This window comes from Fructilactobacillus florum 8D (genome assembly GCF_000512295.1).
Taxonomy (GTDB): domain Bacteria; phylum Bacillota; class Bacilli; order Lactobacillales; family Lactobacillaceae; genus Fructilactobacillus; species Fructilactobacillus florum.
Map to the genome: position 1 here is coordinate 1 of NZ_ALXG01000008.1, position 54,269 is coordinate 54,269.

45 protein-coding genes are annotated in these 54,269 nt (G+C 41.4%); 28 read left to right on the forward strand and 17 right to left on the reverse strand.

The annotated features are described in order from the left end of the window. Positions 1-61 precede the first annotated feature (61 nt). The 3 genes from B808_RS00250 to zwf form a co-directional block, all read right to left on the reverse strand. Entirely contained in the window at positions 62-1,615 is a 1,554-nt protein-coding gene (locus B808_RS00250; RefSeq protein WP_009166955.1) for a multicopper oxidase family protein, read from the reverse strand. Positions 1,616-1,831: 216 nt separating this feature from the next. Continuing rightward, a complete protein-coding gene (gndA, locus tag B808_RS00255; RefSeq protein WP_009166956.1) occupies positions 1,832-3,262 on the reverse strand; it encodes an NADP-dependent phosphogluconate dehydrogenase in 1,431 nt (476 codons plus the stop codon). 102 nt (positions 3,263-3,364) lie between these two features. Then, a complete protein-coding gene (gene zwf, locus B808_RS00260) occupies positions 3,365-4,843 on the reverse strand; it encodes a glucose-6-phosphate dehydrogenase (protein ID WP_009166957.1) in 1,479 nt (492 codons plus the stop codon). A gap of 229 nt (positions 4,844-5,072) precedes the next feature. Here zwf and B808_RS00265 point away from each other — a divergent pair, with 229 nt between their 5' ends. Beyond that, positions 5,073-6,779 (forward strand): alpha-glucosidase, encoded by a 1,707-nt coding sequence (locus B808_RS00265; RefSeq protein WP_051393770.1) that lies wholly within the window; start codon positions 5,073-5,075, stop codon positions 6,777-6,779. 197 nt (positions 6,780-6,976) lie between these two features. Continuing rightward, positions 6,977-7,588 (forward strand): aggregation-promoting factor, encoded by a 612-nt coding sequence (gene apf / locus B808_RS00270; RefSeq protein WP_009166959.1) that lies wholly within the window; start codon positions 6,977-6,979, stop codon positions 7,586-7,588. A gap of 97 nt (positions 7,589-7,685) precedes the next feature. On the opposite strand, the gene B808_RS00275 is transcribed toward apf, so the two are convergent. Further along, complete coding sequence (locus B808_RS00275) at positions 7,686-8,525, reverse strand: DegV family protein (protein ID WP_009166960.1); 840 nt, start codon at positions 8,523-8,525, stop codon at positions 7,686-7,688. Between the two features lie 159 nt (positions 8,526-8,684). Here B808_RS00275 and B808_RS00280 point away from each other — a divergent pair, with 159 nt between their 5' ends. After that, positions 8,685-9,866: an MDR family MFS transporter gene (locus B808_RS00280; RefSeq protein ID WP_035421212.1), complete on the forward strand. Its 1,182-nt coding sequence runs from the start codon at positions 8,685-8,687 to the stop codon at positions 9,864-9,866. Between the two features lie 73 nt (positions 9,867-9,939). Here the strand turns inward: B808_RS00280 and B808_RS00285 are convergent, their stop codons facing one another. The 8 genes from B808_RS00285 to guaB form a co-directional block, all read right to left on the reverse strand. Then, positions 9,940-12,588: a lectin-like domain-containing protein gene (locus B808_RS00285; protein ID WP_035421214.1), complete on the reverse strand. Its 2,649-nt coding sequence runs from the start codon at positions 12,586-12,588 to the stop codon at positions 9,940-9,942. Positions 12,589-12,649: 61 nt separating this feature from the next. Next, on the reverse strand, positions 12,650-13,480 hold the full coding sequence (locus B808_RS00290) for a WxL protein peptidoglycan domain-containing protein (RefSeq protein ID WP_035421216.1): 831 nt from the start codon (positions 13,478-13,480) through the stop codon (positions 12,650-12,652). Beyond that, on the reverse strand, positions 13,461-13,841 hold the full coding sequence (locus tag B808_RS00295) for a hypothetical protein (RefSeq protein WP_009166964.1): 381 nt from the start codon (positions 13,839-13,841) through the stop codon (positions 13,461-13,463). The genes B808_RS00290 and B808_RS00295 overlap by 20 nt, the downstream gene beginning before the upstream one ends. A gap of 18 nt (positions 13,842-13,859) precedes the next feature. Continuing rightward, positions 13,860-14,891: a DUF916 and DUF3324 domain-containing protein gene (locus B808_RS00300; RefSeq protein WP_009166965.1), complete on the reverse strand. Its 1,032-nt coding sequence runs from the start codon at positions 14,889-14,891 to the stop codon at positions 13,860-13,862. Positions 14,892-14,980: 89 nt separating this feature from the next. Next, positions 14,981-15,676 carry a WxL domain-containing protein gene (locus tag B808_RS00305; protein ID WP_035421219.1) on the reverse strand — a complete coding sequence of 232 codons (696 nt, stop codon included), beginning with the start codon at positions 15,674-15,676 and terminating at the stop codon, positions 14,981-14,983. 255 nt (positions 15,677-15,931) lie between these two features. Continuing rightward, positions 15,932-18,061: a cation:proton antiporter gene (locus tag B808_RS00310; protein ID WP_035421221.1), complete on the reverse strand. Its 2,130-nt coding sequence runs from the start codon at positions 18,059-18,061 to the stop codon at positions 15,932-15,934. A gap of 157 nt (positions 18,062-18,218) precedes the next feature. Next, entirely contained in the window at positions 18,219-19,772 is a 1,554-nt protein-coding gene (gene guaA, locus B808_RS00315; RefSeq protein ID WP_035421223.1) for a glutamine-hydrolyzing GMP synthase, read from the reverse strand. A 14-nt stretch (positions 19,773-19,786) separates the two neighbouring features. Then, complete coding sequence (guaB, locus tag B808_RS00320; protein WP_009166969.1) at positions 19,787-20,923, reverse strand: IMP dehydrogenase; 1,137 nt, start codon at positions 20,921-20,923, stop codon at positions 19,787-19,789. A 215-nt stretch (positions 20,924-21,138) separates the two neighbouring features. On the opposite strand from guaB, the gene hisS reads away from it, so the two are divergent. Next, complete coding sequence (gene hisS, locus B808_RS00325) at positions 21,139-22,341, forward strand: histidine--tRNA ligase (protein WP_035421267.1); 1,203 nt, start codon at positions 21,139-21,141, stop codon at positions 22,339-22,341. Between the two features lie 77 nt (positions 22,342-22,418). On the opposite strand, the gene B808_RS00330 is transcribed toward hisS, so the two are convergent. Next, entirely contained in the window at positions 22,419-23,954 is a 1,536-nt protein-coding gene (locus B808_RS00330) for a ClC family H(+)/Cl(-) exchange transporter (protein ID WP_035421225.1), read from the reverse strand. Positions 23,955-24,049: 95 nt separating this feature from the next. On the opposite strand from B808_RS00330, the gene B808_RS00335 reads away from it, so the two are divergent. The 3 genes from B808_RS00335 (at position 24,050) to B808_RS00345 (ending at position 27,053) form a co-directional block, all read left to right on the forward strand. After that, positions 24,050-24,496: a hypothetical protein gene (locus B808_RS00335; RefSeq protein WP_035421226.1), complete on the forward strand. Its 447-nt coding sequence runs from the start codon at positions 24,050-24,052 to the stop codon at positions 24,494-24,496. A gap of 102 nt (positions 24,497-24,598) precedes the next feature. Beyond that, positions 24,599-25,528 (forward strand): alpha/beta hydrolase, encoded by a 930-nt coding sequence (locus B808_RS00340; protein WP_035421229.1) that lies wholly within the window; start codon positions 24,599-24,601, stop codon positions 25,526-25,528. Between the two features lie 22 nt (positions 25,529-25,550). Then, the gene (locus B808_RS00345; RefSeq protein ID WP_035421231.1) at positions 25,551-27,053 is read left to right on the forward strand and encodes a glycosyltransferase family protein; all 1,503 of its coding nucleotides are present in this window, start codon (positions 25,551-25,553) and stop codon (positions 27,051-27,053) included. 55 nt (positions 27,054-27,108) lie between these two features. On the opposite strand, the gene B808_RS00350 is transcribed toward B808_RS00345, so the two are convergent. Then, positions 27,109-27,894 (reverse strand): glucose 1-dehydrogenase, encoded by a 786-nt coding sequence (locus B808_RS00350; protein ID WP_035421269.1) that lies wholly within the window; start codon positions 27,892-27,894, stop codon positions 27,109-27,111. A 175-nt stretch (positions 27,895-28,069) separates the two neighbouring features. Between B808_RS00350 and B808_RS00355 the strand changes: the two genes are divergently transcribed. Continuing rightward, positions 28,070-28,417: an iron-sulfur cluster biosynthesis family protein gene (locus tag B808_RS00355; RefSeq protein WP_009166976.1), complete on the forward strand. Its 348-nt coding sequence runs from the start codon at positions 28,070-28,072 to the stop codon at positions 28,415-28,417. A 51-nt stretch (positions 28,418-28,468) separates the two neighbouring features. On the opposite strand, the gene B808_RS00360 is transcribed toward B808_RS00355, so the two are convergent. Together B808_RS00360 and B808_RS00365 are read right to left on the reverse strand one after the other, a co-directional pair. Beyond that, positions 28,469-29,155, reverse strand: a complete 687-nt coding sequence (locus B808_RS00360) for a VTT domain-containing protein (RefSeq protein ID WP_009166977.1) — start codon at positions 29,153-29,155, stop codon at positions 28,469-28,471. Between the two features lie 123 nt (positions 29,156-29,278). Further along, on the reverse strand, positions 29,279-31,408 hold the full coding sequence (locus tag B808_RS00365) for an AAA family ATPase (RefSeq protein WP_035421233.1): 2,130 nt from the start codon (positions 31,406-31,408) through the stop codon (positions 29,279-29,281). Positions 31,409-31,728: 320 nt separating this feature from the next. Between B808_RS00365 and B808_RS00370 the strand changes: the two genes are divergently transcribed. From B808_RS00370 to B808_RS00415, 10 genes are all read left to right on the forward strand, one after another. Further along, the gene (locus B808_RS00370; RefSeq protein ID WP_035421234.1) at positions 31,729-32,721 is read left to right on the forward strand and encodes an LCP family glycopolymer transferase; all 993 of its coding nucleotides are present in this window, start codon (positions 31,729-31,731) and stop codon (positions 32,719-32,721) included. Positions 32,722-32,738: 17 nt separating this feature from the next. After that, positions 32,739-33,473 carry a cytochrome c oxidase subunit II gene (locus tag B808_RS00375; protein ID WP_035421236.1) on the forward strand — a complete coding sequence of 245 codons (735 nt, stop codon included), beginning with the start codon at positions 32,739-32,741 and terminating at the stop codon, positions 33,471-33,473. Between the two features lie 92 nt (positions 33,474-33,565). Beyond that, on the forward strand, positions 33,566-34,753 hold the full coding sequence (locus B808_RS00380; RefSeq protein WP_155830441.1) for a hypothetical protein: 1,188 nt from the start codon (positions 33,566-33,568) through the stop codon (positions 34,751-34,753). After that, positions 34,746-35,528, forward strand: coding sequence for a DUF4422 domain-containing protein (locus B808_RS00385; protein WP_035421240.1), 783 nt, complete (start codon positions 34,746-34,748; stop codon positions 35,526-35,528). The genes B808_RS00380 and B808_RS00385 overlap by 8 nt, the downstream gene beginning before the upstream one ends. 53 nt (positions 35,529-35,581) lie before the next feature. Then, positions 35,582-36,700 (forward strand): UDP-galactopyranose mutase, encoded by a 1,119-nt coding sequence (gene glf, locus B808_RS00390; protein ID WP_035421242.1) that lies wholly within the window; start codon positions 35,582-35,584, stop codon positions 36,698-36,700. 5 nt (positions 36,701-36,705) lie between these two features. After that, a complete protein-coding gene (locus tag B808_RS00395; RefSeq protein WP_035421244.1) occupies positions 36,706-38,130 on the forward strand; it encodes an oligosaccharide flippase family protein in 1,425 nt (474 codons plus the stop codon). 80 nt (positions 38,131-38,210) lie between these two features. Next, positions 38,211-39,176: a glycosyltransferase family 2 protein gene (locus tag B808_RS00400; protein WP_035421246.1), complete on the forward strand. Its 966-nt coding sequence runs from the start codon at positions 38,211-38,213 to the stop codon at positions 39,174-39,176. 34 nt (positions 39,177-39,210) lie between these two features. After that, positions 39,211-40,275 carry a glycosyltransferase gene (locus tag B808_RS00405; protein ID WP_051393768.1) on the forward strand — a complete coding sequence of 355 codons (1,065 nt, stop codon included), beginning with the start codon at positions 39,211-39,213 and terminating at the stop codon, positions 40,273-40,275. Positions 40,276-40,291: 16 nt separating this feature from the next. Next, positions 40,292-41,278: a glycosyltransferase family A protein gene (locus tag B808_RS00410; protein WP_035421247.1), complete on the forward strand. Its 987-nt coding sequence runs from the start codon at positions 40,292-40,294 to the stop codon at positions 41,276-41,278. A 17-nt stretch (positions 41,279-41,295) separates the two neighbouring features. Next, a complete protein-coding gene (locus B808_RS00415; RefSeq protein WP_051393769.1) occupies positions 41,296-42,321 on the forward strand; it encodes a hypothetical protein in 1,026 nt (341 codons plus the stop codon). A 65-nt stretch (positions 42,322-42,386) separates the two neighbouring features. Here B808_RS00415 and B808_RS00420 read toward each other — a convergent pair whose 3' ends face one another. Then, positions 42,387-43,583 carry an ArgE/DapE family deacylase gene (locus B808_RS00420; RefSeq protein WP_035421250.1) on the reverse strand — a complete coding sequence of 399 codons (1,197 nt, stop codon included), beginning with the start codon at positions 43,581-43,583 and terminating at the stop codon, positions 42,387-42,389. A 189-nt stretch (positions 43,584-43,772) separates the two neighbouring features. Here B808_RS00420 and B808_RS00425 point away from each other — a divergent pair, with 189 nt between their 5' ends. The 10 genes from B808_RS00425 to yjeM all read left to right on the forward strand — a co-directional run bounded on the left by B808_RS00425 (position 43,773) and on the right by yjeM (position 54,243). Continuing rightward, the gene (locus B808_RS00425) at positions 43,773-45,065 is read left to right on the forward strand and encodes an ABC transporter permease (protein WP_035421251.1); all 1,293 of its coding nucleotides are present in this window, start codon (positions 43,773-43,775) and stop codon (positions 45,063-45,065) included. A 173-nt stretch (positions 45,066-45,238) separates the two neighbouring features. Further along, entirely contained in the window at positions 45,239-45,916 is a 678-nt protein-coding gene (locus B808_RS00430; protein WP_035421272.1) for a sugar transferase, read from the forward strand. 22 nt (positions 45,917-45,938) lie between these two features. Beyond that, positions 45,939-46,994, forward strand: coding sequence for an acyltransferase (locus B808_RS00435; RefSeq protein WP_035421253.1), 1,056 nt, complete (start codon positions 45,939-45,941; stop codon positions 46,992-46,994). Between the two features lie 329 nt (positions 46,995-47,323). After that, positions 47,324-48,331: an NAD(P)-dependent oxidoreductase gene (locus B808_RS00440; protein WP_035421255.1), complete on the forward strand. Its 1,008-nt coding sequence runs from the start codon at positions 47,324-47,326 to the stop codon at positions 48,329-48,331. Between the two features lie 2 nt (positions 48,332-48,333). Next, positions 48,334-49,326, forward strand: coding sequence for an NAD(P)-dependent oxidoreductase (locus tag B808_RS00445; protein WP_035421257.1), 993 nt, complete (start codon positions 48,334-48,336; stop codon positions 49,324-49,326). 11 nt (positions 49,327-49,337) lie between these two features. Beyond that, positions 49,338-49,943, forward strand: coding sequence for a nitroreductase family protein (locus B808_RS00450; protein ID WP_009166988.1), 606 nt, complete (start codon positions 49,338-49,340; stop codon positions 49,941-49,943). Between the two features lie 17 nt (positions 49,944-49,960). Next, on the forward strand, positions 49,961-50,188 hold the full coding sequence (locus tag B808_RS00455) for a hypothetical protein (protein ID WP_009166989.1): 228 nt from the start codon (positions 49,961-49,963) through the stop codon (positions 50,186-50,188). Between the two features lie 116 nt (positions 50,189-50,304). Continuing rightward, a complete protein-coding gene (locus B808_RS00460) occupies positions 50,305-52,101 on the forward strand; it encodes a glycosyltransferase family protein (protein WP_035421260.1) in 1,797 nt (598 codons plus the stop codon). 69 nt (positions 52,102-52,170) lie between these two features. Next, complete coding sequence (locus tag B808_RS00465) at positions 52,171-52,689, forward strand: MGMT family protein (protein ID WP_009166991.1); 519 nt, start codon at positions 52,171-52,173, stop codon at positions 52,687-52,689. Between the two features lie 60 nt (positions 52,690-52,749). Continuing rightward, positions 52,750-54,243 carry a glutamate/gamma-aminobutyrate family transporter YjeM gene (yjeM, locus tag B808_RS00470; RefSeq protein WP_035421262.1) on the forward strand — a complete coding sequence of 498 codons (1,494 nt, stop codon included), beginning with the start codon at positions 52,750-52,752 and terminating at the stop codon, positions 54,241-54,243. Positions 54,244-54,269: the final 26 nt, after the last annotated feature.

Genomic DNA, 54,269 nt, shown 5'->3' on the forward strand with positions numbered 1-54,269 from the left:
GACTGAATCAATTGATTCAGTCACCTTTTTAGGATTACTTGGACGGATAGTTATTGTTCCGTTAGCACATATCAATCCCATGTTCTTTGTAATATTCTAGACTACGGATAACCAATTCGTCAGGTTGACAATGTCGTTCTTTGGCAAGTTCCTGCAATAAGGTATCCATGTCCATCAACCGATACTTTTTATGGGGATGGTCTTGCGTATAGACCTGGAGTTGAGCCATCATCCCACCATCTTCGTGTTCGATAATGTGACAATGATACATAAAGACCCCAGGGTAATTAAAACGCATTTTAACTCGGACTGTTTCACCGGCATTGACACCAATGGTATCTTTGTAACCTAGTTCGTTAGGATAAGGAGCTTTTCCATTTCTTGAAACTACCTTAAAGGAACCTCCGTGGGTGTGGTAAGGATGAATCATCCCACCACAGCAATCATTGGTATTAGTGATGTCCCAATATTCAGCTTTTCCTAATTCCTGACGATCGTCAATCCGCATCATGCCAAATTTTCGTCCATTGATTTCGACTTCTTCATCAGTTCCGGACATGACAACTTGATGGATTGGAGCATTCGGATCTTCAACTTCAGGATAGTCAACATCAGCTAAGTGGTCAGGTAACGGAGTAGGATCTGCTTTAAATTCATGAATCCTAAACTTCATAATGGGCACATCATCAGAATATAAAGTAACTTCATCACCAGGATGATATTGTTCAAAGTCGAGGACAATTTCATCTCGTTCGGCACAGGTAAGCATGAGCTTGGTAAGATAGACGGGCTCTGGCAACAAACCACCATCAGAACCAATTTGTGCCATTTCTAAATCATCACTCAGATGTAAGCGCCATTCGCGTCGATTGGAGCCATCTAAGATTCTCAGGCGAAGTTTTTGGGTGGTAACATCAAAGTAGGGGTTAACTGTCCCGTTAATTAGTGCAGTTGGACCGGCAGTGCCGTCAGGATCATAATCTTTGTCATAATCCCATTGGTTGTGCTCATCGAAGCGACGGTCTTGGAGAATTAGTGGGATATCATCAACGCCATAATTTCTGGGTAGCGGTAACTGGGCTTCGTGCTCGTCTTTGACCACAACAGCGGTAGCTAGTCCATGCCAAACATCCCAACCGGTCAATGGACAGGGATGAGCATGCAACCACAACGTAGCGGCTGGTTGGTTAACTGTAAAATCGATTTTTCGGGGTTTTCCGGGATAAACGGGAGCATGACAACCACCATCAACATAAGGACCGGGAACATCCAAACCGTGCCAGTGAAAAGTAGTCAGTTCCGGCAGATCATTTTTCAAAGTAACATGATAGTTTTTGCCACTCTCAAAAACAATTGTTGGACCCAAAAGACTTTGATTATAGCCCCAGGTCTTGGTTTTTTCACCTGGTAATAACTGGGTTTCACCAGTTTGAGCACTGACAGTGTACCAAACATCCGTATCAGTCTCTTGATCGGGAGCTAAAATAGCCGGAATGTTAAGCCGGCTTGCTGGTACATCTGGTTCTTCAAGCTTAACATAGCCACCATCGTGATAATCATAAGCAGATTCATTGAAAAAGTAATGATCGTAAACTTGATGTTGTTTAGCAGTCATAGTAGATAACTTCCTTTCTTTTTTCTAATACAAGTCTACTACAATTATAATTTACAAGAAACTGCAATTAGCAAGTTTGTTAAATAAATTGGGCTTGATTAATTTCCCCGGTTGGGATGTTCTAAGAAGCAAGCTATTGCGGACAAAAAAAGCCAGTGCAATCAGCACCGACTTTTAAGTTCCCAGACTAGCAAGGCTGAGAAAGTGGAAAAGATTTTATTGTTCTGTATACCATGGGTAATGGAAACTTCCAGGGCGATCAGTTCGTTCATAAGTGTGAGCACCGAAGTAATCACGTTGTGCTTGGAGCAAGTTAGCAGGCACAACCTCTGAACGGTAAGAATCAAAGTAAGAAACTGCACCAGCTAAGGATGGAACAGGGATTCCAGCTGCAGTAGCATATGAAATCACCCGACGAGCAGCAGCTTGATACTTATTAGCGATGTCACCAAAGAATGGATCCATCAGTAAGTTGTTTAAATCAGGCTTCTTATCAAAGGCTTTTGTAATCTCATCTAAGAATTGAGCTCGGATGATACAACCTTCACGCCAGATCTGAGCTAATTCACCATACTTCAAGTCCCAGTTATAGGTAGCTGAAGCCATCCGCATTTGTTCAAATCCTTGGGCGTAACTCATGATTTTACCAAAGTAAAGGGCTTGGCGTACATCTTCGACTAAATCAGAACCTTGATAATCAGGTTTTTCAGCTGGACCATGTAAAACTTTGGCAGCAGCTAGTCGTTCGTCTTTCAACATGGAAACGTAACGAGCATAGACAGCTTCAGTAATAACTGATTGAGGAGCACCCTCATCGAGAGCATCTTCAGACGACCATTTTCCAGTTCCCTTGTTAGCTCCACGGTCTAAGATCATGTCGACAATTGGCTTACTCTTATCATCGCCAAGATCATCCTTGCGGGTTAAAATGTCGGCCGTAATCTCAATTAGGTAACTATTAAGTTCACCTTGGTTCCATTCTTTGAAAATGTTGGCGAGGTCATCAACAGAATAACCAGCAGCATTCCGCAGGATGTTGTAGCTTTCATCGATTAATTCTTCGTCACCATATTCAATTCCGTTATGCACCATCTTGACATAGTGACCGGCACCATCAGGACCAATGTAAGTAACACATGGTTTACCATCTTTAGCTTTGGCAGCAATTTTTTCTAAAATAGGAGCAACTCGGTCATAAGCTTCTTTTTGACCACCAGGCATTAATGAAGGTCCTTGTAAAGCACCAAGTTCACCACCAGAAACACCCATTCCGATGAAGTTAATGCCGGACTTTGCCAATTCTTGGTTACGAGCGATCGTATCGTGGAAGTTTGTATTTCCACCATCAATTAAAGTATCGCCCTTATCCAATAAGGGGAGAATCTCAGTAATAACGGCGTCAGTAGCTTTTCCAGCCTTTACCATCATCAAAATAGTCCGTGGTTTCTCAATGGACTCAACAAAACTTTGTAAGTCATATGAAGGAACTAGTTTTTTATCACTGTGATCCTTCATTACCGTTTCGGTTTTAGAAGCACTACGGTTATAAATTGCAACGGCATAATCGCGACTTTCGATGTTCAGGGCTAAGTTTTTACCCATCACAGCCATGCCGACAACGCCGATTTTTGCTTTTTCGTTAGCCATAATCTACCTTCCTCTTTGCGTAGTTATAAAATGATACAATTATATTTTATCATTAGAAATTAAAATTGTGAAATCGAGGATTCAAGATGTGAAACCGCTTTACTATTTGGTGCCACGGTAAAACCAAGCATTACCATCGCGGGCTAAGAGTTCGTCGGCGGCAGTTGGTCCCATGGAACCTTGTTGATAGTTAGGAAAGTCAGGTTGCTGAGTATCCCAAACTTGTTGCACGGGATCTACGAAGTGCCAAGCAGCTGCCACTTCTGGCCAACTAGCGAAGTAGGTTCCGTCTCCGTTTAGGATGTCATGGAACAACCGCTCGTAGGGAAGTGGAACTTGGGCAGCCCGGTTATCGGATTGAAGATAGTCAAGTGGAACGGTTTCAGTGTGCAACCCTTGCTTGGAATCTTTGGTATTGATGGTGAGGGATAAACCGACTCGTGGATCGATTTCTAAAGTTAAGACATTCTTTTGCAACTCACCGGGTGTACCGGTTCCCTTTGCAAAAATATCAACGAGCGGTTTTTTAAATTCGATATCAACGCGACCTTGTTTATCAGCCAATTTCTTACCAGAACGAATGTAAAAAGGTGTTTTCCCCCAACGTGGATTATTAAAAACAATCTTACCGGCAGCAAAGGTATCGTTGTTAGAATCGACGGGCACACCAGATTCATGGCGGTAGTCGGGATGGTCTTCATCACCAGCGTATTGTCCGCGGACAAAATTATCTTTAACCCCTTGATCAGTATAGATTTCCATACTTTCTAAGGCTTTGACTTTTTCAGCTCGGATGGCTGTGTCAACAAATGAATTAGGTTGATCCATTGCTAGGTAACTGACGATTTGTAGCGTATGGTTTTGGATCATGTCCCGCAAAGCACCAGCGGTGTCGTAGTAGCCAGCTCGATCCTCAACGCCCAAACTTTCTGCCAGTGTAATTTGAACGTCTTTAATGTAGTTTTGATTCCAAACGGCCTCTAACAGCGGATTACCAAACCGAAGCACAGGGATTGCTTCCACTGTCTCTTTTCCAAGGTAGTGGTCAATTCTAAAAATCTGGTTTTCTTGGAAACCACTATTCAACTGGTCATTTAGTTCTTTGGCAGACTGATAGTCGCGACCAAAGGGCTTTTCAATCACTAGCCGATTGAAGCCCCCGTTCTCTGATAGCACATGCTGACTCTGTAAATTTTGAGCAACGATGCCAAAGAAACGAGGAGCCATCGAAACATAGAACACCCGATTTCCACCGGTTTGATATTGATCATCAAGCTGATTGCCTATTTTTTTCAAGTCTTGATAGTGATCCATGTTATTAACATCATGTGATTTCCAATAAAAGTGGCTCACAAACTCAGTGGCTACTTGCTGGTCCGCAGTTTCATCAGCGATGGAGGTCATGATTTTTGCACGAAACTCTTCATCAGAGAGTTCTTTTCGAGAAAGACCTAATAATGCAAAATGTTTGCTCAGGCTTCCCTTTTTATAAAGGTTAAATAGTGCCGGATACAGTTTTCGGAGGGCCAAATCGCCGGTTCCACCGAACAACATGAATAAAGCACGTGTTCCATCTGCCATAAACTCACTCCTTTATCATAAATAGGATATACATCAAAAGTATACCATACTAATCCTAAGTTAAGCCGCTCTCAGTGATTTGGTTTTGAAGATAAATTTTTGGTAAAATATGTTAACATTATTTGTTATTTACCATTAATAGTTGCAGAATAAGTTTGTAAAATGGCTGGTTCTTGCTAAAATGACCTTTTCAATTCCAACATCAGAAAGGAGTAAGATTGTGACACAGATGATAACACCACCGCTGGCTAAGCAGCCAGCAGATTGGTGGAAAAATGAAATTATTTATGAAATTTATTGCCGGTCATTTCAGGATTCCAACGGTGATGGCATCGGTGATCTCCAAGGGATTATTTCCCGGCTGGATTATTTGCAAGAGCTTGGGGTAACGGCACTTTGGATTGCTCCAGTGTATCGGTCACCAATGGTTGATATGGGGTACGATATTGCGGCATATCAACAAATCGATCCCGTTTACGGTACGATGGCTGACATGGACGAACTACTGGAACAAGCACAAGCGCGTGGAATTAAAATCATCATGGATATGGTTTTGAATCACACTTCCGATCAGCATCCTTGGTTTCAAGCAGCACTTCAGGACCCCACTAGTAAATACCGAGATTACTATGTCTTTCAGCACCCAGCTAACGGTCAGGTACCTAACAATTGGCGAGCTACTTTTGGAGGCTCGACTTGGGAGCCGGTTCCTAATGAACCTGGTACTTACTACTTTCACACGTTTGCAACCGAGCAACCCGATTTGAACTGGGAAAATCCAGCGCTGCGGCAAGAATTGTATCGCATCATTAATTGGTGGTTAGATAAGGGAGTTGCCGGTTTTCGGCTTGATGCCATTACCCAGCTTAAAAAGGATCAAGACTGGGCAAGTTTACCCCCAGATGATGACGATGGGTTAGTAAATGTTGAACGAAAAGGGCTTAACCGTCCCGGATTGGGGCAGTTTTTAGCAGAATTAAAGGCAGCGACGTTTAGCAAATATAATGCGGTTACGATTGGTGAAGCCTACGGAGTCCCCTTGGAACAATTGGAAGAATTTGTTGGACCGGGTGGCTATTTTTCGATGATTTTTGATTTTAGTTATCTCAATATTGATGTTCAGGACGCTAATGAATGGTTCAAAAAAAATCAATGGGAAGTTTCCGATCTGGCGCAAACGATGTTTATGAGTCAGCAGGAGATTAAGAAGGCGCGGGGTTACTTTGCAAATGTAATTGAAAACCACGATCAAAATCGGGCAGTTTCTAAGTTCATTCGCACAGAAGACCACGACAATCCGGCCGCCGCAAAGGCGCTAGCAGCCTTGTATTTCTTTTTAGCTGGGATTCCGGTTATCTATCAAGGGCAGGAGTTAGGAATGACTAACTTCGAGCGCAGCGACTTGCAAGAATTTAATGATTTATCATCAATTAATAATTATCAACGTGCTTTGGCAAATGGTTACCGACCAAACGAAGCACTGAAAATCATCAACTTTCGTTCTAGAGACAATGCCCGTGTTCCGATGCCATGGGACCAAACTAAATTTGGTGGTTTTTCAACCGTAACCCCGTGGTTGGCTCCGGCCGCTAATAATGTTGTTAGAAACGTTGCTCAGCAGCGAAACGATCCGGCGTCGGTTTGGAGTTTTTATCAAAAGCTGATTCGCCTGCATCAGGATTCTCACTGGGAAGCGTTGTGGCTGGAAGGTGAAGTGGTTCCTGTAAGGACGGGCGAGGATGAAATGATTGTTTATCAGCGCCGTTTGAAGCAGCAAACGGTTCAAATTATGATCAATCTATCTGGAAAGGTACAACCACTTCGTCAGGTAGTTGTGGGGCAGTTGGAGTTAGATTCACTTGCCACAAATGGGAAACCACCGGCAGAAATTCGTGATTTACAACCGTACCAGGTTTTAATTGTTACAATCGATTAGCTAATCTAGTTGATTTTGTGCCGTTAAATTACACAATGTTTTAAATAGATTACAGCATTACACAGCGGGCTCCTTTTTTTAAAATTCCTGTAATTTTCTTGTAACATAAACTTCTTAGTATTAGTTTTGTTGATTATTTGGAATCAACATTCTAGCAGACGAAACTAGCGTCAGATATTAAGGAGAGATATTTTTTTATGAGAAACATCAGTTTTAAATCCATAGCAGCCTTTGCTGCAATTGCTACCGGAATCTTGTTTGCCGGGGCGCAAAGTGCAAATGCCGCTTCTAAAATCACAGTTCAATCTGGTGATACATTGTCTGGATTAGCAGCAACTTACAATATTTCAATTGACAGTTTGCAAAAAGCTAACAACATCAAGGACATTAACAAGATTTTTGCAGGTGAAGTCTTTGTCATTGGGGACGATGGTCAGATTAAGGCTAACCCGAATAATGCAGCGGTTAAGACAGCAACTCCAGCTGTACCGACCGAACAAGCGGGAGCTCAAACGAGCAAGCCTCAACCAGTAGCACAGCCAAAAGCACAACCAGCTCCACAAAGTAACCAGCAACCAGCTGCTGTTAACAATGATGGTTCAATGGAATCAATTGCCAAGGTTGAGTCTGGTGGCTCTTACACAGCCCGAAATGGTCAGTATATTGGTAAGTATCAGTTATCTGCTTCCTACCTAAATGGTGACTATTCTCCTGCTAATCAGGAACGAGTAGCTCGTGAGTACGCAATTAGTCGTTATGGTTCGATCCAAAATGCAGTTAACTTCCGTGCTTCTCACAATTACTGGTAAACGCTAATAAATTTTATATACAAAAGGCGCCAACTGAAGTTTAATTCAGCTGGCGCCTTTTTGTAGTTATGCTGGTTAATCCCGGTTAACTAGTTATTTATTGATAGATAATGGCAAAGCCACCAGGTCCAACGTGGGTCATAATGACGGGGCAAGTTAGGCGTACCAGTACGTCAATATCTGGGCGTTCTTGGTGGATCCGCTCTGCCACGGCATCTACGTCTGCTCTAGAATCAACGTAAGATAAACCGACGGCTGTTACTGATTTGTCAGCAATTAATTGATCGGTGATTTGATCCCGAGTCGCCTTAAATTTTTTACTGCCACGGCACTTAGCCACGAACTGCAGTTTGTTATCTTGCAGCTTCAGCACCGGTTTTAGTCGAATTAATGACGAAATAAAACCGACAACCCGATTAGCACGACCACCTTTGACGAGGTAATCAAAACTATTAACAAAGACGCTTAAATAGATTTTTTTGCTAAATTCGATGGTGGCTTGTTCAACTGCATCCGCATCTTTTCCAGTAGCCGCTAGTTTAGCTGCTTTTAAGACGACAAATCCCTGACCGCGATCGGTCAATTCGCTATTAAGAACTCGAATGTCTCCATCCACTTGTTGCGCAGCGGTCCGAGCCGTTTCCAAGGTACCACTGAGAACATCGGTTAGATGAATGGAAATGATCGTTCCACTTGGATCTGCTTCCATGATCTTTTGATAAGTATCAACGAACTGTCCGAGGGCTGGTTGACTGGTTTTGGGGAATTCGCTTTGATCGTCATCCAGCATTTTGGAAAATGCTTCTCGAGTTAGATTGACATTATCAAGGTACGTTTGACCCTCAAACGTTACTTGCAGTGGAATTACGGTGAGTTTGTTTGTTGTAATTTCATCTGGAGTAAGTTGGGCGGTCGAGTCGGTTACGATATGAATCATGATGAACTTCCTTTCGTTGAGCCTGGATAGCAGTAGCTTGTGTTTAATTATAGTTGATTTCAGCTATGAGAAATAGGGACGCATTAGAGATTACCAATCCTTTTTTCCATGGGTTAACTATGAGAAAATAGCGGTATTGTGAAAAAAGGAGATGAGCAAATGGCACGGCAACCTAAAAAAGAAATTAGTTTGCTTGCAGTCTTAGTGTATTCCTTACTCTTGAATTCAGGAGCAGCACTGATGTGGCCATTAACCACGGTCTATATGCATGGGACGCTACACGAATCTTTGACAGTAGCAGGCGCAGTTTTATTTGTCATGTCTTGTTTTATGGTTTTGGGTAATTATCTTGGTGGTCAATTGTTTGACCGGTGGTCGCCCTACCAAACGGCTTTGATTAGTATTACCGTGGCGTTGGGAGCCTTGGTAACTTTGATCTTTTATCATGGTTGGCCGATGTTTGCCATCATGTTATTTGTGTATGGATTGGGACAAGGAGCAAGCCTCACCCTTCTAAATGCTTATGCTGCCAAGGTTCGTTCTCGCAGTACTAGAAGTGTTTTTAATTCATTGTACATCGGAGTTAACCTGGGGGTAGTTGTAGGAACGGCTTCGGTGGGCTATCTTTTGAAATTTGGCATTCCAGTGGTTTTTAGTGTGGCAAGTCTATTCTATCTGATTTTATTACTGATGACATTCGTATCATTTAATGTGGACTTTAGTAGTCAACCACTCGTTGCACATCAACCACAGTTGAAGCAACATTCCGCATCGCAGCGGGGAAATCCGCGGTTAGTCTGGCTAATTTGTACAATGGTATTTTTTATTTATTTAAGTTACACACTATGGGAAAGTGTTATGCCGGTTCATATGGAGTCCCTGCACATTTCATTTGAACAGTACAGTTTGATTTGGCCCGTCAATGGGCTATTAATTGTGATTGGTCAGCCAATTATTAATCGAGTGGGGCTACATTTTAACATGATTCGGCAAATTGCAGTTGGAGTTTTGATTTTTGCGGCTTCGTTTATCATGCTGATTTGGGCCAAGAATTATTTGTGGTTCGTTATTATCATGGTGGTACTGACTTTTGGAGAAATGAATGGACTACCAGCCATCCCGGCGTGGATTGATAGTTTGGCTGATGCCAAGGCAAAGGGGCGGTATCAGGCCATGTTTAATATTTTTATGTCATTTGGTCGGGCAGTCGGTCCCTTATTTGGTGGATTAATGGTAGAGTGGTTTAACTATTCGATTTTATTTGCCACGGCAGCAGGCTTGATAATAGTTTCACTGGGCTTAGTTTTAAGCACGGCTGCCACTAACAAGGACTCACAGTAATCGTTAAAGTAAAAAGGAGCCGTACAAGTATTAAACTTGTACGGCTCCTTTTTTGGTAAGCAACGAACTGCAATTAAGGGGTTCCAGTGTTATTAACGGTCCAATTTAGAGCAGCGCCATAGGTTTTTCTTTGACCACTCGTTGGAGCAGGAACATCGTCTTTGACATACATCATTAGTCCGGTTCTATTGTTCCACTGCACCTTTTGTTCATTAGGGGTGTCCTTATTACTGGTGAAAATCGGAATATTTTGGTTTCCACCCGGTGATAAGAAATGTGGCTTATCCTGTTTGTCGTAATAGACTAACTGGAACGGTGAACCATCACTGCCGATAATGTCAGCATTTTTTAGCTGATCGTTACCCAAACCATTGTTATTATCAGCGGCTTGTGACAGCGTTAATCGATAAGGCTGTCGTTCATCAGTGCCACGCGTATCTTGAATGGTAGCTGCCGTATAATCCCTGACGCCAGGATTGATTCTTGGTGAGGTTGGGATTACTTTACCATCTTGATCAAAAGTATAGGTGTTATAAGGTGCAAACGCACTATTCTTTTTGAAGTAGGCATAGGTTCCATAATCAAAGCTGTTCGGCATGATGCTAAGGCTTCCTGGCTTGAGATTATAAGTTTCTTCATTACCAGCAAATGCTAGTGAACTATCATTGGCAGTTCCAGTCACTTTAGGAGTGCTTTTGAAGGTTTTTCCTTGATTGGCACCTAGAATGACATCTGCCTCGATGTTTTTGGTAGTTTGCTGCTGAAGGGTTCCCATGCCAGTGATGGTCACTTGTTTGGCATTCTTGGAGTCACTGTTTTGATCCTTGCTAACCGTAAAGTGAGGGCTATCCTTAGAATCATTGCTAATTTCTTGTCCATCGACTTTAATCTTAAGATTCTTTGGATCATTGTCTTTTAGACTTGGCAAATAGAAAGTATAGCTACTATTATCAAGATTAACCTGACGACTAATATTTCTAACGGGAATCCGATACTTGATTTCGTCATTATCGCGGACATCATTTAACGTCGTTGACCAATCAGAACCCTGAGTCACGTTCTGCATTTGATTATTGATATACAAGTTAGGAGTTCCGTGATTAGTTTGATCAGGAACCACGTTGGCAACCGTTGATCGCACAGAAGTATCTGCAAAGTTGGATCCCTTGGCGACCAGCGTATTGCTAATTGCGGTAGTACCGGGATCTAGTTGATTCGATACTAAAGCAGCTTTAAATCCATGTGACATAGGGGTAGGGTCATGAATTGGAGGGATTTTATCAAAGTAGAGATCGACGTCAGTACTGTCATCCAATAACCTTAACTGGTCAGGCAAATGGTCGGTAGCATGAACATTTAACCAATCATTACCGTTCAGATTACTGTCATAGTAGTTATAGATATCGGCTCGATAAAGCAGAATATCTCCAACCCGGGCGTTGTTTACCTGACTACGAAAGACTGGGTAAACTGTGCCTCCTTTACCTCCCTTCCCATCATTATAAGTCGCATCGAATGGGAAGGCATGCATTAACTCATCGGGAGAAAGGCTGGGGTCATCTGGTTTTTTCCCGTTTTCATCACCATAAACCATCGTACCACCATCTTTGTCGCTAACCCGAACGTCAGTATCTCGACTGAGTTGTGATAGGTCAGCGGCCGTCTTACTAACTCCAGGATCACCCGGAATTTGAGAAGCAGAGATGGCACTAATCATTGATTTAGCACCGGTGGAGGCAGTCATTCCCCAGTTGACCATTTTACTGCCAAATTGCTTGTTAACATCAATTTTGGGAGAAGAGAACGATTGTTGCTTAAAGCCACCAGTGTTTTTACTGCTATCGGGATAGCCAAAGGTCATAGTTGCTAGTCCGGTATTACCACCATCAGTGGTATTCCAGTGATAAACAACTGGTTCCCAACGAGCACTATTACTATTGCCCTTGCTATTAGTTCCAACTAGGTTTGGAGTAGCCCGTGCTCCGAATCCATCGTTTCGACCAGGTTCCGGATAGATCGAATTGCCATTGGGCTGGTTATTGAACCAGTCACTAGTATTCGTATAATGAGCGATCCCAGGACGAAAACTAGAGATGGTACGATTATGCATAGTCAGGTGATCTTTATCTGGTAAGACAAAGGCCATGTGAGCACCGGTAGTGTACGGACCATTAGTTGGTAAGACATCGGCATCACTATAGTCACCATTAAAGTACGGATCAAATTCCAATGAAAGAGCATTGTTGATACCGCCACGATAAGAATTTTTGAAATAATCAAGCACCGGCTGCTTATCGCTGGAAGATCCATACTTATCCATTCGAAGATTTCCATAAGAACCAAGCGATTCCCCGCTGACTCCTAGAGCTTTGTTGCCCTTATCATCATTTTGGAGGGTGAAAGTAATTCCATCGGCCGCTTCATCAGGATTATCTGAGGCCATGTAAACGTAGAATCTAAAGGTAAACGAATTTGATAAGTTAACCTTATTTTTCCACCACAACGAAGTAGCTTGGGAAGTGTCCTTGGTTACAACTTGGACGTTGGGGTAAGGGGTAGTAACCGGTGGATTGGTGGTATTTGAATTGTATGAAAAATTATTCATACTTGGACCTGACTCAGGTGGTGCTGGAATATTGAGCTCATTATTAGATTCGGCAGCTTGAACTGCCGGAACAATCTGAGTGATCCCAACCCCAACAACGAGCAAGGTTAAAAGCATGATTGCAAAAAGACCCTTGAAGTGTTTGATAATAAAACCTCCCTTCTGCTGGTCATTAATGCTAGCTTGAAACGGCTCTCTTAAGTGAAACTTGTTGACGATGAGCTTTGAAACTCACAACTGTTTTGGTTCCCTTCGCACGTTTGGGAGCGGGGGTAACTAAATTAGTAGTTGTTTTCGGAGCAAGACTAACATTGGTTAACTTGGTTGTGCGTAATAATTTTTTCCCACGATAAACCTTCACAGTGGCTGTACCGTGTTGGATGAGTTGGGCAGCTGGATTTTGTAAGCGACTCTGCAGAACCTCATGATTTGCTTGAGATTTTAGTTGAACGCTCGATAACCGCAACTGCTTGAGTCGCACGCGATTGGCATTACTGTTTAGAGATACCCCGACGACGTACTCCAACTTATTCTCTATTTTACCATTAGATAGTAACGGAGCGCTTACATTAACCCCGCCAAGTACAATCCCAGGTTCCTGCTTTTTAGTGGCCAGCTGATAGGTTACTACCTTAGATTCATCAGGTGCTAGAGTGGTGACCTGTTGCTGGGGACCGACGAGCTTGTTAGTTAGTCGGTGGGGATTATTCCGTTGCCAACTTGGTTGGTTGTAAGCAATGACCCCATTGTCAGCGGTATAGGCGTTATTGAGCGAGGTTGTAATGGTAAGGGACTGGTTACTGTTGTTTTTTAGCAGTAATGGTAATTGATACGTGTGGTTATCTTTACTATTTAAAGCAAAGTAAGCCTTTTTGGACTGAATTGGAAGTTTTGTTAAGAGGGGATTAACAGAATAGGGTGCTGCCGCCCGTACGGTTGATTGCCAACCAAGACATAGCAACAAACACCCTATAATTGTTAACCACCAGCTATTTTGTTTGAAGTTCATGGTGGTCTTCTTTAGCTAACTTGCGATTAAAACGATCCATGGAAATAATGGTAAAGACTAAAAATAAGGTTATGATTCCAACTGCAGTGACACCCCAGTGCAAGGTTTGCCCGGTTTGTGGAAGGGTAGCCTTTGGAGGCTGTTTAACGCTCGACATGGAATTTGTCTGGTTTTCACTTGGCTGAGGCTTAGGGGTTGGTTTCGGTTTATTTTTATCATTTTTAACTTCCACTTGGGTGTTGGAATTATGCGTATTACCTTGTTGGTTGTCCGCATAAATGCTGGAAACACCAAACACAATTGTCACAATCGCCAGTCCTAAAACAAATATTAAGAAGACATTTCTTTGTTTTAATTTCATGGAAGTACACCTTTTTTCTTAGCTTTGATTGTTGGAAAGGGTTTGTTTTTGTTTCTTATGCTGTCGGTAAATCATGTAAATCAGGATTAGAATTAGCAATAATAAGATTGCCAAGAGGATGATCCACCACCAGTTTTGTTTCGTGTTGTACTGAATGGCATCGCCGACGCTCACGTTAAAATCTTTTTCGATTTTCCAGTGATTACCATTGTTGTCACTAGCACGGGCACTTAAATGGTAGGTTCCCGGAAGGAGAGTGTTTTTACCGAAGTCATTTTGGAATGGGAAGTTGGAATTAGGAGCCATGCTTAAGTTACTACGGCTGGCTTTGCTCAAGATTTTTTTGGGATTACTCTTGCGATAAATCTTGTTTTTCAGCTTCATTTGTTGGATGGTAGTTGGTTTTTCGTTGGCATACTTCGTCTTGATGACGGTTTGTGTCCCTTGCTGTCCTGGCTTGATGCTAGGAACTGTTAGTTTGGGCTTAACGCCAACGTCTTGGGAACGGAGTAACACTGGCATTACGAGCGCAATCTTGTTGTTAATGTTAACCCCGTTGTTATTTTCTGCCTGGGCAATGTTACCAGTCTTGACGTAGAGACTTCCCATGATAATTCCCTTGTACTGTTTTTCAGGGGCGGTAACGGTAAAGTTCACGCTTTGGCTCTGCTTGGGAGCAAGGGAAACGTTCTTTTTTTGTTCCTTAACCAGGTCATTAAACTTGTACTTTAAGGTTTTATCAGTAGGGACCTTTCCCGGCTGATATGTAATGGCTCCATCCTTAGAAGTATAAGCAACCGTCGGGGAGACTGTTAATTTTTGTGTTTGATTAGTTAGATTAACTAATTGAATACTAATTTGTTGCGATTCGCCCGGTTTAGTTCGAACAAAGATTGAACCAGTTTGTTCAATCTGTGTGTTAGAATAGTTCGGTTTGACGGCAATCCCGGGACCTGGGGTAGCTTTAGCTGCTGGAAGACTCAGAAAAATCAACATCGAGAAAAACAGTGCCCCAATTGCAATCTTTAATTTACTATACTTTAAATCCATCAGTTACTCCTGTGTTGATAGTATAAGTAAAACGGGAAACACCCCCAAAAAGTGCTTCCCGTTTTTTAACAATTAAATACAAATTAAGCTTAACCTTTAGGCGTTGGGTCTTGGGGTGCACCAGCAGTTAGAGTCCAAGTAATTGGAGCGTTGTATGAACCAACGGCAGTGTTACCAGGAACTTCCAAGCTAGCAGATTTTACACCAACAGGAGAAGTTGATGGATTGTAATCAACTGTTGTGCTACCAGCACCTTGACCATTAGCAGCGTAAAGAACGTTTGCGCCTGAAGTATTACCGGATGTGATAGTTGCCCGGTTAGCCATTACTGCTGAATTCTGTGAGTTAACAACGTGATCGTTATTTAGACCCATAGTCCAACCTGCAGGAGCAACGTTACCAGTGGTAGCATCCTTAAAGTTTCCGAGGCTGGCATCCAAAGTCCAACCGTTTAAAGCCGTAGTTGCACGACTGTCGGTAACTTTAATATGGTTTTGGTTGTTACCAGTATTGTTATTTAACAAGTTTTGAGTCTGGTTGGTAGCTGACTGGGCACTAGCACCAAAGTTCAAGTCAGGAACGCTTTCCAGAGTCAAGTAACCAGTCATAACGTCAACGTGGGCGTTTGAGTCTGCAGAAACACTACCCTTAGTGTCGTCTTTCTGTGTACTAGTGTTCTGTGGAAGCGTTGCGTTGGTAGCAGCGTTAACACTTGGAACAGTAGCAGTTAAACCTAAAACGACAGCTAGGGAAGCAGCTCCGCCTACAAATAAATTCTTCTTCATCAAGATGAAGACCTCCTTAAAAAATATAAAATAAAAATCAACTGGAAAAAAGGCACCCGCGAAGAGCTGACCACTTTTTTCCATGAAACTTTGTTACAAGCATATTGTAACCTACTAACTTTTTGGTTGTAAAGCGTTTTCTTTTTGTAAATAATAATTTTAAGTTAATATTTGGTTAACAATTCCTTATTTATCAAGTGTTTAGGGAATAATTAAAAAATAAATAAATTTTACTGTTTGCAACTAATAACAGGATCATTCATTTTCTTTTTTATAATCATTTAGTAAAATCATTTCTTCATAATTAACGTTTTGCCGAAGTCGTAGTCCCATACTTTGGGGAATATGATGATTCTCAATCAACGTCTCAATTGCCCGGCGTTCCGCTTCAAGAGCTTGATTCTTAAGGGCGAGGACTTGTAACTCATACTGCTTTGTTTCTAAATCGGAATCACCAAATGATTTGGCCTCTTGAATTTGATTCTGATAGTAAACCATTAAGAAATGAACCGTCTGCGCAGAAAAATCTTTTCTACTAATATCATCACGATCTAAAAATTTTTGCAGTGCCGTCATAGCGCCTTGCGCCCCTACTTTTTGAATGAGACGTAAGTCAGACTTGGTTTTTTGACTTTCACTCTCATTCCACTGCCAGATTTTGATTGAACGAAAAATTCTTTGGGCAAACCCGACAGCCGGTTTTTGGCGAATGGTAGGTTTGTCACCGCTGAATTGTAATAGGCGAGCTTCTTCGCGATTAAGTCGGCGACTGGCAATCCAATAGGCATCTGGACCAATTAGTTTGGACCGGTAGAGGTCATTGATAGCCTCGCGACTACCATTCAAGCCAACTCGGCGGAGCGAAACTACTTCGTTCATTTGTTTAGTGGAGTCGGCACGATTATGCTCACGACGCTGAATTTTACGGATGGAAACTTGGTAATCCATAATAATATCCCAAACAGCACGTTGGTTGCGCTCCGATCGATTTGATTCTAGATAAGCAATCGCAGAGTTTAATAAGTAGAGTTGGGCAACCGGATAACTAACGTATTCTGGCTGATTAAGCTCGGGTTGGTTATCGTCATCACCAATCGGATTACCTTCATTTAAGAGCGAGGCTCGGGTAGCAATGGTCCCAGTTCCGGGTGAAATCAGTGGCAAAGTGATGGAAGCAGCAATCAGGCTTATGATGATAACACACGCTGCAATAAAAAGCATTAAAGAACGATCAGGAAAAGTTGCACCACTGGCTATAACGCTTGGAACGGAGAGGACTCCAGCCATTGTGATGGCACCACGAACCCCCGACAAACCAGCCAGGAGAGCTACTGAAAATCGAGGCTTTTTGTTTTCCTTTTTACTAACGTAATAAGAAAATGATTGGTAGCCGATAATCCAGCAAACTCGGATGGCTAGGATTACTAGCCAAATAACAAAGGCATAACTTACTGATTGCAAAGTGCCGTACTTATCGCTCTGGATAACCGCTGTCATAGCAACCGGCAACTCAATACCAAGGATTAAGAAAACAACCCCATTCAAGCAGTAAACGATCACATCCCAAGTACGATCAGTTAAGAGGCTAATTTCTGGGGTTTGACCAGCAACTCGGGAAGTCTGGGTATGATCCAGAATTCCAGCAGTCACAACGGCAATCACTCCGGAGGCGTGCAGATAATCTTCAGCGATAATGTATACAACAAATGGGCAAAGCAATTGGAGCACGACACTAAAAATGGCATCGTGAAATTGAATGTTGTAAAGGTGATTTCTTAGCCATACTAACAGCATCATAATCGTAAAGCCAACTAAAAAGCCCACAATCGACATATAAATAAAATCACCAGCGGCTCTGGTAAGGGAAAAATAGCCGGTAACTACGGAAGCAATGGCATACTTAAAGGCAATTAGTCCGCTAGCATCGTTAATAAGACTTTCGCCACTGACCAAATGGAGGATGCTTTTGGGTAAGTGAACCCGTTTTGAAATCGACTGCACGGCTACGGGGTCGGTCGGTGAAAGGATCGCAATCAGCGCAAAACTAACCCCTAGTGGCATGGTTGGAACTAGCCAGTTTACAAAATAGCCACCTAGAATGGTCGTGACAAAGACTAACCAAATCGCATTCTCAAAAATTGGTCCCCGAAGCTCCCAGAGTTCTTTTTTGGGAAATTCTCGTCCATCGTTGAAGAGCAGGGGTGCAATGAATAGCAGGAGAAACCACGTAGTGTCTAATTGAATCTTAAAATTAAATCCGAGCGCAATTGCAAGACCCAGTAAAACTTGAATTAAACTGACCGGGATACTGGTGATGTAATGGCTGATAATATTTGAAATTAGGACTAACCCTAATAGTACCAAAACTGATTCTAAAATTGCCAAACGACGTCCCTCCTTTTTACAGCATGGTTTAATTATAGCGAATAAACTACTTTTATAGAAATGAAGAGCTAGACCACGGCAGAGACTCTTTTTGAATCATGGCAATGATAAATTAAAAAACAAGCTGACTTCATTGGTCATCAGCTTGTTTTTTAATTTATTCATATTCAATCGTAGCAGGAGGCTTACCGGTAATATCGTAGAGTACGCGGTTAATGCCACTGACTTCGTCAACGATTCGTTTGGAAACCTTACCAAGCACTTCCCAAGGAAGTTCTGCATATTCTGCGGTCATTCCATCGATAGAAGTGACGGCACGAATCGTAACGGCTTCATCATAAGTGCGTTCATCACCCATGACACCGACACTGTGAATTCCAGGTAGCGCAGTGAAATACTGCCAAACGGTTCGATCCAGCCCAGCCTTGGCGAATTCTTCGCGTAAGATGGCATCGGAGTCACGCACCAGTTGGAGTCGTTGCTCGGTCACGGCTCCAATAATACGAATCGATAGTCCAGGACCGGGGAAGGGTTGACGCCACACCAATTCATGGGGCATTCCTAATTTTTCACCAAGCTCGCGTACCTCATCTTTAAAGAGTTTGTTGAGAGGTTCAATTAGTTTGAACTGAAGATCTTTCGGCAAGCCACCGACATTGTGGTGTGATTTAATCGTTTGGGCGGTGTCGGTTCCCGATTCGATGACGTCCGTATAGAGGGTTCCTTGTGCCAAAAAAGCCACGTCGTTATATTTTCGTGCCTCCGCAGCAAAGGTGTCAATAAATTCCTTGCCAACGATTTTTCGTTTTTGTTCGGGGTTGGTAACACCAGCTAGCTTACTGAGAAATAGTTGGCTCGCATCAACGAAGTCGATTTGTAGACCAAATTCATCCCCCAGAGCATGCAATACTTGCTGAGCTTCATTTTTTCTGAGCAGACCGTGATCAACGAAGACGGGAATCAACTGGTTGCCAATGGCTCGATGTAAAAGCACGGCAACAACCGAGGAGTCAACTCCCCCGGATAGTCCTAAAATGACCCGTTGATCACCTACCGTGGTGCGAATATCAGCAATCGCGTCCGCAATGAAGTCATCCATCGACCAATTGGCAGTGGCCTTGGCAATGTCAAAAACAAAGTGGCGTAGCATTTCACGACCTTCGGCAGTTAGGTTGACTTCTGGATGAAATTGCACGGCATAAAAGCCTCGACTGGGGTCAGCCATGGCCGAAATAGGGCAGGAGTCACTGGTTGCCGTGACTTTAAAACCATTTGGAACCTGAGTGACAAAGTCTCCGTGGCTCATTAAAACCGTTTGTTTGTCTTCCATATTTTGGAAAAAGCGGGAGTTTTGATCGGTGACCTCAATTTGTGCCTGACCGTATTCGCTGCTGTCGGCAGTTTCGGTGGCACCGCCCGGCAGGTCATGAGCCATAAGCTGCATCCCATAGCAGATTCCTAGAATGGGAATTCCTAGTTCGAAAATCTGTGGATCAACACCAAGAGCATTTTCACCAGTAACACTATTTGGTCCGCCGGAAAAAATAATGGCGCGCGGTTTAAGTTTCTTAATGGAGGTGGCCGAGATGGTATGTGGTTTTAGTTCGGAGTAAACCCCCATTTCGCGAATCCTTCTAGTAATAAGTTGATTGTACTGGCTACCGAAATCAAGGACAAGAACGGTGTCGTACGTATGTTGATTGCTTGCCATATTATGGTACTCTCCTATTTTTGATAGTTAGGGGCGGCTTTGGTAATGACCACATCATGGGGATGTGATTCTCTGAGCCCGGCGCTAGAAATCCGAACGAAGCGGGCTTGCTTTAGGTCTTTAACTTGAGCGGCACCAGTGTAGCCCATGCCAGCTCTGAGCCCGCCCATCATCTGGTAAAGAATGTCTTGGACATCGCCCTTGTATTCAGTTTTTCCTTCAATTCCTTCGGGAACTAATTTCTTTTCGCTCTTTACTTTTCCTTGAAAGTAGCGATCAGAAGAACCATTTTCCATTGCGGGAATTGATCCCATGCCGCGGTAAAGTTTGAACTGTTGCCCATCGGCACTCTCAATTATTTTTCCAGGAGCTTCAGTGGTACCAGCCAACATACTACCGAGCATGACAGCATCACCACCAGCCGCTAGTGCTTTCACGAGATCGCCAGAGAACTGCATTCCTCCGTCAACAATAATCTGTTTGTGGTACTTGGCAGCGACGGCCGCACACTCAAAGGTGGCACTAATTTGGGGCACCCCCACACCGGCGACGACCCGAGTGGTACAGATTGATCCTGGGCCAATCCCCACTTTAACAACATCGGCACCCGCATTGAATAAAGCTTCAGCTGCTTGTTTAGTGGCAATGTTACCAGCAATTAAGGTTTGTTCAGGAAATTGTTGGCGAATGGCAGTTACTTTTTCAAGCACTCCTTGGGAGTGACCGTGAGCTGAATCGAGAACAATTGCATCAACACCGGCATCTACTAGAGCTTGGGCTCGTTCAGTTGTTTCAGCGTTAATCCCGACAGCTGCTGCCACTAGGTAGCGCCCTTGTTCGTCAACAGCAGCGAGGTCGCCGCTGACCGGGGCAGCTTTTACGGTGGTAATTTCTTGAGCCTGGTCAGCAGGCGTCATATTTTTGTGAATTACACCGAGACCACCTTGTTGAGCCATTTTAATGGCCATCGCACTTTCTGTGACAGTATCCATGGCAGCGCTTAGTACCGGAATGTTTAAGAGAAGATTTTTGCCTAATTTTGTTTTTAAGCTTACTTGGTTGGGGAGCACGCTGCTAGCTGCCGGAACCAATAGCACATCATCATAGGTTAATCCTTGATGAGTGCCAAACTTGTTTTCCCAATTATCCATGTAATCCTCCATCTAAAATTGTTGGTTATTAATAACATAGAATAGCAGAGCCAAGCGGGAAAAGCAATGTAAATCACGAACACTTAATTGTTTAATGTAAGAGAATGTACGTAACCGAATTATCTCGTGTAAAACTAGATTAATTGTCGGAAATTGACGAAAAAAATGATAAAATCAACCATAATGATAAAATCAATGGAAAGCTGGTTGAGACTATGAATGGAAATTTTAAACGTGTTCGGGGAATGGATGATTTGTTGCCTGATGAGACCCCCCTATGGCAAAAAATTGAGAAAGTTGCCCGCCAGACCTTTCAACGCTATCACTACGCCGAAATTCGTACACCAATGGTAGAAAAGACGGATGTTTTTAGTCGGACTTCTGGTGATTCCTCGGATATTGTAACCAAGCAAATGTATACCTTTACGGATAAAGGAGATCGAAGTATTACACTGCGACCGGAAGGGACAGCCGGCATTGTTCGGGCGTTTGTTGAGCATAAATTGTTTGGGCCAGAACATCCCAAACCGGTTCAAGTTTATTATATGGGACCCATGTTTCGTTACGAACGCCCGGGAGCAACGCATAACCGAGAATTTCATCAAATTGGGTGTGAGGCGATTGGGGCAGTTAGTCCCCAGATTGATGCTGAGGTAATTAATCTAGCACTCGATGTTTTTCGTGGGGTTGGAATTGCTAATCTGCGGGTTGAATTAAATACGTTGGGCGATGATGATAGTCGTAAGCGGTATCGAGATACCCTGGTCGAATATTTTTCACAGGTTCAAGATCAGCTAAGTCCAGACTCACAACGACGGTTGGCTCAAAATCCGCTCCGAATTTTAGATAGTAAAGACCAAAATGATCAAAAATTAGTTGCGCAAGCCCCCCGATTAGAAGACAGCCTAAATGAACGTTCTCGCAGTTATTTTTCTTCTTTGTGTCATGCTTTGGATTTGTTGGGAATTGAGTATGTGGTTGATGATCGATTAGTTCGAGGATTGGATTATTACACTGATACCGTTTTTGAGATTCAAGCCAAAGCAGCGGCTTTTGGTGATGAGTACACAACTATTTGTGCCGGCGGTCGATACAATAACATGGTGCAGGAGTTTGGCGGTCCCGACATGGGTGGCGTTGGGTTTGCCTTTGGAGAAGAACGGCTGGTGACGGCACTAGCTACCGACCAGCTCGCACCAACGCTAGACTATTTTATTTGTACCGATCTAAAGGATCAGACTGAACAAGTCCAGCAACAAATTTTGGATCAGGCCTTGACTAGCGCCGCAAGTTTGCGAAATGACGGCAATTCGGTAATGGTCAATTATCAAATTCGTAGCTTAAAAAGTCAGAAAAAAGCAGCGCAGAAATTAAATAGTCAGCAAGTGATGGTGATTGATGCAGCATCATTAACCTAAAGAAAAAAGATCTAACCATGAGAGCACTAGCTTAGCCCTCAGATTGATTAGGTCTTTTTTATTGGCTTGCGATAAGATTAGTTGGCAATTAACCGATTGATTTGGTTAGTGAGTAGTTGATTTTGTTCATGGTGGACTAAAAAGATGAGTGTATCGCCAGCGGCAAGTTTCGTATCTGCTTGCGGTATAATTTTTTGCTGGTGGCGTTCGATGGTAATTAATCGGGCCGTTAGTGGCCAAGCAATGGTCTCAACAAATTCGTTGACGAGCGGGCTTGTTTGGGTAATGGTAAAACAAAGCTGATCAAGTTGGTCGAGTGAGTTGAGATAACGCTGTCCCTTAGTTAGCTGCGCTGCAAGTACGTGATAAATCGGTTGGGCACCTAAAAAGTCGCTCGTTAGATAGGCGACTAGTACGACCGTTGCAAGCGCCATAAAATTATGAGTATTACCGACCAATTCGGTGATGAGTAAGATAGCAGTAAAGGGTGCTTTACAGACAGCTGTTAGATAACCGGCCATTCCAAACACGAGCAGATTAGTAACAAATTCGGGCGGTAAGTCTACCAGTTGTACGAGTAACATCCCGTATGCCACGCCAACGAGGGCGCCCATCGTCAGTAACGGCAAGAAAAAGCCACCAGGGACACCGCTCCCATAGGATAACAGTCCAAAGGTAAATCGGAGGACAATAAAAAATAAAATTAGTGATAAAGAGAGTTTATGCGTTGCAGTTAGTAGAATTAACCGCGCTCCGCCACCAATTGTAGCGGGAAAGAAAACACCAATGGGGATCACTAGCAGAAAAGCGATTCCAGGATAAAAGTACCAGGGGATAAATTTTATTTTCTGAAACCATTTAGGAACGGTGAGAAGTCCACGATTATAAATGAAGCCTAAGCCCCCGACTAAAACCCCAAGCGGCAGTAACTGCCAGTAATTATTTGGTGAATAGATTTGCGAGTAAAAAATAGGAAGAACTGGATTTAGACCAAAAACGCGCTCAGAAATAAAATTTGAGCACAGGGCACTGGTCAGGGCTGACAGACAAATCGTGGGATCAAAACGTCGATACATTCCTTCAATGACAAAAAAAGTTCCAGCAAGGGGAGCGCTGAACGTTGCTGACAAGCCAGCTGCGGCTCCAGTCGCAATTGATAGTCGTCTAGTAGCTCCAGTTTGCTTAAGTGCAGCAGCTAGACCCTGCCCGACTGCCGCCCCCAGTTGAATGGAAGGACCTTCACGACCAACAAAGAGTCCCGTTGAGTTGGTAAGCACGCCGGCTGTGAATTTTTTCCAGAGGACCGAAAACCAGTTCAGCTCAAAAACGCCGTCCACCTGAGCCTCCACTTGCGGAATTCCAGATCCGCGAATGTTTGGTTCCGAACGGAGAAGCAGCCCGACCGCGACGGTAATCATGAGGAGCACTAAGATAACTATCAGGATCATTTCTGGCTGGTGCTTGATACTAGCATAACCGACCATGCTCAGTTTTAAGCCAGCTTCAATTAGAAGTCTGAAAGCAGAAATCACTCCTCCAGTGATGACTCCAATCACGACACTGATGGTAATGAAATTTAGTTTTAGTATTGATAAAAAGTGGTTGGTGGTCACAGTATCCATCTCCAAAAAGGCATTAATCTAATTGTAGCATTTTCATGAAAGAAGTGCGGGGGTATGCTATAATGACGAAAATGGAGGTTTACGAAATGAATGAAAAAGTTAAGAAAAGTATGTTAGTACTCTACTATCTGTCTTTGATTACTGCAGCAATTGAATCGGTACTAGCGTTCCCCTTTTTCGGTGGAATTATCGTGTTGGTGATGTTGTACTTACCACTGATGGTTTTATTAGGTTTCTACATTGCTAGCTTGGTATTTTCAATCCAAACTCGGAATGAAATCCATAACCAGGAGATTCGGGAGATTTTAGAAAAAGCAAAACGGAATTATATTATCGGAATTGTGCTAACAGCGCTGGCTTGGATTCCTTTTTTCGGTTGGATTTCGCACATCTTAATGACTTTTCTGATGTGGCAACTTTATTTTAAATATAATGAAATTCAAGATCAGATTTTACAAGGGAAAGTTGACTTAGTCGACGATATTCCCGCTGCGGATGTTAAGTCAGATTCAGATAATAAGAGCGATGATTAATCTAAGTGGTACGGAAGATGGACGGAAGATCGTTCGATAGAAGTTCAGATTAGAAATGCCCATGGAAATGGGCATTTTTATTTTAGAAAGAAGGTTTGCGAATTGAGACAGAGCAAGGGAACCAAGCGCAAACGAGTTTGGCCGCGAGTCCTAATTAGCCTGGTGGTTATCATCATAGTTGCAAGTTTAATCGCACTGTACTATCTATTTAACTTTGCTTTTTCAAGAGATGGGTTTAGCACGCAGCTAGGTCAGGGGGTCAATACGGAGTGGTATGATACCAACCCCTCGCAAACTTGGACGCAAAAAACGAAGTCAGGTTTAACGCTTAAAGCACACTATTTTGCAGCGGCACAACCTACCAATAAAACTATTCTAGTGGTTCATGGATATGGGGGATCAGCACGTAGGATGAGTACCTATTTGCGGATGTTTCATAACGAGGGGTACAATGTTTTGGCTCCAGACAATCAGGCCTTTGGCGAGAGCCAGGGACGTTATGTTGGTTATGGTTGGCAGGATCGCACGGCGTTGGCTGGCTGGATGAATCAAATTAATCAATATAATCCCCACGGGGAAATTGGAATGTATGGGATTAGTATGGGAGCTTCGGCAGTTTTATTTACCTTGCCAAAAGCACCAGCAAATGTAAAATTTGCGATTGCAGATTGTGGTTATGCTAGCATTCAAGGAGAACTTGAATATGAATTGCAGCATTTGTTTCATTTGCCTACATTCCCAATTATTCCGATGGAGCGAATATACTCACGGATTTTAGCGGGGTATGACTTTGCAGATGCAAATACCAGCCAGACGCTGAAACATAATCAAATCCCGCTGTTTATTATTCACGGTGATCAGGATCACTTGGTTCCCACCAGGTTTGCGTATGAAAATTACCGAAATAACGGCGGGAAGCAAAAGCAGTTATGGATTGTAAAGGGAGCAGGACATGCGCAATCAAAGCAGGTTGATCCCGAATTATATCAGGAAAAAACGGCTGAATTTGCGAAACGCTGGTTTGACCAATGATTTTGAAAGAAGCTGATGGGCGATGAAACTGAGTGCTTGCTTAAAAAGGCGACTGGCATGGTCGCAAATCATCACGTGGGGTTTTGTAATATGGACCGGGCTAATTTTTTTAGGAGCACTCAATGATACAAATTTTAATCCAGTTGGACTAACGTCGCTGATTTTAACCAGCTTGGGGACGGGGTTCATTTTTGGCTTTGTGATTTGGCGGTTCCAATTAGGTGCTCTAATTAAACGGTATCGCTGGTTCCTGACAGTTGTTGCAGTAGGTATTGCTTTGATTTGGCAGCTACTAGTTGTGACGCAGGTTAGTGCTCCAATAGGTTTTAGTGCGGGAGAATTGCAACGGTCCTTACTCAACCCAGCAGTGGGACAGCACCTACTAGCTAGAAATCCTAGCAACTTTTTTCCGACTTATTTACAGCATTGGTTGTTGGTTCAATTCCACTTAGCACCCAGCTGGGTCAATCTCAATTTAATAAACTTGAGTTTCTTTGATTTTTCGCTATTACTAAATCTCATCAACGTCTTCTTGCTCAACCGCTCCGCCCTAATGCCGTTAATTTGGGTTCAAAGTGGTTTAATGGTCACGATGATTCAAGTCATCGTTCCGGGAGCTGACATTATGGTGCTACCGTTTGTTTCTCTGTTAATGTTGGGTTTTGTTATCAATCGAACGCTCGGAAGGGATGGGCGGCTCAATGGTTGGCAACTGTTAGGCACCCTCGGGTTTAGTTTGGGCGCATTGGGAACGTGGTTGTTAAAACCGTCGGCGCTGGTTTTGCTGGTGGCCATCGCTGGTTGGAGTCTGATGAAATTTTGGACAAGTTCTAAAAAGTGGTCAGTAATTAAAACGGGGCTTTTTAAAGGACTAGTTTTTTTGCTGATTGTGACTTCAGGTGGAGTGGTTGCAAACCAGGTGAAGCAGCATAATGATTTTATTCAAATTACTGATCAACAGGAGCTCCCTCTCAGCCATTCATTGGCATTGGGATTGACAGCACCGGGCGGTTCAAATGTAAACCAAACTAAAAAAATGCGCCAGTTGGCAACAAAATCGGAACGAAATAAATATGCAGAAAAAATTATTTTCCATCAGTTACGAAATTATGGGATGGTGGGTTTAGGTCAATATTTTGTTACCAAAAATTATCATAATACCTCAGATGGAACTTTTGGTTGGTATCGTGGTGATCATCCCTATATTTCAAAACGACCTCAGCATAAATTACAACAACTCTACTATCGAACGGGAACCCATTTTCATGATTACCAGTTTTTAGCCCAATTATTTTGGGTTGCTTGTTTGGGTTTATTAATCTTAGGTTTTCGAGTTACCGGTTCGACCGTCCAGGTGCTACGCTTGGCTTGGATGCTAGGTTTGACCGTCCTCCTTTTGTTTGAAGGTGGTCGTAGTCGGCTGTTAATTCAATTTTTACCTGAATTGTTACTCTTGCTAGGACTAACTTATCAAGCAGCCTGGCAAAAGTTAATGCGGTTGGCACATGTTTTTGTAACTAAATAGGCTTGACTACTGCTGTAGTCAAGCCTATTTAGTTAGTTACAATGGTTGGGGTTGTCTAACCTTGTCCGTCCTTAAACGCAGGGTACAAGGTCATTCCACCATCGATGTAAAGTGAGATCCCAGTTACGTAGCTGGATTCTTGAGAAGCCAGCCAAGCTGCTCCGGCAGCGACTTCTTCGGGGGTTCCCACTCGGTTCATTGGAACCATGCTGACGGTTTGTTGGTAAGTTTTAGCATCGCTAAATTTTTTCTCATTAATCGGGGTGTTGATAGCACCAGGACAAATTTGATTAATCCGAATATTCCTTTCGGCGTATTCCATGGCCGTAGTTTCTGTGAACAATTTTACTCCACCTTTACTAGCAGCATAGCTCGCAAAGGTGGGCCAAGGAATTTGTTGGTGCACCGAGGAGGTGTTAATGATATTACCCTGTTTCCCAGTTTTTAGCCAGTAATCAAGCGCAGCTTTGGTACCTAGAAAGGTACCGGTTAAGTTAACTGAGATCACATTTTCCCAGTCCTGCAGTTCAACCTGGTCAGTCGGAAGTTTCTTCTCCATCCCGGCATTATTACAAAACACATCTAACCCACCAAACGTCTGCACAGCTTTTTGCACAAGGGCATCTGCGGCAGCCTCATCACTAATATCTTGGGCAATGGTCACAGCTTGACCGCCGTTTTTAGTAACGATGGCAGCAGTTTCATCTGCAGCCTGTTGGTTTTTGTGAAAATTAATAACAACGTTCATTTTTTCTTTTCCGAAGCGAGCAGCAATTGCTGCTCCAATTCCAGAATCTCCACCGGTAATTACCGCTGTTTTTCCCGTTAAATCTTGATACATCACCATGTGCTCAACTCCTTGTTAGCTTTATTGCGCTAAGTCTATCATAATTGATGGGTTAAACAAAGGGGCACTCGCAAAAATCGATTGTGAGCAAGATATTTGCACTTCGGAGCACACATGTTACTATATAAAAGTAAGTTATTCGAATTTATCAATCTAAGGAGGAATTATCATGAATTTACAAATTACTGATGAAGCGCTGAAATACATTAAGGAGCGTTTGCCCCAAGCCACTGCGTTCCTATTAACGGCAGACGATGGTTCTAATCAATATTCGGCTGGAAAGGGTAGTGCTTGTAACGTTGGCGATTCCTTTCAAGTAGTTGGGGTTAATCAGGTCGATGACCCCTACACTATCAAGTTTGATTGCGATCAGGAAGCTCGCTTCTATACGAGTCCGAACGACCAAACTTTCTTTGGGAAGGGGCTTAAGGTTGATATGAAAAATAACTGGCTCGAATTGAAAGATAATAGCGGTATTTTAGATGGACAACTAACGACTAATAACGCAGTTAAATAGTAATAGTTTAAAAAGAGCCCCTGTGCTGAGACGTAGGGGCTCTTTTATTTGCTAAAATTGATCATTAACAAGGTTGGTCAGCAACCAATTAGCTGTTAACAGAAAGATTGCTAACAGTAAGACTAAGAGGACTAGTTGAAGTGGATTCCATTTTAATAAAGCGTTGCCACCTAACGCATAGATTAGAGAAACTGGAAAAGTTCCGAGCATCGCCGTTAGTGTAACAAGTGGTCGACCAAAGCGTTGTTGCACATTAGCAGCTTGAATACTTACAAGTGACGAGGGAATGATGGGAATCGAATAACCAATTACTAATCCCATCAACGGATTCTTGATTTTGCGAAGGTGGGTTGCAAAATGATTATTGCGATAGCGAGTTTCAATGTCAGTTTTTAAAAAACTGATTAGTTGAATGGTCACGATGTTTCCCATTCCAATTGCTGTCATGTTAACAATGCTGCCGCCCAAAATACCAAAGCACAGACCGGAGAGAATCCCAAGTAACATTACTGGAACGCCAGGAATGGCGGTTCCAAAAAAGATTAGCAACCAAACAAGGATTAAATCGGACCAGCCGTGTTGGCGGATGGCAGCAACGGCTTGCTGATGCCGATTGGGATTTAGAAATAGTTTAATTTCTGGTTTGTAGCTCTCATAAATTAAAATTAGTAATCCAAGCACGATGATTAGGGCTAGGAGTTTAATCAAGATTAAACGATGCTGGTGAAGTAGCTTCATGAGATCCTTTCTGCAGAAGTCTTGAGGTAGTATGGTTATCATATACCGAGCTGCCTATTTTTGGCAATTAAGAAAAAACAACCCCTTCAGCATGAAGAGGTTGTTTTTTGGAGCTAAATTTAATTATTCTTCAGTTCTAGCCTGAATCTCAATCCCTGTTTTGTCATCGTTTAAGACAGCGGTTAGTTTTTTAACATCTTGGTGGTCGAGATAGAACATCGCAATTTTATCACGTAACTGCTGTTCGATGACTCGTCTGAGCGGACGAGCACCCATGGCCTCGTCGTAACCCTGCTCCATGAGCCACTCTTTAACAGCGGTTGAGACAGTAATTGACATATCTTTTTGCGCTAAAGTTTGATTAAGATCGGTAATCATCAAATCAACAATCTTGCTCAGATCATCTTTAGAAAGATGACTAAACTCAACGATTGCATTGAAACGGTTCAAGAACTCTGGACGGAAGTAAGGCTGGAGCCGATCCATTAATTTCTGGTTCTGATCGTCTGCTTTTGAGAGGGCTTCGTTACCAAACCCAGCATTTGAAGTGGCAATAACAACGGTGTTTTTGAAGTTAACAACATTACCTTGACCGTCGGTTAAGCGCCCATCGTCCATTACCTGTAATAATAGGGTAGTAACCTGCGGATTGGCCTTTTCGATTTCGTCTAGTAAGACAATCGAATAAGGATTTCTTCTTACTCGTTCAGTTAGAGTGTTGCCGTTGTCATTGTAGCCAACGTAACCGGCAGAGGCTCCGATTAATTTTGAAACCGCAGTTTCGTCTTGGTATTCCGACATATCTAGCCGAATGATGGAATCCTGGTTGTTAAACATGTCTTTGGCTAGCTGTTTAACCAATTCCGTTTTTCCTACTCCAGTTGGTCCGACAAAAAGAAATGATCCAATGGGGCGATTACCTTCGTCAAACCCAGCTCGGTTTCTGCGAATAGCGTTAACGACGGCGGTAACAGCCTCGTCTTGACCAATGATATGAGCTTTTAGCCGAGCATCCATTCCCTTGAGCCGTTCCATGTCATTAGCACTCATTTGTGAAACGGGAATGCCAGTCAAACGTTCTACGGATTCAGCAATGTCAGCAGGCTGAGCAATGGGAGTCTCTGACTGATCCGATTCACTGCTTAGTTGTGCCTCTAGCTTGGAAATCCGTTCTTTATCTTTGGCAGCGGCCTCATAGTTTTCGGCCTTAGCATCTTTTTCTTTTTGCTGTTTAGCTGCTGCTAACTCTTTTTCTAAGCTAACTTTATCAGTGACTGGATGTTTAGCAGCCAAGTGGGCAGCCGTCATATCAATCAAATCAATGGCTTTATCGGGGAGCGATCGCTGTGGAATGTATTGTTCAGAGTAGTCAATTGCCGCTTTTAAGACGTTATCTGGCAATTTGACTTGGTGGTGATCCTCGTATGATTTGCGAATTCCCTGCAAAATGGCGAAAGTAGTTTCTTTGCTAGGGGCATTAACAGTTACGTCATTAAAACGACGAGCTAACGCAGCGTCCTTCATGATGGTGTTGCGGTATTCATCTTGGGTAGTAGCACCAATGATAGATACTTCTCCGCGAGAAAGGGCTGGTTTTAGCATGTCAGAAAGTCCTTTGCCACCGTTTTCATCGCCAGTTGATCCAGCACCAACAATCTGATGAATTTCATCAAAGAAGAGAATGACATTTTTACGTTCCTGCACTTCTTTAATGAGGTTTTGGACGTTCTTTTCATAAGAGCCTCGGTACTGAGTACCCGATTCTAGTGCCGAAAGATCGATGGAAATGATATCCTTGTCCTTAATGGCAGCAGGAACATCGCCACCAACGATTTTTTGCGCCAACCCTTCGACAATTGCAGTTTTACCAACACCAGCATCACCTACTAAGATGGGGTTATTTTTAATTCGTCTACTCAAAATCTCAGCAGTTTCTTGAATTTCCTGATCTCGACCAATCACTGGATCGAGTAAGTCTGCTTTGGCTTCTGTGGTTAGATTACGACCAATTTGATCTAAATAGCTTTTATTTTGTGGTTTATTTTCCAAGGGCTGATTCTGATTGTGGCGTCCGGCTTGTCCAGGAATTCGACCGGTACGGCGCATCTCAGCAACCTGTTCAGGAGTTAGCTCATGTCCATTAACTGTGTAACGGGTATTAGCATCATTCCCAACGTTTCCAAAAAAGCTGTTGAAAATATCATCCATACCATTGCCACCAAAGGGGTCGTTACCAAAATTATTGTTTGCCATAAGTAATCCTTCTTTCTCAATTTAATTTCAAAGTGATTGTAATGTTTCACAACCATTCCTTGATTTCAAGATTAATTATAACCCCTCAAAGTGAATAATGAAAGTGTTTTACCTCATAAAGTCAAAAAAGGTCAAATTTTGTGAAACATTAAAATGTAAAAACCCTGCTGGATAACAGGTATTAGAGGACGGGCAGCTTTTACGATCGTGAATCACTGGGATGTTCAAATATCAATAAAGTTGGTCGCATTTTGTAAAATTGAGTTAGTTTTGGTAGACTTTAATTATTGTGAATATGATCTTTATGAAAAGAGGAAACCATGGCAGATAGTCGAATCCAACGTGACCAAGAACGACACCAACGGTCACACAAGCTCAGGAACACGATTCTCATCATTATTGCAGTTATCTTGATTGGTGGCGGTTCCTTTGCAGCTTATAAGTATATGATGCTGAAAAATGCAGCTGATAAATCTTACAAGAGTGCTGGAATCGAGAAGGAACGAAATACGGATGCCTTACTTCGCCAGAAAAAACCGATTTCAATCCTATTAATGGGGACTGATACGGGAGAACTTCATCGTAGTTATAAGGGACGGACTGATACGATGATGGTGGTCACGATTAATCCGAAGACGGAAAAAACTTTAATTACTAGTATTCCTCGGGATACAGCGGTTAACATCCCGGGTTATCCGGCCCAATCACCAGCCAAAATTAACGCTGCCTATGCTTATGGTAGTGCTAAAACTTCGATCGAGACGGTGCAAAAAATGCTTAACATCCCGATTGATTATTATGCTCTGATTAATATGCGGGGCTTGGTCCAAATTGTTGACCAAGTTGGCGGGGTAACGATTAGTCCTCTTCTAACCTTTGACTACGAGGGCTATCATTTCGAACACAATCAGCCAACTAAAATGGATGGTAAAAAGGCCCTCGCCTATTCGCGGATGCGATATAGTGATCCCTTGGGAGACTTTGGTCGAGAACAACGCCAGCGTCAACTTTTACAGACGATTGTTAACAAAAACGGAGCAGTTTCTTCAATCATGAATCAGGGCTTCATCAATTCGCTTTCAAAAACCACGCAAACGGATCTAACTTTTGGTGATTTGACTAAGATTGTTGCCAAGTATCATGATGCTCGTAGTGAGATTCAGGAGACGTATCTAAAGAATCAAACTGGACGGGAAATTAACTATCAAGAAATGGAAGTGACCCCACGGTCTGAACTACAAGCAGCTACCAACAAGATTCGTGAAAGTTTAGATCTTCCTTACAAAGAAACTGGAAGCATTGCCATACATTAGATTAGGGTGGGATTAAAGTGGAATATTCAAAAGTAGATTATTTAATGTTTAAACTAAGTCACCTGTTCGATGGGAAAATCTTTATTTTATTGGTTGCTTTGATTATTATTGCTGGAGTGATTGTGTTTTTCACTTATGATTACCGCAATAATGGACCATTTTTAGCTGAGGAAGCGGATCGAAAAAAACAGAAGGGTCATTCTAAAAAGATCAAACGGACGGAGTTACTTTTGGCAATTATTCCAATTGCAATGGTTTTGGTCTTATTTGGTTGTCGAAAAGCTTTCTCACAAGCAGCAGCGCCTGACCAGTTAGTGGCTGGTGAAAAAGTTAAGACGGCTGCGGTTGGACGAGTTGCGGTGATTGACAGTAATTTAGGTAAAATAAAAATAGTTAACCAAAAGTATCATCTAAACAATCCCATTATTGCGCAGGTTAATAATCAAGCCATCTCACCAGAATCTGATTATATTCCGCCTTTTGGTGGAACTACGATTAGTAATAAACAGTTTTTGAACTTGCAGGTCGGTGATTATGTCAAGATCAAGGTTAGACCACTCGAATATAAGTATCGTAACCACGCTGATTATGCTAAGGATGACAAAATGGTTACCAAGCTAAGCGTTATTAATAGCGCAAATGTAAACGGTGCGGTGATTAAGGTTCAGCAACGCCAGCTAACTAATCGGGAAATCTCCCAACTTAATCCAGAACAGCCCGTCAATAGACCACAAACTGTTTCGAACTATTAAACGATAGTTTAGGAACTGTTCTTTGTGGAGAGGAATCGCAATTCATGATAACTGATTTAATAAAAAAAAGAGACAGTAATAGAATGATCCTTTTGAGAGAAAGATTAGTTTGTACTTTCTTTGGAATTTATACATTTCTAATGTTCTCTTCATTGGTATATGCGAACTGGATTAAGCCATATGATTTTATGTTCAGTCCGCTTCCTAAAATTGCTGCCATTGTTTTAATCGTTGGGTGTTGTTTAAGCGTGCTCATGAGAACAGCTAGCCAATCTTACTTTGTGTATTTTTTTCTAATTTTTCTAGGCCTGTTGGTAAAGCAAGTCTCAACCCTGGCATTCCCGCTGTGGGTTTTTGTCATGCTTTTAATGGTTAGCAAGGTTGATTTCAGTAAATTAGTTAAAGTTTTTTTCTATGTGAATGGGAGCTTAACCTGCGTCACAATTGTGCTCGGGTATTTTAATTTAATTCCAACGTTTTTTTCACCTCGTGGAATCGCTCCAGATGGGACCGTTTTGTTACGGCAAGCGCTTGGATTTAACTGGGTAACACTACCAGCACAAGTCTTTTTTTACCTGGTGCTAGCCTACATCATGATTAAAAAAGGGAAACTTAGTTTTTCTGCTTTAGCTATAATTTCGGGAATAAGTTTGTTCTTGTATGTCGAAACTAATACGAGAAATCCATTTATTTTAGAAATTTTGATTGTGTTGATTTTTTTACTACTAAAGAGTCCCTTGCACCACTTCTTAATGCGGATTTTTCACAGTAAATTGTTTGGTTGGACGGGTATCTTGATTTTCCCAGTACTAACTTTTCTATCAGTATTTTTTGCCACCATTGGAACTAATGGTGGTTTTATGAAAATTTTTGATCACTTGATGTCTGGAAGATTTGCATTAGCACATCAAGGGGTCGAGCGATATGGTATTAGTCTATTTGGGAAGCAAATCATTTTTAATACTTACCGTCCTGATCGCCCCCTCCGCGGGAGTTACTTCTATCTAGATAATTCATATATTCAGTATCTCTTGAATTTTGGGTTAATTATGCTGTTTATTATTATCTTGCTAATTTCACTTGCACTTTACGTGCAGTATCAGGGCAAAAAATGGTACGTATTGTTAATTTTTATTTTAATTGCACTTCATAGTTTTAGCGATCCACAGTTGATTTATCTACAGTATTCTCCATTCATTTTGATTATTGATAGTGTAATCGATCGGGTTCGATTTGATTTTCCAAAAAAGGTGCACTGGAGGATGATCAGCAGTGAATAATAAAATCTTAGTAGCCACGCACAAGGATGCTCCCATGCCGACTGATCCCGTCTATCTTCCGGTTTTAGTTGGTGCGGATTTTAACCAGGTTGATAGTCGCAACTATCAACCTGATAATCAGGGCGACAATATTTCGGCACAGAATCCCAATTTTAACGAATTAACCGCACTTTATTGGGCTTGGAAAAATCTGAAGCAAGTTGATGCCGTGGGGTTAGTACATTATCGTCGATTATTCAGCACAGGACATCAACGCTCATTGGAGAAAGTTTTGAGTACAGCTCAAGTTGAAAAACTGTTAGCAAAGGCACCCGTGGTAGTCCCCAAGCGACGCCACTACGTTGTAGAGACGATTTCTTCGCATTACGTGCATTCACACTATAAAGAGCCCCTCATAATGACGCGAGAGGTGATTGCTGAGCAAACGCCCCAGTATCTGTCAGCTTTTGATCAGGTAATGAAGAGACGATCAGCGCATATGTTTAATATGTTTATTATGAAAACCAGCTACTTCAACGATTATTGTGAGTGGTTGTTCGGAACGTTATTTCAAGTACAGGCACGAATTGATATTAGCAGCTACTCGGCACAGGAAGCACGGGTTTTTGGATATCTATCAGAGATATTATTGGATGTGTGGCTAACCACTAATCAGGTTAGTTATGTAGAGTGCAATTGGATTCAGTTGGGGGACCGCCAGTTGGTCAAAAAAGCCATTGGATTTTTAAAGCGTAAATTTGCTAGTGATGTCGGTCAGGATGTTACGCACTACTAATTGATTGGTATAATTAAAACTAGGTACGATTTGAAAACTTTGAGGAGAAACTAATGACAGATTATTTGGTGGTTGGCTCAGGACTCTTTGGATCAACTTTTGCATACGAAGCAGCTAAGCGTGGGCACCACGTTGAGGTGTTAGAAAAACGTTCACACGTTGCCGGAAACATCTTCACTAAAGAAGTTGAAGGAATTCAGGTTCATCAGTATGGAGCCCATATTTTCCATACCAAAATGAAAGATATATGGGAATATGTACACCAGTTTGCTGAATTTAATAACTATATTAATAGTCCGGTAGCGAATTATAATGGTGAAATCTACAATCTACCCTTTAATATGAATACTTTTAATAAATTATGGGGAGTACAAACACCAGCGCAAGCTCAAGCAAAAATCCAAGAACAAAGGGAGCACGCCAATGTTCCGGCCCGGCCTACTAATCTAGAGGAACAGGCTCTTTCGTTAGTTGGTTCTGACATCTATGAAAAATTAATTAAAGGCTACACAGAAAAGCAATGGGGTAGAAAAGCAACGCAACTTCCTTCGTTTATTATTCGTCGAATTCCCGTACGGTTTATTTATGACAATAATTACTTTAGTGACCCCTATCAGGGAATTCCAATCGGTGGGTATACGCAGATTGTTGAAAAAATGCTGGCAAATGATTTGATTGACGTTAAATTGAATACGGATTTTTTTGCCGATAAAGAAAAGTATCTAAAATCTGGAAAGCGGATCATTTTCACGGGAATGATTGATCAATTTTTTGATTATCAATTGGGCGAATTGGAATATCGGAGTTTGCGCTTTGAAAGTGAAGTACATGATGTTGATAATTTCCAAGGGAATGCAGTGGTAAATTATACTGATGCTGAGACTCCTTTTACCCGTGTGATTGAGCACAAACATTTTGAATTCGGCAAGGGAAATAAGGGTAAGACGGTTGTTACTCATGAATATCCGAAGACTTGGAGTCGTGGGGATGAGCCTTATTATCCGATTGATGATAAAAACAATCGCAGTTTGTACAAAAAATATACAGAATTAGCGACCCAACAAGCGGATAATGTTGTTTTTGGGGGTCGGCTTGGTCAATATCGGTACTATAATATGGATCAGACCATTATGTCAGCCTTACGATTAATTAAAACTGAGTTTGGGGATTAGCCAAGATGCGCGTCGTTAAAAATTATTTATACAATGCTGCTTATCAAATTTTTGTTTTGCTAGTACCATTGCTGACCACACCTTATTTGGCACGGGTTTTAGGTCCGCAAGGGGTTGGAATCAATGCCTTTACCAATGCAACGATTCAGTATTTCATTATTTTTGGAAGTGTCGGAGTAGCTCTTTATGGTAATCGGCAAATTGCCTATGTTCGTGGTGATCGCCAGAAATTAACCAATACATTTTATGAGATTTTTTTGATGCGAATGATTACTATTGGAATAGCCTTTCTGGCCTTTTTTGTTTTCCTGACCTTAATTCATAAAAACCAGATTTATTATGTGGCACAATCATTTTCATTATTAGCAGCTGCCTTTGATATTTCTTGGTTTTTCCAAGGGGTTGAGAACTTTGCAGTTACAGTTTTACGAAATTTTGTTGTAAAGATCATTACGTTGATAAGTATTTTCACCTTTGTCAAGTCCTATCATGACCTAGCACTGTATATTTTAATTTTGTCGTTGTCATTGTTAATCGGTAATCTAACGCTTTTCCCTAGTTTAAAGAGATATATTGGCAAACCTGATTGGGCTAACTTACACTTGTTTCAACACCTTGCTCCTTCACTCGTTTTATTTGTTCCAGAAATTGCGACCCAAATTTATCTGTACGTCAACAAAACGATGTTGGGAGTCTTTACGAATTACACACAGGCGGGCTTTTTTGATCAGTCCGATAAGATTGTGAAGCTTTCTTTGGCGGTGGTAACGGCGACTGGAACTGTAATGCTACCGCACGTTGCTAACGCATTTCAGCGAGGCGAACTACAGCAGGTTAAAAAATATTTGTATACTACGTTTGAATTTGTGACCTGTTTGGCAGTTCCGCTGACATTTGGAATTGCGGCGGTGGCCCATTCCTTTGTCCCCCTGTTCTTTTCGCCAAAGTTTATGCCAGTAATTCCGTTGATGATGTTAGAATCAATAGTTGTGTTATTGATTGCTTGGAGTAATGCGATTGGGGTTCAATATCTGGTTCCGACTGGTCAAAATCGAGCTTATAATTATTCGGTTATTTTAGGTGCGTTGGTAAACATTTTTGCAAACGTGCCCTTGATTTTACTGTGGAGTTCCGTGGGAACAGCCCTAGCAACGGTTATTTCTGAAGTGGTCGTTACAGGGTATCAATTGTATGCGATTCGAAATCAGATTAATTTACGGCAACTTTTTGCCGGTTATCTCAAATACTTAGTGGCCGGGTTAGTCATGTTCATAATAGTGTTTTGGCTAGATTTGCGGTTGCCAGACACGTGGTTAATGTTAATGATTGAGATTATCGTTGGGATTTTGACTTATCTCATTTTGATTTTAATTTTGCGTCCAAAATTAATAGACAGATCCCTTAGCATGATTAAAAATCGGCTAGCATAGGATTATGAAAGGCATTCCAAGGAATGTCTTTTTCGATAATAACCGGTTTTTTGATCAATGAGGGGTAGGAGGATGGCACTTTGGATAAATATGATGTTAGCTTTATTGTTACCACTTATAATTCTGTAAATACGCTGGAACGGCTGTTTACTTCAATTGTTGAGCAACGTGCCAAGCCTTCATTTGAAGTTGTTTTTGTTGATGATGGGTCCACTGATCAGACTGGTCAGTTGATTAAGCACTATGTTACTCAGTATCCAAATGTAAGTGCTTATTTTCAAAGTAACCAAGGGCCATCAGCTGCTCGTAATCGTGGCATTGCAGCAGCGGCAGGAACGTTTGTTACTTTTGCTGATGACGATGATGAATATGCTCCATCATTTCTTCATGATGCCTGGCAAGCTAGTGCTACCAAAAAACTGGTCATCACTGGAATTAGCAGGATTACTGGGGCTCATCAAGTAGAAGAACAGACAAAACCAGCGACGCAGGCAGCGACGAGTAAGACTAAACTGTTGCAGGCTTATCTGGTACATAATCAGGAAATGGACGTCGGCCCTTGGGCCAAATTGTATGATAGACAGCTGTTACATGACCAACAGCTGCGCTTTGCGAATCAAGGACGATTCGAAGATAGCTTGTTTAATTTATGTTTTCTAGAACAGTTGGAGCCAAATGAGATTGGTTTTGTTAATAAACCAGAGTACTTTTTATATAAACGATCTGGATCTCTGACAAACTCCTATGAACCGGAGCTAGAGAAAAAATGTACAACTTATGTTCATCAAGTTGCCAAGATCGTAGGAAACCCGGATCTTCCAGCATATTTTTCTAGTTTTGAGTTACGCATGGCTCTGTATTTTATCAATCGAAATATTTTAACCAATCAGGATTGGTCTGCCCGTGCTCAATCAGAAGTTTTGGGAAAGAGAATTACTATCCAAGCCCTTCGGTTTTTAACCAAACAGTATCAAGTAGCAGCAATGCTCGCATTTATCTTTCCACGACTTTATATTAGAATGTATAAGAAAAGGAACGGAGTTTGATGGCTGACGGTATGATAAGGACGAGGAACTTTTAATGAAGAAGCAGCAGATCGCATTTGTTTGTAATATTGATCCCGGTGGCATTACAACGGTTATTTCTCACTTAGCTGCGAGTCAATCTATCAAAAAAGAATTTGAATTATCTCTCTTTGTTTTTAAAAAATCTAGTTATCACAGTAAGGTGCAGCAACTTAAAAAACAAATGGCAGTCGATAATCAAGGGACGACAACCCTAATTAAAAATGTCTTTAGGCTGACTAGTTTTTTACGATCCTATCAAGGCGCAGCGGTCGTTTTCCTAGGTCCATTACAAATTTTAATTGCCCGAATCATTAAAATAATGTTTCATAAGAAGTATCAAATTATTTCATGGTTACAGGTTTCAGCAGCTGATCCAGGGATTGGAAATAAAATCCGAGCGCTCAAATGGGCCGATCAACATTTAGCGATTTCAACGGGAATTAAGGATGAATTAATGCATTTAGGCATTGCTGAACGTAAAATCCAGCTAGTTTACAATGCGGTCCCTAGGAGGGAACGTACAATTCGTCCTAACCCCAAGCAGTGTACTTTGGTATACATTGGGAGAATTTTTCTTGATGGTCAAAAGAACTTGCGAGGGTTGTTAACTGCGCTAGAAAAGGTTCCAGGAAATTGGGAGTTGCAAATTTTTGGTGATGGACCTGACTTTATGGATTTGCAACAATTCATCGCCCAAAGTTCCGTACTTGGTAAGCGAGTTAAATTAGCAGGGTGGGTTGCGGATCCATTTGGTGAATTACAATCTGCAAATGCGTTGTTATTAAATTCAAACTATGAAGGCTTTGGTCTGGTTTTAGCAGAAGCCATGAGTTATGGAATCCCTTGTTTGTCAACGGATTGCCCGGTTGGACCTAATGATATTATCAAGGATAATATTAACGGGTATTTGTACCCGATTTCTGATTATCAACAGTTTCAGCAAAAACTAGCGACCATCGTTAATGGGAAAAAAAGATTCGTTCCAGCAGAAGTTAAGGCATCAATTGCTTTTTTATACGATGATCAATATGATCGTCGGTTTATTCAAGCATTACGGCGCATGTTATCTAATAGCTAAGAGAAGGGGGGACAAGATGAGTACAGGGAAAGTTGATGTAATTATCCCGGTTTTTAATGGGTCCCAATATCTAAAAGAATGTTTAGACTCAATTGAATCACAAACATACCGAGAAATTCATTTGATTATCGTTGATGATTACTCAGATGATGATTCGATTGAGATTATTCATCAGTATCAGCAACGTTCAGCCTGTCAGGTGACGTTGTTAAAAAATGATAAAAACATGGGAGTATCGTATTCAAGAAATCGGGCTTTAAAATACCTTGAAGGTCAGTACGTCACTTTTATCGATGCTGACGATGTCTTAAAGCCACACCATTTAGCAACCCTTGTGAACTGCCTAAAATCATCGCCGGCACGGATGGCTGTCACAGGCGGTGGGAGTCATTTAATTATTAATCCCAAAAATATTAAGCGAACTAAAACATACGCTTTTTCAGATGGTCTTTGTGAAATTCTTGGTGCTCGCGGGGTTGAAGGTTACCTTTGGAACAAGATGTTTTACGCCGAGGATTTACAGCGTTCAGGGATTGAATTTGATAATGATATTTTTATGGGGGAAGACTTGCTGTTTGTTTGTGAGAACTTTTTGTTTTTGCGAGCACCACTAATTTATCATCCGCCGGTAACCTATTACTATCGACCTAACCAAGCAAGTGCAATGCGTAAGCAATTGGATAAAAAGGGAGTCATTGCCAAGGGAGATAATTGGTTAGTAACCTACCGAAAAATATTTAAATTATTACAACCGCAGCGTGCTAAGCTTGATCAGAAAGTGATTGATTTGGCGACAACTCAGTATTTAGCTTCAATTAACGATTTAATTAGCAATTTGGTTGAGGTGGGTGAACTGCAACGAGCGCGACAGTTTCAATCGGAGTATTTTAAATTTCGAAAGCACTTAGTGGCTAGAGTCATGTTAAGCCCCTATTTTTCAATCAAACGTAAGGTAAGCATTGCGCAAAAAGTGCGTAGAAATTATTTGTTGTTTAAAAAATAGAATTTTTGGTGAGGTTAATGGCTAGATATATAATTGATGTGGCAAGAAGCGAATCAAATGACGGTGATCATAAGCCCAAACTCGATGTCAGCCGAATTTTGCATAACCAGCTTGGTTTTACAACGATTTATTTAAAAAAATACCAACATAGTAAAATTGATCAACATTTTTTGATTGATCACCGAATTCATGCTAAATTAGCTGGACTCAAACTAAATTCTAATGATGTAGTGTTAGTTAATTATCCGCTCTACAGTGGTGCTAAGTTTTCGACACATTTATTAAACTATTTAAAAGAGCATCGAGTCCGAACGATTGCCTTAATTCATGATTTAGATTCCCTCCGATTTGCATGGAGTATTTTTGGGACATTAGAGCAAGAAGCGGCATATTTGAATCAGTATGATTACGTAATTACGCACAATCAACGGATGACTGCGAAACTCCAATCAGTTGGATTAACGACCGAGACGGTCGAGCTAGAATTATTTGATTATTTAAGTAATGCCAAAAGCCAAACTAATTCGGAAAGCTATAAAAATAATTTAACCTTTGCTGGTAATTTAAATAAGGCAACTTTTTTACAGGATTTCCAAGTCCATGCTCCCCTGCATGTTGATTTATACGGTAAAACTAATAATCCCCAGCAGCTAGAAGCATCTTTAGATTATCATGGAAGCTGTTCACCAGAAGAACTAGCAAGCAAAATGGGCCATGGCTTTGGGCTAGTCTGGGATGGAAAGCAAACTAGTGAAATTTCTGGATTGTTTGGGAACTACTTAAAATATAATAATCCATATAAAGTATCCTCATATTTCAGTGCTGGGATGCCTGTCATTGTCTGGGAACAAGCAGCAATTTGTGAGTTTGTTAGGAAAAATAATGTTGGTATTAGTGTTGCTGGTTTAGGGCAGCTCCAGGAAAAAGTTGCTCAAATCACTTCCTCTCAGTTTACTGATATGCTACGAAACGTGAAGCACATCAAGCAAAAAATTAACGCTGGTGAATATATTACTACTGCAGTTAGTAAATGTATGGAATAGTTGTGAAAAAAAGCTTGCATTAAAAATGCAAGCTTTTTTTGTCAACGTAATGGTGGTAAAAGTGATTAACTAAAGTACTGGTTAAATAGTTCGGTATAAATCTTAATGAAATTTAAATATACCCTCTTAGGAATTTGCTCATTGGGCATGTGCGAGCTACCATTTCCGGGACCAAAAATTAGAAAAGGAAAATCAGCTGGTTTATGACGCATCAGATTGGAGGCATCGGTAATTCCTGGGCAGGGTTTAATTGGAATTGTTTTCCCGCTAATGCGCTCGCCAATTGTTTGCGCTAGCTTAATTAAACTTGAATCGGCAGGAGCAATCACGGCGGGTTCATCCATCAGCACTTCCAAATCGATCAAGGGTTTGTTGGGATTTTTTGGAACGAGCTGGCTTAGCATTATATCAGTATTGTTGTTTTTAACAACACTTCGGTGAGCAATGATTGCTTGAATCTTTTTGATAGCATCGGCGCCCGTAAATTCTGGAATCGTCCGAATATTGATACCAGCTGTCGCTTCGTCAGGAAGGGAATTGATTTGAACGCCACCTTTGATGAGATTGTTATTAATGGTGACGCTCCCCAACGTGTCATTTTGGGGCAGCTCTGGGCTTCGAAGTTGTTGATTTGCTGCAACTAGAATGTCTAAGAGGGGATCAATTGCATTGAAGCCTAGGTCAGGAAAGGAACTGTGGGCGGCTTTGCCACGCGAAGTTAACTTGAGGTCTAATGACCCCTTTTCGGCATTGGAAATGTAGCCGGCAGATGGTTCCGCTACTAATAGCGCCGTAGCATCCTGCATATAACCGTCATGGTAGAAGTCATGTGACCCATTTTCTCCGATCTCTTCGCCATAGGTAGCCAGGAATCGGACGGTTCCGTGATTTGTGGGGAATTTCTCATGAAAGTTAATCAGGGCAATGGCTAACGCCGCTAATCCGCTTTTCATGTCAGAAACACCACGTCCATATAATATTTGGTTTTTTTCTGTAAGCTGAAAGGGGTTTGTTTTCCACTTAGTGCGGTCCCCGGGATCGACTACATCAAGATGGCCAGTAACAACAAGCACTGGCTGCCCACTACCAACTTCTGCGACAAGGTTGGCTCGCTTTTCATCATGAGAGATAACTTTCGCAGGAATATCATATTCTTGAAAGAGATTGGCAAGCACCTCTGCAACCCGTTTCTCTTCGTTGTTAACCGAAGGAATTTGAACTAAATCGGCCAAAATTTGGCAAGCTCTTTGATTAGTAATCATTGAAATAAGGCACTCCTTTATTTTTGGTATTTAATTAGACAACTTTATTTTACGCTTAAGGGGCTTGATTTGGATTAATAAGCGCCGGTATTTTTAAGCAGTTAATTCCTTGAATGATTAAGCTTAAACTAGTAGAATCTCTTTCTAGTTGTAATTTTCGACAATTCAAAATAGTAGGTGAGGGAAATTATGAATTTTAAGGAGTTTTTAACCAGCAAATTAACGATTGCATCGATTATCTTTGTGATTATTTATCAGATCATTATGTCAATCGTGTATATTCCAGGCTATCAGCATGTTACTGATCACGTTGATCGAACTAAGGTGGCTTTGGTTAACCAGGATCATAGTTCACAGGGAAAAAAGATTGCGCAGGGCATCAAAACGGGGATTGAAAAACAACACCAGAGCCCGACTGTAAAAAAATATGGTGATGTAGATCAGGCAACGAAAGATTTACGCAATAAAAAGAATTTAATGGTAATTAAAATCCCAGCGAACACCACTAAAAAGATTATGCAAGGTGAGCGAATTCCGCTGAAGTTTATTACCAACCCATATGATGACGAAACCAGCCTACGGATTGCGAGCGAAGTTCAGTCCGCCGTGGTAAATTCATTAAATACCGAATTAGCTCGCGCTGGGAACATCCAAGTGATTACGAAGATGTTGCTCCAAACGCAGGGGAAACAATTAATTCAGGAAAAAATGCAACAGGTCGCTGCGCAAAATCCATCTGTGGTGGCTAATCAACAAGCTCGAGTAGCCACGCAACAGCAGATCACACAACAGGTCACGCAGGGGATTGAAAAACAGGCGGAAAAATATGTGCAGTCGAATCCAGTGCAGCCGAAAACTGATCATATTAGTAAAAAGGGTAGTGCTAATTTAGCAATTATTATTGGCGTTATGTTAATTTCTCTAGGTTGCTTTATTAGTGTGATGTCTGCGGCGATCTTAATGTTTTCTCAGTTTGAGAATGCTCTATTGAAGGTAAGTAGTCGGCTACAAGCCTTTTTGATGTATGAAGGAGCCTTTGTAATTATTTCAGTAGTGGGACCAATTATTGGATTGTTGATTTTTAAACAGTTGGTTCATGCTAGTACAGCGGTCTTTTTCCAAATGTATCTTCAAAATGTACTAATGACATTTATATCGGTTCAGTTTGTTAGTCTCTTTACTTTCTTATTGGGTCGGATTGGTATTTTAATTAATCTACCGCTGGCACTCGTTCAAACCTTGGTTTCTGGTGCCATTATGCCAGTACAGCTTTTACCTGCGCCATACCAATTTTTCTATTATATTTTGCCACTTCCTAATAGCTACCAGGCAAATATCAGTATTCTTTCGGGAGTTAACTTAGATAAAATTCCAGGGTATGATTTTAAATTAATCATGATGGGAATTATCGTAGCCGGGCTAACTTTAATTGTGATTTATACGCGGAAATTTCACAACAAAATCAATGAAAATGTTAGTTAAATCTAGACCAAAAGCTGTTCTTCATGACATGGAGAACAGCTTTTTGCTTATAATTGGATTTTTGTTGCCAATTAAAGGAGGGTGGTTTTTAAAATTGGCTTGTTTTTGCTATAATTAGAATGTTTAAACTTATAGCGACGGTGAAGACCGGGCAAAGCAATTTGACGAAAAGTATGGTGAAAATATTGGCAAATGGTAATTCCAAAAATGAAATTTGGCTAGATCGAAAAGCAGTCCAGCATCGTCCAGTATACTTTGGCATTAAACGAATTGCCGATATTGTTCTTAGTATTTTAGGATTGCTGGGATTGAGCCCGTTATTGTTAATTTTGATTATAATGGTTAAATTTGACGGCTCGCACGGTCGCGTATTCTATATTCAAAAACGAATTGGAAAAAACGGAAAAGCTTTTCATATGTATAAATTTAGGTCAATGATTCCTAATGCAGATGCCTATTTAGCAAAACTACAGCAGAAAAATGAAATCCATGGAGCTATGTTTAAAATGAAAGATGATCCGCGGATTACTCGGGTAGGTAAATTTATCCGCAAGTATAGTTTAGATGAACTACCGCAGTTACTAAATGTGATTGGTGGAAGCATGTCGTTAGTTGGACCCAGACCACCGCTTCCCAGTGAAGTCGCAAAATATAGTAAATATGATGCCCAACGTCTCTATGTAGTCCCAGGTTGTACGGGTTTATGGCAGGTCACAGCGCGTAATGATACAGATTTCGCCGGTGCGGTGCGCTTAGACTTGGAGTACATTCAAAAAAGTAGTTTGCTGTTTGATTTAAAGATTTTATTAGGTACCGTTAAGGTAATGATTAAACCGAATGCCGCCTACTGATACTAGGAGAGAGAATGGATTGATGGAGAAACCAAAAAGATTAGTATACGTCGACTTAATAAATGTGCTTGCCATTTTTGGGGTTCTAGTGATTCATTCCTCATGGAATAAGGGAAGCGCTTCGCTTGAGCTTAGTAGTGCGCTATTGCGTAACATTTTTGCTCCAGCGGTTTTCTTGTTTATCATGAATTCTGGAGCAACGCTGTTAGACTACCGAGAAAAATATTCTACTAAAACTTTTCTAAACAAAAGGATTCACCGGGTAGTGCTTCCCTTCGTTTTTTGGAGCGTCATCTATTACTTGGTCGGGGGCTTTCTCAGGAATCCCTTGCCGAATGTGAATTTTACAGTAGCAAAACCAAGTTTATTAAATTTTTTGACAACATTCTTATCAGGAGATATTAATGGAGCATTCTGGTTTTTTTACTGCATGATTACTTTGTATCTTATCACTCCAATCCTGTCGGTATTGGTTAAAGATCATCTTAATTTAATGTTTTATTGGGTTTGTCTGGATTTTGTGGTAAGTTTTTTAATTATTTATCTTAATAATAACAGCTGGCATCTGACGCTTAATCAATATCTTTTTCCCCTAAATGCTACAAATTACGTTAGTTTTTTCATGATGGGTTATCTGCTTCGCGTAGGCTATTTTAAACCGGTGACATTAAAATATTTGGCAGTATTTGGAGGAGTTTCCATTGGGATCATGTTGTTATTAGCAGGACTCGCTGTTAAATTTAATCTCGATCCACTCTTGGCAAATTTAGGTTCATACGGTGGTCCTTTACTGTTTGTTTATACCATCGGCGCAGCGGTGTTTTTACAAAAGCTAGGGACTAAATTAGGGTTCTTTCAACGAAGACAAGTTCAAAAAGTCCTCGCGGCGCTATCGTCTTTAAGCTTGGGAGTCTATATTTTACATCCATTTTTCTTGAAATTGTTTTTTGTTTTAACGGGGACAGCATATACTAGCTGGTTAGATTTGTTGGTAATGCCAATTTTTACATATGTACTTTGTGGATTGGCGGTTTATTTACTGAAAAAAATTCCCTATGTAAAAACGATCTTGCCATAAAACGGGACTGCTAGGTTTTAATCAGTCGTACTTTGTAGCTTAACTGCAGACTCGCTGCGTGGGTAAGCATGGTTTTTTCTAAACGAAACCCTCGCCAATTATTCTAATTGTAATAATTGGCGAGGGTTTCGTTATATATTTAGAGACTGAATTTGCCGGGAACCAAAAAAGAGCACCGTTGGGATTATCACAAGGATCGCTGAACTAGCTAAGGTTGTAGCGAAATTGTGAACAATTGATTTAGTGATGAGTTTCGGCAAATCCTTGCCATTCTCCCGCTAACTAACCTATAATTAAAGTAATAGTTATCACAATTAGGGAGAGTAAGCATGTTTAAAATTACAGTTTATCACGTTCGTGAAGTCGAGCGACCTTTATTTGCTAAGCTCAATCAAAATAATTATGACATTAATCTGGTTGGAGATCGGCTTACCCCAGCCACGATTAGCAAAGCGGCTGATTCCGATGCGGTCCTACTTACAGCAGGGGATGACGCCGATGAAAAAATCATTGCGCAGTTGCATGATTATGGGATTAAGTATGTGTTTACCAGAGTTGTTGGAGTTGATAACATTGATTTAGCAGCAACTGCTAAATACAACATGCAGGTTGCCAACGTCCCTTGTTATTCACCACGAGCCGTTGCTGAGTTAGCCTTTATTTTAGGGATGACGATGTTTCGTCGGGTTGCACAAGCGGTCGTTAATACACAGCAAGGTGATTTTCGCCGGCGGCAAAGTTATTTTGCTAATGAAATTCATGATGCCACGGTTGGAATTGTTGGCGCTGGGCAGCTGGGGACCGCCGAAGCAAAGCTTTATCGAACAATGGGAACCCGGGTCTTGGCATATCAGCGGCACCCTGATCCAGCTAATCAAGCAGTTGAATTCACGGATTTAGACACGTTGTTAAAAACGGCTGATATTGTTTCTTTGCACGTTCCTTTTATTCCGGGGAAAACCGAAAACATGATTGGTCGACCGCAGTTAGATTTGATGAAGGACGATGCCATTTTGGTTAATACTGCTAGAGGTCCGGTAGTTGATAATCAAGCAGTGGCAACAGCTATTCAGGAACATCGCATTGGTGGTTATGCAACCGATGTTTTATTAGATGATAATGAGATTATGGATCATAAGTTCACCTCGTTAGCTGCCGTTCCTAATCAAATTGACCAAGCTTTGATGGCTAATTATCCCAATGTAATTGTGACGCCACATATGGGATTTTATACGGAAAAGGCGGTTGCTGATATGATTTCAATTAGCTTTACTAACTTTGAACAGACCTTAAAAACCGGACAACCGGTTTATTTAGTTGATAATAAGAGGGATTAATTGTGGCTAAAATAACTGTTTATAATGTGCAAGAATCTGAAGAACATTATTATACTGAACTGAATCATTATGATTTTGAATTGCAGCTAATTAACGAACCACTTACCAAGGAAACGGCAGGCTTTGCACAGGACTCAGTAGGAGTTCTAATCGATGGAACCACGCAGGCAGATGCTGATTTATTAGCAGTTTTAAAAAACATGGGCGTTAAGTATTTTTTTACGCGGTTTGCCGGATACAATAACATCGATGTGGATGCTGCGAACGCACGTGGAATTATGGTTGCATATGTTCCCTCGTACTCCCCCTTTGCAGTTGCTGAATTAGCAATGACGTTAGGGTTGGATTTGACCAGACATATCTTTGCTGCTAGTAGTATGACTCAAAGTGGGGATTTTCGAATCACGCCAGAATATTTTTCTAAAGAAATTGATCAACTAACAGTTGGAATTATTGGAGTTGGTCACATTGGATCAGCAGAAGCGAAGCTCTATCATGATTTGGGTGCACGAGTTTTGGGTTATCAACGGCATAAAAATGAAAATTCTAACGTGACGTTTGTAACTCTGGAAGAACTCTTAATGCAGTCAGACATTGTTTCTTTGCACGTACCATACGAACCGGGCGTCAATGATTTAATGATTGGTGCGACTGAATTAGGAAGAATGAAGTCCAACGCAGTTTTAGTTAATACGGCTCGCGGTGAATTAGTGGATACAGTTGCGGTTAACGGAGCCTTAGCAGATCAGGCGATCGCTGGTTTTGGAACGGATGTGCTTCCGGCTGAAACCGGAGTTTCTGGTAAGCACTTCGATCGATTGGAACAAGTTGCAGATAAAAATCTGCTAGAGCTTATGAAAAATTATCCGAATGTAATTGTGACACCCCACGTTGGTTTTAACACCGAGCCAGCGATGAAAGATATGATTAAAACTAGTTTTGCAAACTTTCATGAGGCATTGACCACTGGCAAAACGATTAATCAACTTAAATAGGAGTTGAAATTTTGGAAACGTCTTTTTTACAACTAATCAAACAACGACGGACGGTTTATGCTTTGGGAAAGCAGATTAATTTTTCTGAGGCAGAGATTTATGATTACATTAAGGACGTGATTCGGGCAGTTCCCTCGGCTTTTAATAGCCAGCCCGTGCGGGTCGCGGTTTTATTTAATCAATCCCACCAAGATTTATGGGAAATTGTTGCTACTGCATTAGCAGCGAAGATTCCGGCCGATTCATTTTTACGAACTAAAGCAAAAATCAGTACCTTTCAAAAAGCGTTTGGAACGATTTTGTTCTTTACCGATCTTGATGTTGTGCAAAAGCTCGTTAAGACACCTAAATTAGCGACCTATCAATATCAAGAATACAATTGGTCAGAAGAGGCACAGGGAAATGCTCAGTTCGCTGTTTGGACGGGGCTAGAAGCAAATGGATTGGGAGTTAATTTGCAACACTATGATCCGCTGATTACGGCGACAGTTAAACAGCGGTTTGCTATTCCGGAGCACTGGCAGTTACGAGGCGAAATGGTTTTCGGCTCCATAGAGCAGCCGGGAAAAATAAAACCAATGATTGCTGATGACGCACGGTTTAAATTATTTAAGTAGTCAGAGGATGGTTGGTAATGAAGCAAAAAGCAATTGAACAAAAACTACTTAAATTACGGCGGCTGGCTAATTTTTTGATTACGCCACTATGTCTAGCTCTCTTTGCTGCTTATTATTTTCAACGGCGCGCATCACCACTCGTCATGATTTTGGCAGCATTGGTGGTGTTAACCTATGTTCCTTATGGAATTGTTGTCTTGTATTTTGTCATTAAAAGACAGCAAACAAGTCGCCATTCACGGTGACCAGTAGCAGCTAAAAAGTATGCTATCAACGCTTAGCCTATCTAATTGATGGAGCTAGGCGTTTTTTTGTTGTACAATGGCAAACGTTGTTTATTTACATTAAAGGGGAAAAGAATGTGAAAGTAGAGCGAAAAAATTGGCAGACGGGACTAGCGATTTTGATCATTATGGCAGCAGTTTTGATTATGCTGTCACTTCAATTAGCAACAGGCGACGTCATCATTGGTTATGATACGTTCTTTCATTTTAATCGAATTTATGACACAGCAATGCAGTTTCAAACGCACCATTTTAATTACTTTATGTCAAACTTTGGCTACCGACAGTCAGGTCAGATTGTTAATGCCTTGTATGGTCCTTATATGGCTTACCTGTTAGGATTTTTGTTATTTTTAACGAAAAGTTGGTTTTGGTTTGAAATTACAACGGCCTTTGGGATCCTCACAATTGCTGGTTTAGGGGCTTACGGTTTATTTCGGAAACTTCGAATTAATCAAGGGTTAGCTGTGGCTGGGGCGATTATTTATTTGTCACAGAATTTTATTACATACTGGATTACGAGCTCCGCCTTTTTAGATTGGGGGGCGATGTTGCTACCCTTTGCATTAATGGTAGCAATTGATTTGTTGGCTGGTTCAGCAGCCAAGGTACACTTTACCCTGGCAATTGTGGTGGGACTACTGTTAGAAACGCATGTTTTAAGTGCGGTCATTACGGTTCTAATGTTACTACCCTTTTTCATCGTCGGCTGGATTCGGTCATTAACCAAATGGGCATATTTCAAAAAGGTTGCTGCTAATGTAATTTTAGCTTGTTTACTAAGTGCCAATTACTTTGCAGCTTTCTATAACGTATTTATTAATAATCGTTTGATTCCTCCCTTTCGGGTAACCAATTTAGCCGATGGGGCGGTTCAATTCAGCACCACTAACTTAGCTCAAAGCGGACTAGGAATTGTTTTGATGGTGATCATTAGCTTGCAGGGTCTGTTTATCATTTTTAATTTTAAGCGCAGCCAGTTAAATTTGATGCTAACTACGGTAGGATTCTTATTTTATTTAATCTCATCAACTTTGTTTCCTTGGAATCAGATCGGGAAAATTCTTCCTGATTTTCAGGATTTCTTGCAGTTTCCCTCCCGCTTTTTGGCTTTTGCGGGTTTGTTATTGTTGACGGGCTTTTTACTGTCGCTGAATCAATTTATTGCAAATTGGTCACAGTCACTGTTGAAAAATTCTAGTTACGCACTGGTTGGCTTGTTAGCGGTGATGGCACTGATGTTAGGAGTCAAGAACATAAAGATTCAACTTGATAACAACTGGCAAATGACAGCTCATGCTCCACAAGTTGGAGTTTATGGGGCTCATCTATTTCCCAATGGTTTTTACCAGAGTGGGATTAGTAATCAGCGACTTAAACAAGATTTTCATGCTGCAAATTTGGTAACACCATTAAATGACGTGATTCGAGCAACTACAGACTATTTACCCAATACAACTAAGCAGGCTACGGTTTCGGGGTTACAAGATCAATATCGAAAGCAAATTACAGATAATAATCGTAATTATCACAAACAAGTTTTGGCAAATGGAAGCATGCAATTAACTTGGAAGAATAACCAAGCTGCTCGGGTCGTTCAGATTCCAATGGTAGCTTATCGAGACACCCAGGTGCGATTAAATGGCAAAGAACTGCACGAAACCCAGACAGACGAGCATCTATCCCCTGATCAATATCGACGATCGGACATTGGAGCCATTCAAGTGCGGGCCGCCACGGGGAAAAATCGAATGGTGGTAAGTTATCAGGCTCCTTGGTATTTTACAGGAGCTTTGTTCGTTTCACTGCTTGCATGGATTTTAACGCTGGGATTGGAATTGTTGCGTAAAATTCGGAAAAACCGGCTGGTTTAGAATTATTTTGTTTTTTTCATTTAGGATGTGCTAAAATATTAAGCAACACTTAACGAAAGGAGGGGTTCCATGCAACGACTATACTGGGATGCAATAAATATTGATAGCCACAAAGTTTTCTATACTGTGAATGAACAGGGACTGAACTTCGTTAGTTCTCCTGAATGTGGGCTGTCGCAAGTTTTGAATTTTTACGCTCAATCCTTTGAGTATGTTCACGATCACGAAGTGACGGATGCTTATCGTAAATCCTTTAAACGTTACCTAAAGGGTAAAACCGGTGAATTTGTGGTAGATCGGGATAGCTTTGTTAATGGAACTCCCCAAGAAGAAGAGGTCTGGCAACGGATTGCGGCAATTCCCTACGGAAAAACTCAGTCGGTTGCAGTTCTTGCTGCGGAAGCTAAGGTTTCACAGCAGGTAGTTTTACAGGCTCTTCAAGCTTCGCCAGTTTGGCTAGTATTGCCTCTTCACCGGGTAACCGGTCGAGGAACCAAACAACTAAACTTTCGGACGAATCAGGCAATGCAGGATTACCTACTGCAGATTGAACAAAAACCAAAAGCTGAGTTTAAAGAATTACTGTAACCAGTAACTAGCCGGTAAGTAAGATGCGGCTAACTTAACTTTTAGGAGAAAATTGAATATATGAAAACCAGACAGTTAACCCTCATGTCGCTAGTTTTGATGGTCTTTACCTCGATCTTCAACTTTATCAACATTCCGCGGGCCTTTTATTTGATGGGCTATGCCTCGATCGGTTTTTACATCGTTGCGGCACTCTGCTTTTTTCTGCCGTTTGCCTTTATGGTTGCGGAGTTAGGCTCGGCTTACCCCAATGCCCAAGGTGGCATTTATACGTGGATGGCGGAGGCGGTTAATCCCCGCTATGCCTTTGTTGGAATTGTAATTTGGTATACATCATTTATCACATGGATGTTAAATACCAGTTCAATTATTTGGATTCCGATTTCGACGGCAATATTCGGAGTCGATAAAACACAGACATGGCATTTACTGGGATTGAATGACGTGCAGACGCTTGGTATTTTAGCAGCCAGTCTAGTAATAGTAATTACTATAATTGCTAGTCGGGGATTAGGACGCTTCAAACTAATTACGTCAATTGGTGGTTTAGCAATGTTACTAGCTAGCGCAATCTTAATTGGTGGTGGGGCGGTAATCTTGCTATTAAACGGACACCCACTAGAACCACTTAGCTTCTTGAGTTTGATTAAATCACCTAATCCGCAGTATGTAACCGGGATTTCCGTGCTAAGTTTTTCTGTCTATGCCATCTTTGCTTTTGGTGGAATTGAAATTATCAGTGGTTTAGTGGATCAAACTAAAAATCCTAAACGGACTTTTCCACGCGGAGTTGCAATTAGTGCTTTGTTAATTACAATTGTGTATTCATTGGGGATTTTTGTAACTGGGATGTTTACAAATTGGAATCAGGTGTTTAATCCCGCCGATGGTTCGAAAGTTAATCTGGGGAACGAAGCCTTTATTGCGATGAATAATTTTGGCTACCAACTTGGATTAGCACTGCACTTTTCTCATTCCGTAGCCATTCAGATGGGGTTGTGGTCAGCTCGCTATATTGGTTTTTCGATGTTTTTGGCGTTAATCGGTGCATTTACGACGGTCATCTTCTCTCCAATCAAACAATTAGTTGAGGGTACCCCCAAACAAATTTGGCCTACCTTTCTACGAAAACAACGAAATGGGTTGCCGGTTAATGCGATGAGGGTGCAAGCCATGATTGTGATAGTTTTTATTTTACTGGTAGCTTTTGGCGGTAAAAATGCCAAAATTTTTTTCCAAATGGTAATTTCAATGACAAATGTGGCGATGTCGTTACCCTATCTGTTTATTGCGTTTGCTTTTTGGCAGTTTCGCAAGCGTAAACCAGTTCCAACTGCTTTTGTATTTTTCAAGAAAGATTGGATGGCCTACGTAGCAACGATGATAGTCTTAGCAACAGTTGGATTAGCTATTAGCTTTACAGTTGTAGCACCTGTTCTTAAGGGGGACTGGTTAACCAGCGGATTGATGGTTTTGGGTCCAGTGATTTTTGCAAGCTTAGCCTTGTTTTTTGAGGCTCGTTATCGTCAGCGAATCGAAAAAAATGGTAACTAAAAAGCCGAGCACTTTAAAGTGCTCGG

Bases quoted from the DNA above. Each gene is read 5' to 3' on its own strand.
- B808_RS00250 (WP_009166955.1), bottom strand. From the start codon at position 1,615: ATGACTGCTAAACAACATCAAGTTTACGATCATTACTTTTTCAATGAA.
- gndA (WP_009166956.1), bottom strand. From the start codon at position 3,262: ATGGCTAACGAAAAAGCAAAAATCGGCGTTGTCGGCATGGCTGTGATG.
- zwf (WP_009166957.1), bottom strand. From the start codon at position 4,843: ATGGCAGATGGAACACGTGCTTTATTCATGTTGTTCGGTGGAACCGGC.
- B808_RS00265 (WP_051393770.1), top strand. From the start codon at position 5,073: ATGATAACACCACCGCTGGCTAAGCAGCCAGCAGATTGGTGGAAAAAT.
- apf (WP_009166959.1), top strand. From the start codon at position 6,977: ATGAGAAACATCAGTTTTAAATCCATAGCAGCCTTTGCTGCAATTGCT.
- B808_RS00275 (WP_009166960.1), bottom strand. From the start codon at position 8,525: ATGATTCATATCGTAACCGACTCGACCGCCCAACTTACTCCAGATGAA.
- B808_RS00280 (WP_035421212.1), top strand. From the start codon at position 8,685: ATGGCACGGCAACCTAAAAAAGAAATTAGTTTGCTTGCAGTCTTAGTG.
- B808_RS00285 (WP_035421214.1), bottom strand. From the start codon at position 12,588: ATGCTTTTAACCTTGCTCGTTGTTGGGGTTGGGATCACTCAGATTGTT.
- B808_RS00290 (WP_035421216.1), bottom strand. From the start codon at position 13,480: ATGAACTTCAAACAAAATAGCTGGTGGTTAACAATTATAGGGTGTTTG.
- B808_RS00295 (WP_009166964.1), bottom strand. From the start codon at position 13,841: ATGAAATTAAAACAAAGAAATGTCTTCTTAATATTTGTTTTAGGACTG.
- B808_RS00300 (WP_009166965.1), bottom strand. From the start codon at position 14,891: ATGGATTTAAAGTATAGTAAATTAAAGATTGCAATTGGGGCACTGTTT.
- B808_RS00305 (WP_035421219.1), bottom strand. From the start codon at position 15,676: ATGAAGAAGAATTTATTTGTAGGCGGAGCTGCTTCCCTAGCTGTCGTT.
- guaA (WP_035421223.1), bottom strand. From the start codon at position 19,772: ATGGCAAGCAATCAACATACGTACGACACCGTTCTTGTCCTTGATTTC.
- guaB (WP_009166969.1), bottom strand. From the start codon at position 20,923: ATGGATAATTGGGAAAACAAGTTTGGCACTCATCAAGGATTAACCTAT.
- hisS (WP_035421267.1), top strand. From the start codon at position 21,139: ATGAATGGAAATTTTAAACGTGTTCGGGGAATGGATGATTTGTTGCCT.
- B808_RS00335 (WP_035421226.1), top strand. From the start codon at position 24,050: ATGAATGAAAAAGTTAAGAAAAGTATGTTAGTACTCTACTATCTGTCT.
- B808_RS00345 (WP_035421231.1), top strand. From the start codon at position 25,551: ATGAAACTGAGTGCTTGCTTAAAAAGGCGACTGGCATGGTCGCAAATC.
- B808_RS00350 (WP_035421269.1), bottom strand. From the start codon at position 27,894: ATGTATCAAGATTTAACGGGAAAAACAGCGGTAATTACCGGTGGAGAT.
- B808_RS00355 (WP_009166976.1), top strand. From the start codon at position 28,070: ATGAATTTACAAATTACTGATGAAGCGCTGAAATACATTAAGGAGCGT.
- B808_RS00360 (WP_009166977.1), bottom strand. From the start codon at position 29,155: ATGAAGCTACTTCACCAGCATCGTTTAATCTTGATTAAACTCCTAGCC.
- B808_RS00365 (WP_035421233.1), bottom strand. From the start codon at position 31,408: ATGGCAAACAATAATTTTGGTAACGACCCCTTTGGTGGCAATGGTATG.
- B808_RS00370 (WP_035421234.1), top strand. From the start codon at position 31,729: ATGGCAGATAGTCGAATCCAACGTGACCAAGAACGACACCAACGGTCA.
- glf (WP_035421242.1), top strand. From the start codon at position 35,582: ATGACAGATTATTTGGTGGTTGGCTCAGGACTCTTTGGATCAACTTTT.
- B808_RS00395 (WP_035421244.1), top strand. From the start codon at position 36,706: ATGCGCGTCGTTAAAAATTATTTATACAATGCTGCTTATCAAATTTTT.
- B808_RS00405 (WP_051393768.1), top strand. From the start codon at position 39,211: ATGAAGAAGCAGCAGATCGCATTTGTTTGTAATATTGATCCCGGTGGC.
- B808_RS00410 (WP_035421247.1), top strand. From the start codon at position 40,292: ATGAGTACAGGGAAAGTTGATGTAATTATCCCGGTTTTTAATGGGTCC.
- B808_RS00415 (WP_051393769.1), top strand. From the start codon at position 41,296: ATGGCTAGATATATAATTGATGTGGCAAGAAGCGAATCAAATGACGGT.
- B808_RS00420 (WP_035421250.1), bottom strand. From the start codon at position 43,583: ATGATTACTAATCAAAGAGCTTGCCAAATTTTGGCCGATTTAGTTCAA.
- B808_RS00425 (WP_035421251.1), top strand. From the start codon at position 43,773: ATGAATTTTAAGGAGTTTTTAACCAGCAAATTAACGATTGCATCGATT.
- B808_RS00430 (WP_035421272.1), top strand. From the start codon at position 45,239: ATGGTGAAAATATTGGCAAATGGTAATTCCAAAAATGAAATTTGGCTA.
- B808_RS00435 (WP_035421253.1), top strand. From the start codon at position 45,939: ATGGAGAAACCAAAAAGATTAGTATACGTCGACTTAATAAATGTGCTT.
- B808_RS00440 (WP_035421255.1), top strand. From the start codon at position 47,324: ATGTTTAAAATTACAGTTTATCACGTTCGTGAAGTCGAGCGACCTTTA.
- B808_RS00455 (WP_009166989.1), top strand. From the start codon at position 49,961: ATGAAGCAAAAAGCAATTGAACAAAAACTACTTAAATTACGGCGGCTG.
- B808_RS00465 (WP_009166991.1), top strand. From the start codon at position 52,171: ATGCAACGACTATACTGGGATGCAATAAATATTGATAGCCACAAAGTT.
- yjeM (WP_035421262.1), top strand. From the start codon at position 52,750: ATGAAAACCAGACAGTTAACCCTCATGTCGCTAGTTTTGATGGTCTTT.